The sequence below is a fragment of the Stenotrophomonas sp. genome, assembly GCF_059505245.1.
In genome coordinates this window covers 1-41022 of sequence record NZ_JCACKF010000036.1, presented here as the reverse complement: position 1 = coordinate 41022, position 41022 = coordinate 1, and the positions used below count along the sequence as shown (strand labels likewise).

The following is a 41022-nucleotide window of genomic DNA, read 5'->3' as shown; positions in this document are numbered from 1 at the left end:
GGGGGGCGGCTGTTGGGCCCCACCGCCCCCCCGGGGTCGGGTTGGGGGGGGCCCCCCCCCCCCCCCCCCCGACCCACCCTCCCTCAGTAAACCCGCTGCTGCTGTTGCTGTTGCTGTTGCTGTTGCTTTCGCTTTGGCCGTTGCCGTTGCTCCGGCCTCGGCGGGTGCCGGGCGCCGCCCGGCCGTAACCCCTTACTTCTTCGCGCGCGGCTGGTTCAGCGGCTCCATCGCGCGGAAGCGCTTGCTGTACTCGTCGGTCAGGTTGCGCGATTCCAGGCTGTTGCGCACGATGCTCGGGGTCAGCAGCACGATCACCTCGGAACGGCGGCTGGAGCGGCTCTTCTGCCCGAACAGCGCGCCAACTACCGGAATACGGCTCAGGCCGGGAATGCCGCTGCTGCCATCGGTGCCCGAATCCGTGATCAGGCCAGCCAGCATGATGGTGTCGCCGCTCTGCACCGCCGCTTCGGTCGACAGCTTCTTTGTGGAAATTCGCGGGTTGCAGTTGCGCTCGGTCGGATTGCAGTTGTCGGGCACGTTCGAGGCGCTGCTCACTTCCTGCACGATATCCAGGAACACCGTGCCATCGCGGGTCACGCGCGGGCGCACCTTCAGGATCACGCCGGTGTCGATGTACTGCACCGAGCTGTAGGTGCTGGTGCCCACGCCGGTGTTCACCGTGGTGGTGTTGATCGGCACCTTGTCGCCCACGTTGAGCGTGGCCTCGGCGTTGTTGCGCACGAACACCGAAGGCGTCTGCAGCAGGCGTACATCCGTGACCTTGTCCAGCGCACTTACCACCGCCGCGCCATTGTGGCCGGTGAATGCCCAGCCCAGGCCTTCGCCGCCCGTTGCGGCACCGGCGAAGCTGCTCCACGAGCCACCCGCTGCCGCCGGCAGGGTCACGCCGCCCAATGCGCCCGTCAGGGCACGCCCGGCCACGGCATTGTCAAAGAACCAGTTCACGCCGTACTTCAGGTCGCCATCCAGCGAGACCTCGGCCACCTGGGCTTCGATGTGTACCTGCAGCGGCATCACGTCCAGCTTCTCGATCACCTCGCGGATCGAGCGCCACGCCTGCGGCGTCGAGCGCACCAGCAGGGTGTTGGTTTCCTCCACCGCCGACACGCCGACGCGGTCGCCCTCCACTTCCAGGCTGACACTGACGTTGCCGGGCTGGCGCTGCGGCAGGTTCAGGCTGCCATTGCTGCTGCCACTGCCACTACCACTGGTTCCGCCCAGCGTCGAACCCAGGTTGCTGCTGCTGTTGTCCATGCCACGGTCGCCGTCGCCGCCTAGCTGCGACGGAATGGCGCCCGGTGCCAGCGAGGCCGGGCTGGAGCCGCCGCGGTTGCCACTGCTGGCGAAGGCCTCGCTGAGGCGCTCGGCCAGGTCGCGCGCCTTGATGTAGCGCAGCTCGTAGGAGAACAGGCGGGCGCTGCCACCAGCGGTGTCGATACGATCCAGCCACTGCTGGATCTGGTCCAGGTAGCGCACCTGCGGCGTGATCACCAACACGGCGTTGGCATTCTCCAGCGGCAGGAAACGGAACATGCCGGCGCTGGGCGTCTTGCTCTCTTCGCCGAACACCTTTTCCAGGTCGGCCGCGACCTGCTCGGCCTTGCCCGACTGGATCGGGAACACGCCCACCGACATGCCCGACAACCAGTCGACGTCGAAGATCTCGACGGTGCGCAGGTAGTTTTCCAGTTCCGCGCGGGTACCCCCCAGGGTGATCACGTTGCGGCCACTGTCCACGTTGACGATGGCGTTGGGGCGCGCGTACGGCTCCAGCACCTTCTTCATTTCGGTGGCGGAGATGAACTGCAGCGGGACCACGCGGACTTCGAAGCCGCGCGCGCTGGCCGCGGGTGCCGTGCTTGGCGCGACCGTGCCGGCCAGCGCCTGGTCGGCGGCGACGATGTTGTAGCGCCCACCGCTGTAGACCATCCGCGCGTTGTTCCAGCCCAGCACCATCTCCAGCAGGTTCAGTGCCTGCGCCGGCGATACCGGCTTGGGCGTGGCAAGGGTGACCGTGCCCTGCACGCCTGGCGCGATCACGTAGTTCTGGCCAAGCATGTCACCAAGGATGGCCTTGACCACCGCATGCAGCGATTCGCCTTCGAAGTTGAAGGTCGCCTCGCCGGTACTGGCACCGTGCAGCGCCGGTGCCGGCGCACGCGCGGCCTCGCGGTTGATCATGGTGCCGGTGCCGCGGCGGATCACCGCCTGCGGTGCCCCCTGGCTTTCACGGGCGGCATCGGCAGCGACATCGGCCGCCTGGCCGGCGTCGGCGCTGGGCGACAGATTGCCGTTGCGCTGCACGTGCGGCGCGGACACCGTACTGCAGCCGACCAGCAGCGCGAGGGCAAAGGACCAGGGAAGAAAACGCAGGTTCATGCATTCACTCTATCGGTTGGTGCCATCGCCCGGGGGCGGCGACGGTTGTTGCTGCTGTTGCTGCAGCTGGCGGCGGCGGGCCTGGATGCGTTCGCGGATGGCCTGCATCTGCGCTTCACTGGGACCGTTGTTGTTGGCCGGTGGGGTTGTTGCAGCGGCCGCCGCAGGCGCTGGTGCATTGCCAGCGGGCGACGGCGATGGGATTGCCGCGGCCGGTGGCGGCGCCGGCGGAGCGCCCGCCGAGGGCGGCACCACGATCGCACCTGCAGGCGGTGCGCCGTTGGCACCGCGCAGCACCGTCGGCGGCTCACCGCCCTGGCCGTTGAACACCGCCAGTTCCAGGACCTGGTTGCCACCGGGGCCGATCACCGTCGCCTGGCGCGGCTGCAGCGCCACCAGCTGCCAGCCATCCACGGCTTCGCCGTTGAGGCGCAGGCGCAGCGAGCGGTTCTGTTCGGTGGTGAACGTGGCCATGCCGAAATCGCCGGTCAGCAGCACACCGGTGAGGCGCAACGCGGCGCTGGCCGCCGGTTCGCTGCCACCCAGCAGATAAGGCCGCGGCCTGCGGTCTTCGGCGAACAACGGGCGCTCACCGATCGCGCTGTAGCTGTCGGCGCTGGCCATGCGCTCGGCCGCCAGCGGCGGCAGCGATGGCAGCGATGGCGCGGCGTCGGCATCACCGCCGGCACCCGGCAGCTGGCTGCCCAGCCCGAAGCCGGTCGCCAGCCAGACGGCGGCCGCCCAACCGGCCAGCGCCAGCAGGAAGCCGGTAGGCAGGCTGATCTGCTCAAGCTTCATCGGCCACCTCCTGCCCTTCGGACGGGGGCGCCGGCTGCGGCGCAGGTGCGGCCTCGGTCGGCGACGCGGACGGTGCCGGTGTCGCAGCGGGCGCCGGAACCGTGCCATCGGCGGCAGCGCCCGGCAGCAGATAGCCGGCCAGCTCGAAGGACACGTCCAGGCCCAGCCCCGATTCGTTCGGTGATTGCTGGAAGCGCTGCGCGATCAGGTTGAGGTTGTCGACGAACAGGCGTGGGCTGCCGGTTTCCAGGCTGTGCAGCACGGTGGCCAGTTCGGCCACCCCGCAGCGCAGGCGCACCTGCATGGCGACGCGCACGAACTCGGCGTCGCGCCGGTTGTCGGTCAGCGGCGTGCGGTTGCTGATGGTGCAGCTGCGGTTGCCCGGGCTGGCCATCGCCACCGCATCCTGCAGCCGGGCGCCCAATGCAGCGGCGGCAGCTTCGGCAGTGGCTTCGCGCAGGAAGCCTGGCCGCTGCTGCAATGCCTCGCGGGTGGCACGCAGGCGCTGTTCGATCTGCGGCCGCTGCTGCAGCTGCGCCTGCACGCGCGCCTCGCGCTCGCGCAGCGCGGCGACATCGGCATCGATCGCACGCAGCGGCTGTGTGAACCATGGGTGCACCAGCAACAGATACGCCACGCCGAGCACGGCCAGCAGCAGTGCCAGCGCCAGCCAGCGGTCACGGCGTGCGCTTGGCATCGGCATCGGCCGCCTCCGGGCTCGGTGCCGCGGCCGGCAAGGGCTGCAGCTCGGCGGTCATGGTGAAGCGGTCACGGCCACTGGCGGCGCCATCGGCCTGCAGCACCCCGGTCAGGTTGACCTTGCGCCACTGCGGTGCATCCTGCAGCAGCTGCACCAGCTGCGATGCCTCGCGGCTCAGGCCGATCAGCTGCAGGTTGTTGTTCTCGATCGCCAGCTTTTCCAGATAGGTGCCTTCCGGCAGGCGCCGGGTCAGTTCATTCCAGATTTCCACGGTACCGGCGCGCTGGCTGCGCTGTTTCTCCAGGAACGCGGCACCATCGATCAGCGCCTGCAGCTGCGCGCGTTCGCTGGCCACGCCACGCGCACTGCGCGCGCTGCGCTCGACCTGCTCACGCAGCGCGTCGGCGGCAGCCCGGCGGTTGTCCAGCAGCTGCACTGCTGCCAGCACCAGCATCACCGCTGCCGCCACCGCCAGCAGCAGGTTCCAGCGCCGCATCGGGTCCGGACGCACCTGGCGCTGCGCGGGCGGCAGCAGGTTCACCTGCAGCACGTTGCCCTGCACATCGATGGCATCGACACCGGCCAGTGCGTCGGCCCACGGGCCCACCCCACTGCGCCATGCGTCCAGCTGCCGCAACGGCCATGCCACCAGTTCGACCTGCAACTGGCCTTCGCCGGCCGCGCCCAGTTCACGCACGTCATAGCTGACCTGGGACGCTTCGAACGGCGTCTGCCGGTCGATCTCGAAACCGACCACCGCGCGCAGGCGATCGGCCGCGGCGGCGGGCAGGCGCAGGGTACGCCGCAGGACGTCCATCGCCGGCAGCAGCCACACCCGCGGCAGAGTACGCAGGCGGGGCTCCAGCACGCGGTCCAGGTCCGCCGGCGACAGCGGCCACGGCAGGCGCGCCACCGCTTCGCGGCGCTCACCGGCCTCGCGCCAGACTTGCAGCTCGCCCCCCTGCTGCTGCAACAGCAGGCGTGCCTGACCCCAGCCCAGCGCCCATTGCCAGCGCACCGGCACCCAGGCCAGCAGCGACTGACGCCACCAGCGCAGGAAACGGCCCGCGCCCGGGCCGATCCGGCCCTGCACCTGCCGCAGACTGTCCTGCCACGCCGTCATCTTGCTGTCATTCCCTGCTCCCAGCGAAGCACTGTGTAAGTCCGCCCGGGAACCCCGCCCGAGCCACTGCGTACCACTGCCTGCACCACCGACCTGCGTCCACTGCTGTCGATGGCACCGGACTCGATACTATAGGTGCCGCTGCTGCTGGCAAGCGTTGTCGTACCGCCAGCGGAATCTGCATCACGCTCCTGCTGTGCGCGCTGCGCCATCACACTGTCCGCATCCAGGCCCAGCGCGGTCAGCACCGGTGCGCTGGCGAACTGCGGATCCGGGCGTGCCTGGCGGCTGTACAGGGTCAGGTGCGGCAGCATCGCCCGGTACAGCGGGCCGCGCATGCCCAGCACCCGCTGCAGCTCGCCCAGGGTCTCGAAGCGCTTGTTGCGGGGACCGTAGGGCAATCCGGCTGCGGCGTAGTCCTGCGCTTCGGCGCCCCCTCCCGGCTGCAGCAGGCTGTCCTCGTCGCGCCAGTCGATGATCGCCCCGGCCAGCTGCCGGGCCTGTGCATCGTCTTCGCCCAGCGCCTTGAGGAAGGCGGTCAGCAGCGCCGCATCGGCCAGATTCAGGTTGATCTTGCCGTTCTCGTCCAGCACCTTGATCTCGATGCTGGCGTCGTCGAACTGCCAGCGGTAGGTACGGCCATCGGCACGCCAGGGCGCGCGTTGCGGATCGGCCGACAGCCGCAGCAGGGCATATTCAAGGCCGGCGCGCGCACGTTCCTGCCCGCGTGCATCGTCATCCAGCACGCGCTGCTGCAGGTGCTCGACCCGTGCGCTCAGCGCGAATGCACCGACCAGCGCCGTCATCAACGCGATCAGCCACAGCACCAGCACCAGTGCCGCCCCGCCCTGCCGGCTCATCGTGCGCCTCCACTGCCACCGGCACGCAGCGCCACCACCAGCGGCGGCCACGGCGCGCCGCGGTTCGGCACGATCTGGATTTCCACCAGCAACGGCAGGCGGCGGGTGTCGTCCCAGCGCGGCAGCCAGTCGGTGACCTGCCCGGTGCTGGCATCGATGCCGCGGTAGCGCAGCTGCACCGACTTCAGGTTCTCCACCAGCACCTCCGGCGGGCGCGGCGGATTCTCGGCGATGCGCTCGCCCTCCTGCAGCAGCACCAGGTCCAGCAGCAGGCGCTGTTGGCCACCGCGTCCGTCCACCTGCAGCGCGTGCAGGTAGGGGCCGCCACGGCCGAGGTAACCGGGCAGGTCGGCGGCGAACAGCATGCGTTGCTCCTCGCCCTGGAAGAAGTTGGGTTCGCGGGTGGGGTCCGGGGCCTCCAGCGGGGTGCGCAGTGCACCCGCCAGCTGCCTGCGCAGCAACGACTCGACCGCGCGCATGCGTTCGCTTTCAGCGGCGATCTGCTCGCCGCGCTGGCTGACCGCCATCGCCGAGCGCACGCTGGCAAAGGCCAGTGCCAGGCCGCCGGCCAGCAGCACGGTGGCCAGCATCACTTCGACCAGGGTGAAGCCCGCGGCGCGCCGCTTCATCGCGCGCTCTCCAGGTCGGGCGGCAACAGGCGCAGGCTGCGCCAGTGCAGTTGTTCGCGCTCGCTGTCGCCCCAGCGCACCCGCAGCTGCAGCTCGGCCAGCCATGGGGTGCCCGCTGACGTGGCCTGCACGACGTTGCCGGCGCGTGGTTCCACCCACGGCTGGACCTGCAGCTCCCAGTGATAGCGCCCCTGTTCCCAGTCACCCTGCTGGCTGCCCACCTGCAGCGGCGCGTCGACACCGGCTTGGGCCAGCAACGACTGTGCATGCAGCACCGCACGCGTGCGCAGCTCGGCGTCACGTACCTGCTTCGCGCCACCGGACAGGCTGCCCAGCAGCAGGGTCAACGCCAGGCCCAGCAGGGCGAAAGCGATGATCACTTCCAGCAGGGTGAAGCCACGCGCGCGCCGCTTCATTGCGCCCGCCAGGGGCCGGAGCGGACCTCGCCGGTCAGCCAGCCGACGTCGACGCGCCATTCGGCACCGTCGCGCTGCAACCGGATACGGCCGCCGCTGGAGCCACCATCGGGATGGAACTCGATCACGCCCTGCCCCGCCGCGGTGGCCAGCTGTGCGGCACCTTCGAACTGCACCTGCAGCTGTGCCGGCACCTCACCGTGGCGCTGGTTGGCCCCCTCCCAGCGGCGCCGTGCCGGTTCGATCACGAAGCGCTGCGGTTCGCCGCGGGCGATCGCCTGCGCGCGCACCATGCGCAGCTGGCTGGCGATGTCCTTGCCGGCGCTGCGCAGCTGCATGCCGGCGAACCCGCGCGACAGGCCGGCGGCGGTGATCAGGCCGATCGCCGCGATCAATGCGATCACCAGCAGCATTTCCAGCAACGACAGTCCAGCCGCGCGCCTGCCGTGCAGGCGCGGGCGTGGCAACCGGCGCGGCAGGAAGTACGTCATGCGCGGTTACGGCTGGTAGCGGATGTCAGCGTCGACGCTGCTGCCGCCAGCCTTGCCATCCTTGCCCAGGCTGACCAGCTCATACGGCTGGCCTTCGCCCGGCGCCCGGTACTCCAGTGCGTGGCCCCACGGGTCATTCAGGTCGGCGGGCTTGGCGTACGGGCCGAGCCAGCCGCCGACACCGGCCGGCGCCGTCACCAGGTCGTTGAGCGTGGCCGGCAGCTTGCCGGTGTCGATCTGGTAGTTGTCGATCTTGGAGGCGACGGTCTGCACCTGCGCCTTGGCGATGTTGGCCTTGCCACGGTCGGCGCCGCCCAGCACGCGGCTGGCGACCAGGGTCAGCACCGCGCCGATCAGCACGATGACGATGATGATTTCCAGCAGGCTCATGCCCGACTGGTTGCGCGCGGCGGTGAAGGAAAGGCGGATCGGTCGGCGACGGGCAATCATGGACGGTCCTTTCAGTTGCGGAGTGTCGGGGTTGCAGGGAGTGCCATCGTCAACCGATGGTATTGGTCAGGTCATACAGCGGCACCAGCACGGCCACGATCACCGCGCCGACCACCGAGGCCAGCACCAGGGTGATCGCCGGCACCATCGCCGCCAGCATGCGGTCGATGCGCCGGGCGCTGTCCTGTTCGAAGGTGTCGGCGGCCTTGAGCAGCATGGTATCGAGTGCGCCGGATTCCTCGCCGACCTGGATCATCTGCAGCGCCAGGCGCGGGAACCGCTTGCCGCGCGACAGGGCCAGCGACAGGCCGGCGCCGTTCTTCACTTCATCGGCGGCCGTTTCGACGTCAGCGGCCAGGGCGCGGTTGCCCAGCACGTTGCGCGCGATGCCCAGTGCCCCCAGCAAGGGGACACCGTTGCGCAGCAGTGTGCCCAGCGTGCGCGCCAGCCGGGCGGTTTCCAGCTCGCCGATGAGGCGACCGATGCCACGCCGCTGCAGCAGCCAGCCATCCAGCGCCAACCGGAACGCCGGTTGCCGCGCCTTGCGCTCGAAGAACAGCACCAGCACGCCGGGCACCACCAGCAGCAGCACCCACCAGTCACGCACGAACAGGCCCAGCTGCAGTACCGCGTTGGTGAACCACGGCAGCGCCACGTCCAGGCTTTCGTACATCTGCGCGAACTGCGGCACCACGTAGCCGAGCAGGAACAACAGCGCGCCACCGACCACCACCAGCAGGATCGCCGGGTAGACCAGCGCGTTGATGACCTTGCCCTGCAGCGCGCGGCTGCGCTCGAGGTAGTCGGCCAGGCGTTGCAGGGTTTCATGCAGGCTGCCACCGGCTTCGCCGGCGCGCACCATGTTCACGTACAGGCGCGAGAACAGCCCATGCTGGCGCTCCAGCGCGGTGGACAGCGGTGCGCCACCGCGCACCACGTCGCGGATGTCGGTGATCGCGCGGCGCGATCGTTCGTCCTCGGGCAACCCCAGCAGGATGGACAGCGCGCGGTCCAGCGGCTGGCCAGCACCGAGCAGGGTCGCCAACTGCTGGGTGAACTGCAGCAGCGCGGCCCCCTGCAGCGGGCGCTGCTGCAGCAGGTTGCGCCAGCTGCTGCCGCCGATCGCGCCGGCGTCGGCCAGCTGCGTCTCCATCGGCAGGTGGCCCTGGTCCTGCAGGCGCGCGATCAGCTCGGCCTCGCTGGCCGCTTCCATCTGCCCATCGAAGACCTCGCCATGCGGATTTAGCGCCTTGTAGCGATAGTTCGGCATGTCAGCCCCGGCGTCCTGCACGCATCAGCTTTCCTCGGTCACGCGCAGCACTTCCTCGATGGTGGTCTGCCCGCTCAACGCCTTGGACAGGCCATCCTCGTACATGGTGCGCATGCCGGCCTCGCGGGCGATGCGCTCGATCTCGCCCATGCCATCGCGGCGCATCACCGCACGGCGCAGCGCATCGTTCATCACCAGGAATTCCATGATGGTGGTACGCCCCAGGTAGCCGGTCGGCGCCAGCGCAGACGGCTTCGGGCGGTACAGGTGGATCGGCCCTTCCGGCTGCAGGCGGCGCAGTTCGAACCGCTCGATCTCTTCCGGCGAGGCTTCGTAGCGCTCGGCGTGGGTCGGCTCCAGCCGGCGTACCAGGCGCTGGGCCAGGATGCCGTTGATGGTGGACGTGAGCAGGTAGTCCTCCACGCCCATGTCGAGCAGGCGGGTGATGCCACCGGCTGCGTTGTTGGTATGCAGGGTGGACAGCACCAGGTGGCCGGTCAGCGCCGACTGGATGGCGATGCGCGCGGTTTCCAGGTCGCGCATTTCACCGATCATGATGATGTCCGGATCCTGGCGCACGATGCTGCGCAGGGCATTGGCGAAGTCGAGGCCGATCTGCGGCTTGGCCTGGATCTGGTTGATGCCTTCTATCTGGTATTCCACCGGGTCTTCGACCGTGATGATCTTGACGTCGGCGGTGTTGAGCTGGCTCAGCGCGGTGTACAGCGTGGTGGTCTTGCCCGAGCCGGTCGGGCCGGTGACCAGCAGGATGCCATGCGGCTGTTCCAGCACCTTGCGGAACTGCGGCAGGAAGGCATCGGTGAAGCCGAGCCGGTGGAAATCGAACACCACCGTTTCGCGGTCCAGCAGGCGCATCACCACGCTTTCGCCATGCGCGGTCGGTACCGTGCTCACGCGCAGGTCCAGCTCCTTGCCCTGCACGCGCAGCATGATGCGGCCGTCCTGCGGCAGGCGGCGCTCGGCGATGTTGAGCCGGGCCATGATCTTGATGCGGCTGATCACCGCAGCGGTGAGGTTGGCCGGCGGGCTTTCGCCCTCCAGCAGCACGCCATCGACGCGGTAGCGGACCTTCAACCGGCTCTCGAACGGTTCGACATGGATATCCGAAGCGCGCAGCTCCACCGCACGCTGGATCACCAGGTTGACCAGGCGGATCACCGGTGCTTCCGACGCAAGGTCGCGCAGGTGCTCGATGTCGTCGACCGCACCGCCCTCGCCATCCGCGGTTTCCACGATCGCGCCCATCGCGCTGCGGCCCTGGCCGAACCAGCGCTCGACCAGGTCATCGATCTCCGCGCGCATGCCCAGCACCGGTGTCACCGGGACCCCAAGGGCCAACTGCACGGCCTGCTGTGGATAGGCGTCGTGGGCATCGGCCAGCCACAGCCGCACCCCGTGTTCATCCAACTCCAGCGGGCACACATGGAACTGCTTCAGGAAGCGCAGCGACAGCGGAAGTCCCTCGGCCAGCGCCTGCGGCGGGGCCTCCGGCACCTGCTTGCCCTCCAGCAGCGGCAGGCCCAGCACCTCAGCGCTGGCCTGTGCCTGGTCGCGTTCAGACACCAGGCCCAGGCGCACCAGCAGGCCCAGCAGACTGCCGCCGGCCTCGGCATGCAACGGCCGCGCGCGTGCCAGGTCTCCTTCCTTGAGCCGGCCGCGCGCCAGCAACGCATCCAGGATGCGGCCTTCGGCGTCGTCGGTAACGGTTGCAGCGAGCGCGTTCACGTGACTCTCCTGTCAATCGGCCCGACTTTAGCAGTTAAGCCGTGATTTCCGCCGCCCTGCGGCCACCTTTCGTAAAAAGACGAAGCCCGTCACACAGGGTGACGGGCGTCGGCCGTTCAACTACGACACGAGGTGATTACTGCGTGGCGAGAATGCTCACGCCGTTGTATGCCGCTTCGCCCACCACCTTGATGTAGTAGGTGCCCGCCACCGGCTTGTTCACCCGCACCGTTTCGGACGTGCCGGGACGGGTCGACTTGCCGTCGTTGTCGCTGGCGCTCGGCTCACGCCCCTGGGCAATGTAGACCGAGACGTTGCCGGTGCCACCGTAGGTGATCACGCTGAGCTGCTTTCCGGCGACGGCTTCGAAGCTGTACAGCTTGCTGCTGCCGGCAGCACCGTTCAGGCCGCCGACTGCGGCCTTGTTGGTCAGCGGCGTGGCCACCGGCCCGCAGTTCTCGGTGCACGGTTCTTCCAGTGCCTTGGCCAGCGCGGCCTTGGCATCGAGGATGCCGGTACCGATCGGGGTCGCCGCCGGGATGGCGACCGGGAACGGACGCGCCGTTTCCTTCAGCAGGGTACGCATCGCGGCCGGGGTCAACGGATCCTTGCCCTTGGCGATCAGTGCGCTCTGCACCAGTGCCGCAACGGCGGCCACATGCGGCGAGGCCATCGAGGTACCGCCCATGCCCATGTAGCCCGGCGTGCCCGATTCCGGCGTGGTGGCCGCATTGGAGCCGGTCTGCCAGATGTAGCCGCCCGGGTTGCCGTCGACACTGCCGCCACCGCCCGGACCGGACAGGTCCACGCGGGCTCCATAGTTGGAGTAGTAGGTGATGCCACCGGTGATGCGGGTGGCACCCACGGTCACCACGCCTTCGCAGCTGGCCGGCTGGTACTTGGACGCGTTGTCGGCTTCATTGCCGGCAGCCACCACCACCGTGGTACCGCGCGAGATCGCGCCGTTGATCGCGTCCTGGTAGGTGCTGGCGCAGGAACCACCGCCCCCCAGGCTCATGTTGATGATCTCGGCCGGATTGGTGTTGGCCGGGATGCCGGTCACGGTACCGCCGGAGGCCCATGTCACCGCATCAGCGATGTCGGACAGGTAGCCGCCGCACTTGCCCAGCACGCGGACCGGCAGCACCTTGGCCTTGTAGGCGACACCGGCCATGCCGACGCCGTTGTTGGTCTGCTCGGCCACGGTGCCAGCGACGTGGGTGCCGTGCCAGGAACTGTCGTCGGCCAGCGAGCCGTCATAGCACTCGTTGTCGTTCTCGACCCAATCACCGTAGTCCTGCGCACCCGGCACGCGATCGTTGGTCGGGCGCCGCGAGGTCTCCGCATCGCTGATGAAGTCGTAGCCTTCCAGCAGGTTTCCGACCAGGTCCGGATGCTGCGGCAGGACGCCGGTATCGATCACTGCCACCACGATGCCCTCGCCCTGCGAGACATCCCACGCCGCCGGTGCGTTGATGCCGCCGACCGCATTGTGCAGATGCCACTGGTTCTGCTGGTAGAAGGGATCGTTCGGCACCAGCGCCGGCTGCACGTTGCCGGCACGCAGTTCGCTGCGGCGCAGCTTCACGTCGGCTTCGGCGTACTGCACCGACGGATCGGCCTTCAGTTCCTTCAGCACGCGCTGCAGTTCGGCCGGTGCCAGGCGGCCCTGCACACGGATGAGATCCGCACCGGTAGACAGCTTGCGGACCACCTGCGGGCCGAGCGTGCTGGCGCGTGACGTGCCGCCGGAGAGACTGGCACGGGTCAGTGCGGACTGCACGGTGGACAGCTTCGCCGAGCGGTCGGTGGCGGCAGCAGCGCCGGCCCGGTACTTGACGATGATGCGCTCGGTACCCGGCTGGGCGGTGCTGGCCTGGCGCACCGGTTCACGGGTCGGCAACCCGGCGGCGTGGACGGCACCGACCGCCGTCATCGACAGCACGGCGGCGGCAAGCACATTGATGCGAAGGTTCTGCTTCTTGATCACGTCGAATTCCTCTTCTGGGTCATGGATCGAACCAACACTGCGGCCATCATTCCTTGACGACTCCCGGCCGGCCCAGCCGGGATTGCCGTGACCTCCCCCCAGGCCCTCACTGCAGGTACGGCGCCGGCGTGGGTGGCCGCCGGCGCGATGGAGTGGCTTACCAGCCGAAGCCGGCACCGACGCCGACCGAACTGTCGTCACTGCTGAAGGCGCCGCCGAAGGTGACCGTGGCGCGATCGCTGATCGCACGCTGGTAACCCAGCGACAACGCCGACTCGCCACCCTGGAAACCGATGCCGACGCCGACACGGTTCTGGGTGCGGATACCGGCGGCACTGGTAGCCATGTTGAGCATCGCTGCGCTCATCGCGCCCTGGCGGTCGATGCGGCGGTCCATGTGGCGCAGGCGTCCGTCGATCTCGCCCTTGAACACATCGAAGCTGTCGGCAACGGCCTGGACGCGACTGTCGGTGTAGCTGTTCGCCGTCGCCATGCCACGATCCAGCTGGCCCTTGTTGACGGCGTCGGTGGCGGTGGTGCCCGCGGCGACGTTGGTGACCTGGCGTTCGTTGCCTTCGCTGCCCACCGAGACCGTGTTGGCACGATCGGCAACCGAGCCCTGGCCCAGCGCCACGGCATTTGCCGCCGTGGCACTGGCGCCCTGGCCGATGGCCGTGGACGAAGCGCCGCTGGCTACCGCGCCATCGCCCATGGCCACGGCGTTGAAGCCGGTGGCCGGGGTGCCGACCGGAATGCCCGCCCCCGCCGCGGCCACCGTCGGCGTGCCCTGCACGCGTGCGGTACTGGCCGGCGCGGCATCGGCCGTTGCCGGTGCGTCGGCCACGCTGGCCTGCGGGCTTTCATCCAGCGAAGCACTCATTGCGCGCAGGCTGGACGCGCCTGCACGCGTGCCACCGGCAGTACGACGGTCAATCTCACTGACCTTGCGGTCCAGCGCGCCCAGCGCATCGCCGACATTGCTGTAGGTGGCGCCCTGGATCACGTAGTTCGGCGCCACGAACACACCCTGCATGCCGACGCTGGCACCACCGCCGAGGAAGCTGGCGGCATCACTGAGCGACTGGAACAGCTGCCCGCCATTGATCGCCTGGCGGCTGCCGGCGGCGATGTTGCCCGCGCCGACGTTGTCGATGGTGGTGCCCTGGAAGCCGGACAGGGTCAGGCGGTCACGGCTGGCGTCGTCATAGCCGACGGCGCTGGCCGCCGTGGTCTCGACCGTGGCGATGCGCGAGTCGAAATCACCGACACGGGTTTCCACGGCGCCCACGCGCTGGTTGGTGACGTTGAGCTGCGAGCCGGTGACCGCGTCGCTGCTGCCGGCGGCGATGCGGCCGTCGGCCACATTGACGATGCGGCGCGCGGCCGGGCCATCGGTGCCGTTGCCACCACCGACCGACACCACGTTGGCATCGAGCGCACGCGAGCCCGCACCCAGTGCCACCGAGTTCGCACCGGACGCGCCGGCACTGTTGCCCAGTGCAAGCGCACCGTTGCCGATGGCCATCGCATTGGCACCCAGCGCATTGCTGCGTGCGCCGCTGGCACTGGCGGCCGAACCGATCGCTGCGGCATCGCTGCCGCTGGCACTGGCGGTACCCGCGCCGCTGGCCTTGACGTAGCGTGCGGTGCCATCGGCGGTCGCCGCGACCGCATCGAGCTGGCCACGATTGACTGCATCGGTGCGCTCGGTACCGGCGGCGACACGGGTGATCTGACGATCACTGCTGGCACTACCGACCGACACGGTGTTGGCACGATCAGCCACCGAGCCTGCGCCCAGTGCGATGCTGCCGGCCGCCGAAGCGTTGGCACTGACACCCACCGCGGTAGCGTTCGCACCGGTGGCCTTGCTGCCGTAGCCCACCGCAGTACCCAGTCGACCACTGGCTTCGGCGTAGCTGCCCAGCGCCGAGGCGCCATCGGCCGAGGCAGTGGCGCGGAAACCGCTGGCCTGCGACTGCGTGCCGCTGGCCGTGGCCTGCGCGCCGCTGGCGGTGCTGTAGGCGCCCTTGGCCTGGGCGCCGGCGCCGGTAGCGCTGGCGCCGAGTTCACTGGCGCTGGCAGCGCTGCCCACGGCCACGCTGTCGACACCACTGGCCTGTGCGTTGGTACCCAGTGCCGCCGCGTTGCTGCCGGTCGCCAGGGCGTCGGCGCCTACCGCCGTGGCGTTGGCGGCCATCGCGTTGGCGCCACTGCCCAGCGCGGTGGCACCGTTGCCGATGGCGTTGGACGCGTTGCCGGCGGCCAAGGCGTTGTCACCGTCCACCAGGGCACCGGCCTCGCCATCGGCGTTGCCGCTGGCCTGGAACTGGCGGCTGGTCTTGTCGGCGACGCTGGCAACGGCATCCAGCTGGCCCTTGTTCACCGCGTCGGTGGCTTCGGTACCGGCTGCCACATGGGTCACCTGGCGTTCGCCACCGGCCTTGCCGACGGCCACGGTATTGTCACGGTCGGCCTTGGAGCCGGCACCGAGGGCGACACTGTTGCTGCCGTTGGCGGTGGCGTTGGCGCCCAGGGCCGTGGCATTGCTGCCGGCGGCCCACGAGTTCCAGCCGATTGCCGTGGCGTAGTCTTCGGTCGCCCATGCGCCGGCGCCGAACGCCGCCGCACCGGTGCCACTGGCACGCGACGGGATCAGGCCGAAGAAGGTGCTGCCACCGATGGCCACGCTCTCCTCGCCGCTGGCCTCGCTGGACTGACCCACCGCCACGGCACCGGTACCGGCCGCAGCAGCACCGAAGCCGACGGCGGTCGTGTTGGCACCACTGGCCGCCGAGCCGTAGCCCAATGCGGTGCCGAGGCGTCCACTGGCCTCGGCATAGCCACCGACGGCAGTGGCGCCATCGGCAGAGGCGGCACTACGGAAACCGCTGGCCAGTGCCTGCGTGCCGCTGGCGTTGGATTCGGTGCCGGTTGCCGTGCTGTACGCACCACTGGCCTGTGCACGCGCACCGACCGCGCTGGCGCCGAGCTCGCTGGCGCTGGCACCGGTACCGAGCGCAAGGCTGTCTTCACCGCTGGCCTGCGCTGTGCTGCCCAGCGCCGCCGCATTGTTGCCGGTGGCCAATGCATCGATGCCCACGGCCGTGGCGTTGGCCGCCAGCGCGTTGGCACCGCTGCCCAGCGCGGTGGCCCCGTTGCCGATGGCGTTGGCCGCATCGCCGGCCGCCAGCGCGTTGTCGCCCTCGACCAGTGCCCCTGTTTCGCCATCGGCGTTGCCGCTGGCCTGGAACTGCCTGCTGGTCTTTTCCGCTGCGGCGGCTACGGCGTCGAGCTGGTTCTTGTTGACCGCATCATTGCCCTGCGTGCCATCAGCCACGTTGGTGATCTGGCGGGTGTTGCCACCGCCGCCGACCGACACGGTGTTGTCGCGGTCGGCGATCGAATCGGCACCCAGCGCCACGCTGTTGGCAGCGCGCGATTCGGCGGCGTTGCCCAGCGCGGTGCTGTTGATGCCACCGGACCAGGCGCCGCCACCGACGGCGGTGGAGTAGTTGCCCGATGCTTCGGTGGCCAGCACGCCGAACAGCGATCCGCCGACGGCGACGCTGTTGGTGCCGGTGGCCAGGCTGCCCTGGCCAGTGGCGGTGCTGTAGGCACCGGAGGCTTCCGAATCACCGCCCAGCGCCACGCTGTTGGAGCCGGAGGCATTGGCGAAGTTGCCGAAGGCCGTGGCATTGAAGGCCGAGGCCTGTGCATAGCCACCGATGGCGGTGCTGTAGCCGCCGGTCGCCTCGGCACCGATGCCGAACGCTGCCGACGCGGTGCCACTGGCGACACTCTCGCTGCCGACCGCGGTGGCGCCGCTGCCACTGGCATTGCTGAAGTACCCCACTGCCACCGCCTCCTCGCCGGAGGCTTCGGACAGCACGCCGGTCGCGGTGCTGCCAGCACCGCTGGCGATGCTGGCCGCACCGAACGCCGCACTCTGCTCGCCACTGGCCTCGCTTTCCGCACCCTGCGCGGTTGCGTATTCAGCGGTCGCCTGTGCATTTGCACCGACCGCGCTGGCGTTGGCGGCGCTGGCCAGGGCGTTGACGCCCAGTGCCTGCGCATTGCTGGCCAGCGCGTTGGCGCCGCTGCCGACTGCGGTGGCCCCGTTGCCGATGGCGTTGGCCGCATCACCGGCGGCCAGCGCGTTGTCACCGTCCACCAGTGCACCGGCCACATCACCGCCGTTGCCGCTGGCCTGGAAGAAGCGGCCGGTGGTGGCTGCCGCGCCCGCCACGGCATCCAGCTGCGCCTTGTTCACCGCGTCGGTGGCCTGGGTACCGGCGGCGACGTTGGTCACCTGGCGTTCGTTACCGGTGCTGCCGACCGAAACGCTGCGGGCGCGGTTGGCGACCGAGCCGGCGCCCAGTGCGACGGCGTTGCTGGCGCTGGCGTTGCTGCCGGCACCGAGCGCGATCGCGCTTTCACCACCGGCCACCGTGTTGGTGCCGATGGCGATGCTGTTGAGGCTGTTGCCCAGCGCCTGGAAGCCCAGCGCCACGCTGTTGTCGCCATAACCGAATGCGCCGCGACCGACGGCGGTGGAGCTGGTGCCGTTGGCCCAGCTGTTGTAACCGATGGAGGTCGCACCACTGCCACTGGCCCAGGCCGCGTTGCCGAATGCCGAGGCATTGGTGGCCGTTGCCCAGGCGCCGGAACCGAACGCACTCGCCCCGCTTGCGGTAGCCCAGCTGTAGCCACCGACGGCGGTGCTGTCGTCACTGCTGGCGAAGGCGCTGTCGCCAACCGCAACCGCGTAGCTGCCGGTCGCACGCGACTTGCCGCCGGCCGCGAAGCTGTTGTCTCCGCTGGCCCTGGCGGCGTTGCCGAACGCACTGCTGGCAGCGCCGGTCGCCTGCGCACCACTGCCGACCGCCGTGGCGTCGGCAACGGCAGTGGTGCCGACCTGCTGTGCCGTACCGTCGGCACCGATGATCGGCTGGTTGTACTCGTCGTAGGCCTGGCCGAGGCCACCGATGGCAACACCGCCATTGCCGGTGGCGTTGCTGTTGCGCCCCACCGCCACGGCGTCGTCACCGATGGCCGAGGCCGCTGCGCCCTGTGCAATCGCGCCAGCGCCGATCGCATTGCTCGACGAACCCGCCGCAACCGCACCTTCGCCCTCGGCCAATGCACCGGCATCGCTGCCTGCTTCCGGCTGGGCCTGGAAGAAGCGCGCGGTGCTGTCGGCGGTGCTGGCCACCGCGTCGAGCTGCGCCTTGTTCACTGCATCGGTGGCTTCACTGCCCGCGGCGACGCTGGTGATCTGCCGTTCGTTGCCGGCACTGCCCACGGCCACGCTGTTGGCACGCACCGCTTCGGAGTTGGCGCCGAGCGCAACGCTGTTGGCACCGCGTGCGGTGGCGTAGTAGCCCACGGCGGTGCTCTGCGCGCCGCTGGCCCAGGTCTGCGCGCCGAGCGCGCTGGCGTTCTCGCCCGGTGCGTAGGCGAAGTAGCCGACCGCAGTCGCTTCGGCGCCGGACGCTTCGGTCAGGCTGCCGTTGGCCACCGCGCGATCACCGCTGGCGATGGCGCCGGCGCCGACGGCGGTCGACGCTTCGCCGCTGGCCTGGGTCTGCACGAAGAAGCCCAGGCCTGGAATCAGATCGGCCGGGCCGCCGATGGCCACGCTGCTGGTGCCGGTGGCATTGCTCTGCGTACCCAGCGCGGTGGAGTAATCACCGATGGCATTGGCAACCGCACCGAACGCGGACGACTGCGCGCCGGCGGCATATGCGCCAACGCCATAGGACGACGCGGCGAAACCACCGGCCTCGGCACTCGCACCCACCGCAGTACCCCCGACACCGGCACTGGTGGCGCCGGTTTCCACCGGCACGCCGCCACTGGTGATCAGCGGATTGCCATCGGCATCCACCGCAGCACCACCGACGGCGACACTGCCTGGGCCGTTGGCCTGCGCGTTGTTGCCGAACGCGGCACTGTTCTGGCCCGAGGCCAGCGCGTTGTTGCCAACGGCGGTGGCGTTCTGCGCGACGGCGGTCGCACCGGCGCCCACGGCCGTCGCACCCTTGCCGATCGCATTGGCGGCCTCGCCAGCCGCCAGCGCCTCGTCGCCCTCGGCCAATGCACCCGCATCACTGTTGCTGCTGCCGGTGGCCTGGAAACGCTTGGCGGTGGCATCGGCCACGGCGGCGACGCCCTTCAACTGGCCGACGTTGACCGCGTCGGTATCTTCAGTACCCGCAGCGACGCTGGTGATCTGCCGGGTCAGGCCGTAGTCGGCGGCGCCGACAGAGACGGTATCGACGCGGTCGGCCAGCGAGCCGGCGCCCAGCGCCACGCTGCCGGTGGCAACCGCAGCGGCGTTCGAACCCAGCGCGGTGCTGTATTCACCGACGGCGGTGCTGAACGCACCCACCGCGATCGACGCTTCGTTGGCGGCGGTAGCGCCGCGGCCCAGTGCGGTGCTGCCCGGGCCCATCGCCACGGCACCACCGCCGACGGCCGTTGCGCCATCGGCAGTGGCTTCGGACAACGCACCGAGTGCGGTGGCCGCGCCGTTCTCGCTGGCTGCGTACGCGCTGGCGCCGACGGCCGTATCGCCAAGCCCGAACGCGGCCGCGCTCTGCCCGACCACCACGCTGGCATCGCCGATGGCCAGGGCGCCCTGGCCGAAGGCACTGGCGCCGAGACCGGCGGCAATGGCCTGGGTCCCGATGGCGGTGGTGGCGTTGGCCAGCGCCTGTGCACCGGCGCCGGCCGCGACTGCGCCCTGCCCCTCGATCTTCGCCGCGTCGCTGTCATCGCCTGCACCGTCGGCCTTGAAATAGCGGTTTCCATCGGCGGCGACATCAGCCAGCGCGGCCTGCGTGGCGCGCGCCTGCGCGTCCAGCTGCGCCTTGTTCACCGCATCGGTGCCCTGCGTACCAGCAGCCACGTTGGTGAGCTGGCGCTCCTTGCCAGCATCGCCGATGGACACGGTATTGGCCCGCGTGGCCTTGGAGCCAGCGCCCAGCGCCACGCTGTTGGCGGCGCTGGCATTGCTGTTGCTGCCGATCGCCACCGCGTTGCTGCCCTTGGCCGTGGCCGAGCCTTCGATCAGGCACTTTTCCAGCAGCTTGCCGCTGAATGCAACGCAGGTGGCGCTGCCGCCGATCTGCACCGACTGTGCCGTCGCGCTGCCGCTCATGCCCAACCCCAATACCAGGCCCAGTGCCACCGCCAGCAGTGCGGGCGTGGCCTGTGTCGCATCGCGGCGCTGGTCGACGACCCCGCCACTGCTGCTGTCGGAGGAGGCCAGTTCCGAGGCCACCACCAACTGACCCAGTGCTTTGTTCCAGACCTTGCGATAAATCCGATTCATCGGTACGGCTCCTGATTGGACTGGTTTTGGGCAAAGCAACGCCACCGCTGGGCTTTCCGGCCCAACGTCCCCTGGGGGCGTTTATTCGCGTGATTTACTGCGGGGTATTGCCGAACGGCGCGCAGCGACAGAAAACCGAGCGCGTGCGCCAACCGGTTACTGCGAAATGAATGATTCTGAAACGGGGTTCAAGTGTTAACGGCAACTTTGCAGATCGTCAAGACTTTGACACGACAAATCCTATTGCCGTGAAGCAGTTCACTATTTCACGTGTTTATAAAGGCATTTTGTTAGACATACGTGACGAACTGCTGGCGCATGAAAACGGATGTAACTAGCGGCCAGATCAGCAATTTCACGCACACAAAGAAAAACCCGCCGACAAAGCGGCGGGTTTTTCCATACGCGGTGGCATTGCGGCCTGCGCGGAACGATGCGATCAGCCGCACCACACCCGCGCGTTGCGGAACATGCGCATCCACGGCGAATCACCCTGCCATTCAGCCGGTGCCCAGCTCAGGTTGAGCGCGCGCGGGGTGCGCTCCGGGTGCGGCATCATGATGGTGACGCGGCCGTCGGTGCTGGTCAGGCCGGTGATGCCGTCCGGCGAACCGTTCGGGTTCAGCGGGTACTGGCTGGCGACGTTGCCATGGCCATCGATGTAGCGCAGCGAGACGCGGGCGGCAGCCTGGTCGACGGCGTTGTCGAACACGGCCTGGCCTTCGCCGTGCGCCACCGCTACCGGCAGGCGCGAGCCGGCCATGCCACGCAGCAGGATCGACGGCGATTCCACCACTTCCAGCAGCGCGGTGCGGGCTTCGAACTGCTCGCTGGCATTGCGGCGGAACTGCGGCCAGTGTCCGGCACCGGGGATGATGTTCTTGAGCTGGCTCATCATCTGGCAGCCGTTGCACACGCCCAGCGCGAAGCTGTCTTCGCGCGCGAAGAACGCGGCGAAGGCATCACGCAGCGCACTGCGCTCCAGGATCGAGGTGGCCCAGCCACGGCCGGCACCGAGCACATCGCCGTAGCTGAAGCCGCCGCAGGCGACCAGACCGGTGAAATCCTGCAGCGCCACGCGGCCTTCGATCAGGTCGCTCATGTGCACGTCGAAGGCGCGGAAGCCGGCACGTTCGAAGGCGTTGGCCATTTCGATCTGGCCGTTGACGCCCTGCTCGCGCAGCACCGCCACGCGCGGACGCGCACCGGTGCTGATGAACGGTGCCGCCACATCCTCGTTCAGGTCGAAGCTGAGCTTGGGCTTCAGGCCCGGTGCGTTGAAGGCACGGGCGACCTCGCGCTCGGCATCGGCGTTGGCCGGGTTGTCGCGGCGCTTCTGCATCGCGTGGGTGACCGACCACCAGGCGTCGAACAGTGCGTCCCAACGCCATTCGGCCAGGTTCTCGCCACCCAGCGACACGCGCACCACCGGCGCGGTGGTCGGCTTGGCGATGCGCTGTGCGCATTCGGTCAGTGCGTGGCGTTCGACCAGGTCGGCGAACGCAGCGCGGTCTTCGCGCGCGATCTGCACCACCGCACCCAGTTCTTCGTTGAACAGGCTGCGGAACGGATCATCGCCCCAGGCATCGAGCGTGATGTCCAGGCCAAGGCGCGAAGTGAAGGCCATTTCGCACAGCGCGGCGAAGGCACCACCGTCGCTGCGGTCGTGGTAGGCCAGCAGCAGGCCGGACTGGCGCGCATCGCGGATCAGCTCGAAGAAGCCACGCAGGCGCTGCGGATCGTCCAGGTCCGGAGCGGCACCGGCGAAGGCCGGCAGATCGCCATGGTCGGCGTGCACCTGGGCCAGGATCGAACCGCCCAGGCGCTGCTTGCCGGCACCCAGGCCGATCAGCCACAGCTCGCTGTCCACGTCGCGGTCGAGCAGCGGGGTCAGCTGCTGGCGCACGTCGGCGACCGGCGCGAACGCCGAGATCACCAGCGACACCGGCGACACGCTCTTGTGCGCTTCGCCCTGGTCGTGCCACTGCGCCTGCATCGACAGCGAGTCCTTGCCCACCGGGATGCTGATGTCCAGCTGCGGGCACAGTTCCATGCCCACCGCCTTCACCGCGTCGTACAGCAGTGCGTCTTCGCCCGGATGACCGGCCGCGGCCATCCAGTTCGCCGACAGCTTGATTTCATCCAGCGCATCGACCGGGGCCGCACACAGGTTGGTCAGCGCTTCGCCCACCGCCATGCGTGCCGACGCAGCGGCGTCGAGCAGGGCCAGCGGGGTGCGCTCGCCGATCGACATCGCTTCGCCGGCCACGCCATCGAAGTCGGCCAGGGTGATCGCCACGTCAGCCACCGGCAGCTGCCACGGTCCGACCATCTGTTCGCGCGCGGTCAGGCCGCCGACGCTGCGGTCACCGATGGTGACCAGGAAGTTCTTCGAGGCGACGGTCGGGTGCGCGAGTACGCGCAGGCCCGCTTCCTGCAGGTCCAGGCCGCCGGTCTTCAGCGCCGGCCAGCGCGGCGCCGGCGGGTGCGCGGTGTCGCGGTGCATCTTCGGCGGCTTGCCGAACAGCACGTCCATCGGCAGGTCGATCGGCGCATCGGGCGGGGTGTGACCCGGCACGGCACCGTAGGCCACCACCAGATGTTCCTCGGCGGTGGCCACGCCAACGGCGGCGAACGGGCAGCGCTCGCGGGCACACAGCGCGGCGAACTCGGCCAGGCGCTCCTGGGCCACGCCCAGCACGTAGCGCTCCTGCGACTCGTTGCACCACAGCTGCATCGGCGACAGCGACGGATCATCGGTGGGCACCTTGCCCAGGTCGATGACACCGCCGACCTTGGAGTCGTGCAGCAGTTCGGGGATGGCATTGGACAGGCCACCGGCACCGACGTCGTGGAAGAACTTGATCGGGTTGTTGGCGCCCATCGCCACGCAGCGGTCGATGACCTCCTGGCAGCGGCGCTCCATTTCCGGGTTGTCGCGCTGCACGCTGGCAAAGTCCAGGTCCTCGGCGCTCTCGCCGGAGGCCACCGAACTGGCCGCGCCGCCGCCCAGGCCGATCAGCATTGCCGGGCCACCCAGCACGATGACCGCATCACCGGCCTGCAGCTGGATCTTGTCGACCTGCACGCGGTCGATCGCGCCGAGGCCGCCGGCCAGCATGATCGGCTTGTCGTACGCACGCACCAGATCGGCGCCTTCCGGCAGCTCGAAGCTGCGGAAGTAGCCGAGCAGGTTCGGTCGGCCGAATTCGTTGTTGAACGCGGCGCCGCCGAGCGGGCCGTCGGTCATGATTTCCAGCGCCGGCGCCATGCGCGGGTTCAGCGCGCGCGGCGCTTCCCACGGCTGCGGCAGCTCGGGGATGCGCAGGTGCGAGACCGAGAAGCCGGTCAGGCCCGCCTTCGGCTTGCCGCCACGGCCGGTCGCGCCCTCGTCGCGGATCTCGCCACCGGCACCGGTCGAGGCACCCGGGAACGGCGCGATCGCGGTCGGGTGGTTGTGCGTTTCCACCTTGATCTGGAACGCGCTGGGCACCTGCGGCTCGCGGCGGTATTCGCCACTGGCCGGATCGGGGCGATAGCGCGAGGCCGGATGGCCTTCGATCACCGCGGCATTGTCGCTGTACGCGCTGAGCGTGTGCTGCGGAGTCTGCTGGTGGGTGTTCTTGATCATCCGGAACAGCGAGCGGTCCTGCTCCTGGCCGTCGATGGTCCAGCTGGCGTTGAAGATCTTGTGGCGGCAGTGCTCGGAATTGGCCTGCGCGAACATCATCAGTTCCACGTCCGACGGCGACCGGCCCAGCGCAGTGAAACGCTCGCGCAGGTAGTCGATCTCGTCCTGGGCCATGGCCAGGCCGAGGCGCTGGTTGGCGGCCTCCAGCTGGTCCACCGGCACGCGCTCCAGTTCACCCCGGGCCGGTGCCGAGAACAGCGCCTGGCCCTGTTCCACGGTCTCCAGCACCGACTGCGTCATCGGGTCGTGCAGCGCCTTGACCAGCGCCTGCTGGGCGGCGGCATCGGCCGGCCAGCCCTGCACGTCGATGCGCAGGCCACGTTCGACCCGGCTGACCGGCTGGCCGGCACCGCGGACCAGTTCGGTGGCCTTGCTCGACCATGGCGACAGCGTGCCCAGGCGCGGCACCACGATGCGGCTGACCGCGCCGTCGGCCACGGCTTCGGCCTGCGGCGCCGCTTCGAGGATGCGGCACAGGGTGGTCAGGTCGGGGGCGGCGCTGCCTTCGGGCTGCACGAAGTAGACGTGCCAGGCACCGCTGATGCGCAGGGAGGGAGCGATGGACTGCAGGCGGGATTCAAGACGTTCGCGGCGGAACGGCGACAGGGCGGGCGCGCCCTCGAGGACCATCATGTCCGGGGAACCGTAGTTGGGAAACGGGCCCGACATTGTACCGGAAGCGGGGGATGGGCTCTGGCCGGGCGGCGCCCGGCACCCGTCGAGGCCAGGGCAGCGGCAACGGCAATGGCAACGGCAATGGCCCAAGCAAAAGCTGGGTTCCCGTGGGATGGCGGGGTGGTGGGGGCCAGCAGGACACGCCGTAAACCCGTCCATGGGGGCTCGATGGCGCCATCCATGGCGCCAACGGTCCTGCTGGCCCCCACCACCCCGCCCCCGACAGTTTCCCGCGATGTGCGGTGGATCCACGCCATGCGTGGAGGCTCTGCGGTAGTGCCGGCCGCTGGCCGGCAACCAGGGAACATCAGAAATCAGGCATTGGAGAGCGCAGCGACCGGCTTCTGCTTTTGATTTTGATTTTTTGTTCTGTCTTTCGTGGCTGGCTGCGCAGGAACCTGTCAGAGGCCGGGTGGGTGGGGTCAGGCGGGGTGTCCGCGGCATGGATGCCGCGGCCAAGCCCCCAGGGACGGGTTCACGGCGTCCCCGCCTGACCCCACCCACCCGGCCAAACCCATGAATTCGCGCCCGACCAGCCACGAGGGGCTCCGCCGATGGCCGCCGACCGCGCGCAGCGCCGCTCTCCGCCCGAATCCCGGAACCATGCGCTTGCTCACGGATTGACCACGCGATTGATGACAACGTTGTCCCCACCTGGCGCCGGACTCTCTCCCCGGCCCCCCAGGTACCCCGTCCGCCCCCTCCGTCGCCTTCCCGGGCGACGCCCGGACCTGCGTCACGCGCGGCGCCATCGGGGCCCGCGCGCCCTTTGATCGGAGACTTACCCATGTACGACCCGATTGTGCGCAGTGCCGAACGTTCGACCCGAAGCTGTCGTCCCCGCCACCTGGCCTGGCTGCTTGCCCTGGCCGCCGGTACCGCCGCCCTGCCCGGCCTGGCGCAGGCTGCCAGCTGTGCCGGCGTGGCCCAGTGGGACCAGGCCAGGATCTACCGGGCCGGCGATACCCTGCAGAAAGGAGGCGTCCTCTATCGGGCGAACCAGGACATCTGGAACGCGCCGCCGGACCATCCGGCCGGTGCGCCCTACTACACCAACCTTGGTGCCTGCGATGGCAGCGGCAGCAACCAGCCGCCGGTGGTCAGCCTGACCTCGCCGGCCAACGGCGCCACCTTCAGCGCCGGCAGCACGGTCAACGTGACCGCTACCGCCAGTGACCCGGACGGCAGCGTCGCCAAGGTCGAGTTCTTCCGCGACGGCAGCTCGTTGGGCGTGGCCACCGGTGCGCCGTATGCGGCCAGCTGGGCCAATGCCAGCGCCGGCAGCCACACCCTGCGCGCGGTCGCGACCGACAACAACAACGCCACCGCCAGCACCGCGACGATCACCATCACCGTCAACGCCGCCGGTGGCGACACCACCGCACCGAGCGTGCCGGGCGGGCTGGCGGTCGGCACCCGTACCGCCAACAGCATCGCGCTCAGCTGGAGCCCGTCCACCGACAACACCGGCGGCAGTGGCCTGGCTGGCTATGACGTGTACCGCAACGGCAGCCTGGTCGGTTCGCCGTCCAGTGCCAGCTATGTGGATGGCGGGCTGACCGCATCGACCACCTACCGTTACCGCGTGCGGGCGCGCGACAACGCCGGCAACGCGTCGGCGCAGGGCACCGAAATCAGCGCCACCACGCTGGCCGGTGACGGCGGCACCACCGGCAAGCGGGTCATCGGTTACTTCACCCAGTGGGGCATCTACGGCCGCAACTACCGGGTCAAGAACATCGACAGCAGCGGCTCGGCCGCACGCCTGACCCACATCAACTACGCGTTCGGCAACGTGCGCAACAACCGATGCGAAGTCGGCATCACCCAGCCGTCGGATCCGAACAGCGGTGCCGGTGGCGATGCTTTCGCCGACTACACCAAGGCCTTCAGTGCCGCCGAGAGTGTCAGCGGCAGCGCTGATACCTGGGACCAGCCGCTGCGCGGCAACTGGAACCAGCTCAAGCAGCTCAAGGCCAAATACCCGGGCATGAAGGTGCTGATCTCGCTGGGTGGCTGGACCTGGTCGCGCGGCTTCTCCAGCGCAGCGCGCCCGGAAAACCGCCAGGCCTTCGTCGCCTCGTGCATCGACGCCTACATCAAGGGCAACCTGCCGGTGACCGACGGTGCCGGCGGTGCCGGTGCCGCGCTGGGCGTGTTCGACGGCATCGACATCGACTGGGAATACCCGGTGGCCTGTGGCATCGAATGCGGCAAGCCGGAAGACAACGCCAACTTCACCGCGCTGATGGCCGAGTTCCGCCGCCAACTCGATGCGGTGCGGCCGGGCCTGTTGCTGACGGTGGCGGTGGGTGCCGGCATCGACAAGATCCGTGTCACCGATCCGGCCGCATACCACCCGTACCTGGACTACATCAACGTGATGACCTACGACTTCCACGGCGCGTGGGATGCGAAGACCAATCACCAGTCGGCGCTGTTCGATTCGCCGAATGATCCGTCCACCGGCGACCAGAAGCTGTACAACAGCAACGACGCCATCGAGGCCTTCATCAGCCGTGGCGTGCCCGCCGCCAAGCTCAACCTGGGCATTGGCTACTACGGGCGTGGCTGGACGGGTGTGGCCAACGCCAACAACGGCCTGTACCAGACCGCGACCGGCGCCGCCCCGGGTACGTATGAAGCCGGCATCGAGGACTGGAAGGTGCTGAAGAACCTGGCGTGGCCGGGCTACACCGACAACACCGCCGGTGCCACCTGGATCTACAACGGCAGCACACTGTGGAGCTTCGACACCCCGGCCAACATCACCCGCAAGATGGGTTACGTGAAGACCCAGGGCCTGGGCGGCGCGTTCGTCTGGGAGTTCAGCGGTGACGATGCGCAGGGCACGCTGACCAAGGCGGTCAGTGATGGCCTGAAGTAAGCAAAAAGCCGGGGATGCGACACGCATCCCCGGCTTCCTGCCTGTAGAGCCGAGCCCATGCTCGGCTGCTGTTTCCGCAGCCGAGCATGGGCTCGGCTCTACAGAAAAAAACCAGCGGCGATCAGCGCTTGGCCGACAGCTTCTCCAGCGCGGCACGCAGCTGCGCCGGCGGCAGGTAGCCGCCCAGCTGGGTGCCATCCGGCGCGAAGATCGCCGGCGTTCCATTCACGCCCAGCTGCTGGCCCAGCGCGTACTGCATCGCCACCGGGTTGGTGCAGTTCCTGGCCGGCACGCTGCCACCGCGCTTGGCGTTGGTCAGGGCCTGGCGACGATCCGCTGCACACCAGACCGAGATCATGTCGGTGTAGTCCTTGCTGCCCAGGCCCATGCGCGGAAACGCCAGGTACTCGACGGTGATGCCGTTGCGGTTGAGTTCGGCGATGTCCTGGTGCAGCTTGCGGCAGTAACCACACTCGATGTCGGTGAACACGCTGATGGTGTACTTGGCGTTCGGCGCGGCAAACACGATGCGATCGCCGTGGTTGGCCTTGGCCAGCAGGCCGCGGCGGTAACCAAGCAGGCCCTCGCTGTTGGCCGGGCCCTTGGCGCGGGTGTCGTAAGGCTGCGACTGGAACAGGTAGCGGCCGTCATCGGACACGTACAGCAGCTGGCCGGAAACGACGACCTCGCGGAAGCCGGGGAACGGCGCGGCACCGATGTAATCGACCTGGAAACCCGGATTGAGCGCGGTCAACGCGGCACGTACCGCCTGGTCGGCCGGCGCGTTGGCGGCCGGGCTGGCCTTGGCCGCAGCGGCAGCAGGCGCCTTGGCGGCCGGCGGAGCCGGCTGGGCGCAGGCGGTCAGGCTGAGCGCACCGAACACGGCGGCGATGGCAAATCGGAGCATGGAGCGATCCGCAACAGAAGAAGACTCCGGATTCTGACACAGCCGCCGGTACCGGGCCGCGACGCCCGGCACGGCCCCGGGCAGCGATTCAGCCCGGCCCTCAGCCGCGCGGATGGTGGCGGGCATGCAGCTTCTGCAGATGCTCGCGCGCTACCAGGGTGTAGATCTGGGTGGTCGACAAGGAACTGTGGCCGAGCAGCATCTGCAGCGCGCGCAGGTCGGCACCGCGGTTGAGCAGATGGGTGGCGAAGCTGTGGCGCAGGCCATGCGGGCTGATCCGCGCCGGGTCGATGCCGGCCACCTGCGCGTGGCGCTTGACCAGGTGCCAGAACGCCTGCCGGGTCAGCGCATGCAACGTCGGCTCGATGAACAACGGGGTCTGACCATCCGCCAGTGCATGCACCTTGCCCTTGCCGACCAGCAGCGGGCGCGACTGCTGCAGGTAACGCTCCAGCCAGTGCTGCGATTCCTCGCCCAGCGGCACCAGCCGTTCCTTGCTGCCCTTGCCGGTGACCCGCAACACGCCCTGGCGCAGGTTGACCGCCGTGGCCGGCAGCAGCACCAGCTCGCTCACGCGGAGGCCGGCGGCATACATCAGTTCCAGCATGGCGCGGTCGCGCAGGCCCAGCGGGCTGTCGATGTCCGGTGCCGCCAGCAGCGCATCGATCTGGCTCTCGGCCAGCGCCTTGGGCAACAGCCGCGGCAGCTTCGGGGGGTCGAGCAGCGCACTGGGGTCTTCGCTGCGTTCGCCACGGCGCACGCCATCGGCGAAGAACGCCCGCAGCGCCGACAGCAGGCGCGCGTTGCTGCGCGGCGACCAGCCGTGGCGGGTGCGCCAGGCCAGGTAGTCGAACAGCCCGGGACGTTCGATGCCGGCCAGGCCACCGTCGCGTCCATCCATCCAGCGCGCCAGCCCTTCCAGGTCGCGCCGGTAGCTGTCCAGGGTGGCGCGGGCCAGGCCGTTCTCGGCCCAGATCGCATCGAGGAAGCGCTGGATGCGCACACTGTCGTCGGCGCGCAGCTCGGGCAGTTGCTGGACCAGCTGGCGGCGTTCGGCGGGGGTGGAAACAAGGGCCATGCATGCAGGATACGAGGGCCACTGCGGGCACGGCCAGCTTTGCGTATGCTCGGCGCATGTCCCGCCCTGCCACCGACACGGCCCCTGCGGCCGCTACTGAAACGCCCCGTCCGCGCGCGCTGCTGCCCTGGCGCATGCTGGCGATGGCCTACGACGCGCTGCCGGTGCTGGCGCTGTGGATGCTGGCCGGCACGCTGTTCACCCTCGCCTACACCTTCAGCGGCCACGCGCAGCGCGAGAACATCGCACCGTTCAGCGCTTGGCAGTGGCTGCTGTGGGCGGTGTGCTGGGCGATCACGGGGTGGTATGCCACGGCCAGCTGGCGCCGTGGCGGACAGACGCTGGGCATGCGGCCGTGGCGGCTGAAACTGCAGTCGCGCGATGGCACGCCGTTGCGGCGCGGCCAGCTGTGGCTGCGCTTCGCGGTGGGGACGCTGTCGCTGCTGCTGGGCGGCCTGGGATTCTGGTGGGCCTGGGTCGACCGCCAACGCCTGACCTGGCACGACCGCGCCAGCGGCACCCGCCTGGTGCGCATGCCCAAGCGGTGATGCACGATCTGTAGAGCCGAGCCCATGCTCGGCTGGCAGGCGGTGCGCAAAAAGCAGCCGAGCATGGGCTCGGCTCTACAGAATCCAGCACGCTGGGCCGGGATGCTGGTGGTCGTGGCACGGATGCCGAAGCGGTGGATTGCCCCGGTAGCGCCGGGCATGGCCCCGCGCTACAAGAATCAGCCCGACTTGCGCCGGAACAACAGTCCGGACACGGCCAGCATCACGATCGGCGGCAGCGCATAGGCAATGCGGTAATCGAACTTCAGCGCACCGGCCATGCGGCCGAAGAACAGCTGCAGCAGCCAGAAGCCCAGTGCAAACAGGATGCCCAGGAACAGGCGCTTGCCCATGCCGCCGCTACGCAGCGACCCGAACGCGAACGGCACCGCGGCCAGGCACAGCGCCAGCACGTTCACCGGGTAGAACCAGCGGCTCCAGTACACATCCTCGAAATCGCGCGCATCCAGCCCGTTGCGCTGGCGGTAGGCAATGCTGGTGCTCAGCTCGGCCACGCTGAGGTTTCGCGGCTTGGCGATGCCGGTGGCCAGCGCCGCCGGATCCAGCTTCGAGTTCCACGGCTCACGCGCCACTTCCTGACGGCTGGCCGAGCGCTCGCCGAAGGTGTCGCGACGCACCCCGGTCAGCACCCAACCGTCCTTGTCGTGCTCGGCGGTGGCGGCATGGGTCAACGAGGCGATATTGCCGTCTTCGGCGATCCGGTACAGCCGCACGTCACGCAGGATCAGCCGCGTGCCCTTGTCGCCCACCAGCTGTTCCTCGCCGCTCTGGGCGTTGAGGAAGGTGTCGCCTTCGCGTGCCCATAGGCCGGAGTAGCGGGTGGTGGAGATGTCCCGCCCCCACTTGGCACTGGCCTTCAATGCATCGGCACGGTCCTGCCCCCACGGGCCCAGCGTCTCGGCGCTGAGCACCATCACTGCGGTCAGCAGCGACAGCGCGATCGCCACCGACACGCTCAGGCGCTTGCGCGACAGGCCCAGCGCACGCAGGGCGGTCAGCTCCGAGGTCGCGGCCAGCTGGCCCAGGCCCATCAGCGCGCCGATCACCGCGGCGGTCGGGAACATCGTGTAGGCGCGGCGCGGCACCGTGTACAGCACCCACGCGGCGGCATGGCCCAGGGTGTAGCCGTTCTTGCCGATGTCCTTGAACTCGCCGGAGAACGCCATCACCACGTCCAGGCCGACCAGCACCGCCCAGGTCAGCAGCACCGTGGTGAACACCGACTGGCCCAGGTACAGATCGAAACGCATCGGGCGCAGCCTCATGCGCGGGCTCCCTTCGAGCGGCCCAGGCGGCCATCACGTGCATACATCCAGATCGCCAGCGCCAGCAGCGGCACGGTCAACCACCACAGGCCGAGCGCGGCCGGAATCTTGCCGTTGGCGATCCAGCCACTGCCGATGAACATCAGGTTGGTGCCCACCATGTAGGCCATCAGGGCCAGCATCATGCGGCCGTAGCGCTGCTGGCGCGGCGAGCTGCGACCCAGCGGCACGGTCAGCAGGGCGAAGGCCAGCGCGATCAGCGGCGGTGCCAGGCGGCGGTGCAGCTGCGCCTGCGCCTGGGGGCGCTCATCGCCGATCAGCTGCAGGGTCGGCATCAGTTCCGGGTCGTCCTCGGTGCGGGTCTGTGCACCGTCGGGCAGGGCCACGTCGTTGCGGGCAAAGGTCGCCAGCCGGTAATCCAGCGCGCCGGCCACCGGGCCTTCCACCTGGTGGCCATCATCCAGCTCCAGGAAGCGCTGGCGGGTGCCCTCGAAGAACATGCGGCCACCATTGGCGGACACCACTTCCAGGCGGTCATCCTTCTGGCGCTGCAGGAACACCTTGCCCAGCTGGGTGCCATCGGGGGAGATCGAGGACAGGTACACCACGCCGCCATTGGGCAGCGGGGTGAAGCGGCCCGGCTCCAGGCCGGCCATCAGCACGCTGCGGTTGGCATCGATGATCATCTGCTCGGCCATCCGGCCGGCCCACGGGCCCAGCCACAGCGAGCAGGCGCCGACCAGCAGCACCACCGGCACCACCAGCATCAGCAGTGGCCGCAGCAGCCGCTTGGGCCCCACGCCAATGGCGGTGATGACCGCCATCTCCGAGTCGCGGTAGAGCCGGGCCACGGCCAGCAGCAGGCCCAGCATCAGCGCCAGCGGCAGGATCAGCGGCAGGTAGGCGATGAACTGCAGGCCCAGCTGGGAGAACAGCAGCTTGGCCGGCAGGCGTCCGTCGGCGATGTTGCCGAGGATGTCCACCAGCACGCCGCCCACGCTGACCACCAGCAGGACGATCAGGGTAGCCAGGAAACTCTGGACGAAATCGCCCAGCAGGTATCGGTCGAGCTTCAACATGGGGCGGTGGTTTAAACTCTGGGGTTCGTTCGCGGTGCCGCCCAGTCTACTGTCTGGGCGTAAACGGCCTGCGATTGTACGGACTCGCCAATGGAATCTGCTCAATGGCCCTCGAATTCACCCTGAACCACGTTGCTCCGGCCGCCGCCACCGTTGATTGCCTGGTGGTCGGCGCGTATGCCGACCATACCCTGACCCCGGCCGCGCAGGCCCTGGACGCCGCCAGCGGTGGCCGCCTGGCCGCCCTGGCCCAGCGTGGCGACCTGTCCGGCAAGACCGGCGCGACCACCCTGCTGCACGACCTGCCGGGCGCGACCGCGCCGCGCGTGCTGGTGGTCGGCCTCGGCGACGCCGCCCGCTTCGGTGTGCCGCAGTACCTGAAGGCCGTGGGCGACGCGGTGCGCGCGCTGAAGGCCGGCGCCGCCCGCAGCGCGCTGTTCACCCTGTCCGAAGTGGCCATCAAGGACCGCGACGCGGCCTGGGCGATCCGCCAGGCAGTGATCGCCGCCGATCACGCCGCCTACCGCTACACCGCCACCCTGGGCAAGAAGAAGGCCGACGATGCCGGCCTGGCCCAGCTGGCCGTGGCCGGTGACGACGCCCAGGCCCTGGCCCAGGGCCAGGCCATCGCCGCCGGTGTCGAGTTCGCCCGCGAACTGGGCAACCTGCCGCCGAACTACTGCACCCCGGCCCATCTGGCCGAGGTCGGCGTGAAGTTCGCCGGCGAGCACGACGGTGCCGAAGCCGAGATCCTCGACGAGCACCAGATGGAAGCGCTGGGCATGGGCTCGCTGCTGGCCGTGGCCCGCGGTTCGGCCAACCGCCCGCGCCTGGTCGTGCTGAAGTGGAACAATGGCGGCGACGCCAAGCCCTACGTGCTGGTCGGCAAGGGCATCACCTTCGATACCGGTGGCGTCAACCTGAAGACCCAGGGCGGCATCGAAGAGATGAAGTACGACATGTGCGGTGGCGCCAACGTCATCGGCACCTTCGTCGCGGCAGTCAAGGCCAAGCTGCCGCTGAACCTGGTGGTGGTGGTGCCGGCGGTGGAGAACGCCATCGACGGCAACGCCTACCGTCCTTCCGACGTGATCACCTCGATGTCGGGCAAGACCATCGAAGTCGGCAACACCGACGCCGAAGGCCGCCTGATCCTGTGCGACGCGCTGACCTACGCACAGCGCTTCGAGCCGGCCGCGCTGGTCGACGTCGCCACCCTGACCGGTGCCTGCATGGTCGCCCTGGGCCACCAGACCGCCGGCCTGATGAGCAAGCACGACGACCTGGCCAACGAGCTGCTGGCCGCCGGCGAGCACGTGTTCGACCGCGCCTGGCGCCTGCCGCTGTGGGACGAGTACCAGCCGATGCTGGATTCGACCTTCGCCGACGTCTACAACATCGGCGGCCGCTGGGCCGGCGCGATCACCGCCGGCTGCTTCCTGTCGCGCTTCACCGAAGGCCAGCGCTGGGCCCACCTGGACATCGCCGGCGTCGCCAGCGATGAAGGCAAGCGTGGCATGGCCACCGGCCGCCCGGTCGGCCTGCTGAGCCAGTGGCTGCTGGACCAGGTCGCCCGCGCCTGATGCCGTACCCGACCCTGGCCGGCAGACGCCGGCCGGGGCCTCGCCCGGCACTGCCGGGCCCCTGCCTGACCCGGACCCTGCCATGCCCCGCGCCGACTTCTACCTGATCGCCAAGCCCCGCTTCCTGACCGAGCCGTTGCGCCTGGTCTGCGAACTGGCGCGCAAGGCCAACGACGCAGGGCTGTTCACCCTGGTGCTGGCCCGTGACCAGGCCCAGGCCGAGGAACTGGACGAGCTGCTGTGGGCGTTCGACAACGATGCCTACATCCCGCACCAGATTGCCGGCGAAGACATGGACGAGGAAGAGGCCCTGGTGCTGATCGCCGTACCCGGCACCGACGCGCCGGCACGCCCGCTGGTGATCAACCTGCGCGATGAGCCCTGGCTGGGCCAGTGCGAGCGTGTGCTGGAAGTGGTCCCGGCCGATCCGGAAGCGCGCGAACCGCTGCGCGAGCGCTGGCGCCAGTACAAGGCCGCCGGTTACGACCTCAACAAGCACGACATGTGAGCCCGGCGAGGACCCCTTGATGCGCCTGCTGATCGCCCTGATTCTTCCCTGGCTGTCCTTCTTCACCATCGGCCGGCCGCTGGCCGGGATCGTCTGCCTGATCCTGCAGATCACCCTGATCGGCTGGCTGCCCGCCGCCATCTGGGCCGCCTACGCGGTCAGCCAGTACCACACCGACCAGAAGATCCGCCGCGCCCTCGGGTCGCGCTGATCTCCCTTCCGCCTTGATTACCGGTTCCCCCGCATGACCCAACTCGCCTCCAGCTACGACCCGACGTCCTTCGAGACCGACCTCTACGAGGCCTGGGAGAAGGCCGGCCACTTCAAGCCGTCCGGCACGGGCGAGCCGTACACCATCCTGCTGCCACCGCCGAACGTGACCGGCACCCTGCACATGGGCCATGCCTTCCAGCAGACCCTGATGGATGCGCTGGTGCGCTACCACCGCATGCGCGGCTACGACACGCTGTGGCAGGTCGGTACCGACCACGCCGGCATCGCCACCGAAATGGTGGTCAGCCGCAACCTGGCGCTGGAAGGCAAGGGCGAGACCCGCGATTCGCTGGGCCGCGAAGGCTTCATCGGCAAGGTCTGGGAGTGGAAGCAGCAGTCCGGCGACACCATCGAACGCCAGATGCGCCGCCTCGGCACCTCCGCCGACTGGTCGCGCAGCACTTTCACCATGGACCCGCAGCCATCGGCGGCGGTCAACGAGGCCTTCGTGCGCTGGTACGAGCAGGGCCTGATCTACCGCGGCCAGCGCCTGGTGAACTGGGACCCGGTGCTGAAGACCGCCATTTCCGACCTGGAAGTGGAGAGCGCCGAGGAGGACGGCTTCCTGTGGTCGATCGCCTACACGCTGGATGACGGCCTGAGCTACGAACACGTCGAGCGCGATGCCGACGGCGTGGAAACCCTGCGCGAAACCCGCGACTACCTGGTCGTTGCCACCACCCGCCCGGAAACCCTGCTGGGCGATACCGCGGTGATGGTGCACCCGGAAGACGAGCGTTACGCGCACCTGATCGGCAGGAACGTGGTGCTGCCGTTGACCGGCCGGCGCGTGCCGGTGATCGCCGACGACTACGTGGACCGCGCGTTCGGCACCGGCGTGGTCAAGGTCACCCCGGCGCACGACTTCAACGACTATGAAGTGGGCGTGCGCCACAGCCTGCCGATGATCAACCTGTTCACCCCGGTGGCGGCGCTGAACGAGAACGCGCCGGAACGCTTCCGGGGCCTGGACCGCTATGAAGCACGCAAGGCCGTGCTGGCCGAGCTGGAAGACCTGGGCATCCTGGTCGAGACCAAGGCGCACAAGCTGCAGGTGCCGCGTGGCGACCGAACCGGCCAGGTGATCGAGCCGTACCTGACCGACCAGTGGTTCGTGAAGATGGACGACCTGGCCAAGCGTGGCCTGGACCTGGTCGAGGACGGAAGCATTGCCTTCGTGCCGCCGAACTGGATCAACACCTACCGCCACTGGATGAACAACATCCAGGACTGGTGCATCAGCCGCCAGCTGTGGTGGGGCCACCGCATCCCGGCGTGGTTCGATGCCGCCACCGGCAGCTGCTACGTCGGTCGCAGCGAAGAGGAAGTGCGGGCCAAGCACAACCTGGGCAGCGAGGTGGTGCTGAACCAGGAAAGCGACGTGCTGGAGACCTGGTTCTCCTCGCAGCTGTGGCCGTTCTCCACCCTGGGCTGGCCGAACGAACAGGCCATGGCCGAGCGCGGCTTCGACCGTTACCTGCCGTCGTCGGTGCTGATCACCGGCTTCGACATCATCTTCTTCTGGGTGGCGCGCATGATCATGGCCACCGACAACCTGGTCGGGAAGATCCCGTTCAAGGACGTGTACTTCACCGGCCTGATCCGCGACGGCCAGGGCCAGAAGATGTCCAAGAGCAAGGGCAACGTGCTCGACCCGCTGGACATCATCGACGGCATCACCATCGACGACCTGGTCGCCAAGCGCACCGGCGGCCTGATGCAGCCGAAGATGGTGGAGAAGATCGAGAAGGCCACCCGCAAGGAATTCCCGGACGGCATTGCTGCCCACGGTGCCGATGCGCTGCGCTTCACCATCGCCGCGCTGGCCACCCACGGCCGCGACATCAAGTTCGACATGAACCGCGCCGAGGGCTACAAGAACTTCTGCAACAAGCTGTGGAACGCCAGCCGCTTCGCGCTGATGAACACCGAAGGTGCGGCGTTCACCGGCGTGCCGACCCCGCGCACCGATGCCGAGCGCTGGATCCTTTCGCGCCTGGCCGCCACCACCGCCGAAGCGCAGGGCCATTTCGCCGCGTACCGCTTCGACCTGCTGGCGCAGTGCCTGTACGAGTTCGCCTGGAACGCGTTCTGCGACTGGTTCCTGGAGCTGAGCAAGCCGGCACTGAACGGTGCCGACGCGGCTGATGCCGAAAGCACCCGCCACACCCTGCTGTACGTGCTGGAAGCGCTGCTGCGCCTGCTGCACCCACTCACCCCGTTCATCACCGAACAGCTGTGGCAGCAGCTGGCCCCGCGCCTGGGCCTGGCCGAAACCACGCTGTCGCTGCGCCCGTATCCGACCGCCGCCGAATTCGCCGGTGATTTCGCCCAGGCCGAGGCCGACGTGGAATGGCTGAAGGCGGTGATCAGTGCGGTGCGTCGCGTGCGCAGCGAATTGAACGTCGCGCCGTCCAGGCAGGTGCCGCTGCGCCTGCAGGCCGGCCTGGAGCAGGACCGCGTGCGCATCGAACGCTTCAGCGCCTCGCTGTCGTTCCTGCTGAAGCTGGACAGCATCCAGTGGCTGGCCGAGGGCGAAAGCGCACCACCGGCGGCCGCCGCGATCGTGGGCGAGCTGAAGCTGCTGGTGCCGCTGGAAGGCCTGGTCGATCTCGATGCCGAGCGCGCGCGCCTGGACAAGGAGATCAAGCGCGTGGAAGGTGAGCAGGAAAAGAGCGAAACCAAGCTGGCCAGGTTCACCGACAAGGTGCCACCGGCGGTGGTCGATCAGGAGCGCGTGCGCCTGGTCGACTGGAACACCCAGCTGGCCGGCCTGCGCGAGCAGCGCGCGAAGCTGTAACGCCGCGCTTTGGTGCGTGCCAACCAAGGTTGGCACCTACCACGACAGGGGAGGTTGGCACCTGCCACGGCAGGGGGGGGTTGGCCCCTGCCACGGCGAGAGAGGTTGGCACCCACCGAAGCGGAATCGGAAACGCCGGGCGATGCCCGGCGTTTCCATTTGCCCCGCATGGCATCATCGGCGGATGCCGCTTTCCATCTTCCTGCTCGTCCTCGCTGCCGCGGCGCTGCATGCCAGCTGGAATGCGATCGTCAAGCGCGGCCCGGACAAGTTCCTCGGTACCGTGCTGGTGACCGGCAGTGCCGCGTTGCTGTCGGCCGCCGCCCTGCCCTTCCTGCCCTTCCCGGCCGCGCACAGCTGGCCCTGGCTGGCTGCGTCGGTGCTGCTGCAGGTGACCTACTACGGGCTGGTCGCGCGTTGTTACCAACAGGTCGACATGAGCCTGGCCTACCCGCTGATGCGTGGCAGCGCGCCGATCCTGGTCGCACTGGCCGGTACCCTGCTCGGTGAGCCATTGCCCGCCGCAGCGTGGCTGGGCGTGGTGCTGGTGAGCACCGGCATCCTGTGCATGGCACTGGGGGCGCGCGGCGGCCAGCTGCGCCTGCCGCTGCTGACCGCGGCGATGATCGCCACCTACACGCTGGTCGATGCGCAGGGTGCGCGCCAGTCCGGCAGCGCGCTCAGCTACACGTTGTGGTTGTTCCTGCTGTCGGGCATCCCGCTGCCGCTGTGGGCGTTGTATACGCGCGGCGGCGCGGTACTGGACTATGCGCGGCAGCATTGGCCGCTGGGACTGGCCGGTGGCGTCGGCACCACCGCCTCGTATGCGATGGCGTTGTGGGCCATGACCCAGGCGCCGGTAGCAATGATCTCGGCGCTGCGCGAATCCTCGATCCTGTTCGCGCTGCTGATCTCGGTGTTCCTGCTGCGCGAGCGGGTGCCGCGCACGCGCTGGCTGGCAGCGTCGCTCATCGTGGGCGGCGTGCTGGCGTTGCGGCTGGCGTGAGCGACGCATCGGTAGTGCCGGCCGCTGGCCGGCAACCCGTCTGCGTTACAGCGGCGGCATTTCCTGCAGATCGCCGTCGACCAGCTCGATCGCCATCACGACCGCATCCTCGCGGCCCTGTGCAGCCGGGTAGTAGCGCGGGCGGCGGCCGATCTCGTTGAATCCTTCGCTGTGATACAGCGCCAGCGCCGGCGTATTGGACGGACGCACTTCCAGGAAGACGCGCTGTGCGCCACGGTCGGCGGCCAGCTGCACCAGCGCGCGCAGCAGCTGGCGGCCCAGCCCGCGCGACTGTGCCAGCGGATCGATGCAGATGTTCAGCACGTGCGCTTCATCGGCGGCGATGCTGAGCACGCCATAGCCGACCAGCAGGCCATCGCGCTCCATCGCCAGGCCGGGATAGCCGGCACGCAGGCAGTCGATGAAGATGCCGCGGGTCCAGGGAAAAGGGTAGCCGCGCAGTTCGATCGCCATTACCGCATTGAGGTCGCTCTCGCGCAACGCACGCAGGCTGACCGGGCCGGGTCGGGTGACCGCGCTCATGGCGTGCCCCGCTTGCGCAGGGCACGCAGCTGCGGCCACAGCGCACGCTTGGCGGCCGGGTCGTGGCGCAGCTGGTCCAGTGGCCAGCTGTCCATCAACCGCTGCGTAGCCGGGTCGTTCGGGTTGCAGCCGGACGCACGCAGCAGCGCGATCTGCAGGCGATCCGGCAGGCGGACCACCGGCTGGCGCGCGTTGCCGCTGGGCATCGGGCGCTCAGCCGCCGGCACGGTATCCGGGGCACTGACCGGCGTTTCGCGGCGCGGCGGTGCCGGCCGTTCCGGGCGGGCTGCGGGCGCCACCCCGGCATGCTGTTCGCGCGACGGCACGGGGGCCCGCACCGGTTCCGGCGGGGCGACGCTGGCCTCGGCTTCGGCCACGCTCAACTGCAGCGCGGCATCCAGCTCGGCAGCCAGCTGGCCATCGTGATAGACGGTGTAGCCCATGGCCTGCAGCCAGGCCTGCTGGGCCGGTGACCACAGCACGGGCAGGTCCTGGCTCACGCGGCCTCGGGCTTCTTGCGCAGGCGCTGCACGGCCCACATCACCGGGCCGGACAAGGCGTACAGGATGCCGACCGCGAACAGCACGCGCGGCAGGTCGATGACCGCAATCGCGATCGCCACCGGCACCAGTGCCAGCACCAGGAACGGCACGCGGTCCGAACGGGTGCCCTTGGCAGCGCCCCCCTTGAAGCTCCAGAAGCGGATGCGGCTGACCATCAGCAGCGCAGCGATGATCGTCACCGCCAGCGCCACGTACCGCAGCTGGTTGCCGTCCCAGCCCAGGTTGCCATCGGCGAACGCCCAGACGAAGGACATCATCAGGCCCGCTGCTGCCGGGCTGGCCAGGCCGACGAACCAGCGCTTGTCGACCACCGCCACCTGGGTATTGAAGCGGGCCAGGCGCAGCGCCGCGCAGGCCGCATACAGGAAGGCCACGGCCCAGCCGACGCGGCCGAGCAGCGGATCGTCGAACTTCAGCCACGACAGCGACCAGTGGTACATCACCAGCGCCGGGGCCATGCCGAAGCTGACCAGGTCGGCCAGCGAGTCGTACTGCACGCCGAATTCGCTGCTGGTACCGGTCAGGCGCGCCACGCGCCCGTCCAGGCCATCCATCACCGCCGCCACGAACACGGCGATGCTGGCATTGACGAAATCCCCGTTGGCCGCGGCGATGATCGCGTAGAAACCGGCGAACAGGCCGGCGGTGGTGAACAGGTTGGGCAGCAGGTAAATCGTGCGCGAGCGCGGCGGCGGTGTGATCGGGTCCATGGAATCCAGTTTAATCGACTTGCCAGCGGTCGGCGCCAATGCTGCAATCGGCGTTCTGCGCCCATTCCGTGGAGTCTGCCATGCGTGCCCTGTCCTGCCTTGGATGCCTGCTGCTGTTGGCCAGTGCCAACGCCTTGGCCGGCCCCGTCTACAAATGGAAGGACGCCCATGGCGTAACCCAGTATTCGGAGACCCCGCCGGCGGGCAAGAAGTTCGAGACCCGCGAGCAGGCCCGCACCCCGCAGGCCGCAGCCAGCACCGAGACCCCGGCCGCGCCGGTCCCCGGGCAGTGCAGCACGGCCCGGGCCAACCTGGCCCTGCTGGACGGTGGTGGCCAGGTGATGCAGGACACCGATGGTGATGGCAAGGCCGATACCCCGTTGACTCCGGAGCAGCACACCGCGCAGAGGGGATTGGCGGAGGCCGCCATCAAGGCGTACTGCCCACCGGCCGGTTAAGGGTATCGGCAGGGCTGCGCCCTGCACCTGCAGAGGCAACAGCAAGGGCAACAGCAAGGGCAACAGCAAGGGCAACAGCAAGGGCAACAGCCGGCTCTGGGCTATCTGTGGGTTTGGCGGGGCGGTGTCGGAGTGCGGGGTGTGCCGGAAACCCACCAAGGGGGGGGGGGCGCGGGCGCCCGGGCGGGGGCCCCCCCCCAAGAGAACCCCCCCCC

29 protein-coding genes are annotated in these 41022 nt (G+C 69.1%); 8 read left to right on the top strand and 21 right to left on the bottom strand.

Annotated features, from left to right (window positions below; translation table 11 throughout):
* Positions 1–192: 192 nt before the first annotated feature.
* The 14 genes from gspD to purL form a co-directional block, all read right to left on the bottom strand.
* Positions 193–2400 carry a type II secretion system secretin GspD gene (gene gspD / locus AC5JLE_RS13335; protein ID WP_049404733.1) on the bottom strand — a complete coding sequence of 736 codons (2208 nt, stop codon included), beginning with the start codon at positions 2398–2400 and terminating at the stop codon, positions 193–195.
* 9 nt (positions 2401–2409) lie between these two features.
* On the bottom strand, positions 2410–3198 hold the full coding sequence (locus tag AC5JLE_RS13330; protein WP_197561706.1) for a type II secretion system protein, XpsN-like: 789 nt from the start codon (positions 3196–3198) through the stop codon (positions 2410–2412).
* Positions 3188–3901: a type II secretion system protein GspM gene (gene gspM, locus AC5JLE_RS13325; RefSeq protein WP_496065363.1), complete on the bottom strand. Its 714-nt coding sequence runs from the start codon at positions 3899–3901 to the stop codon at positions 3188–3190. Before gspM ends, AC5JLE_RS13330 begins: the two co-directional genes overlap by 11 nt.
* Positions 3876–5021, bottom strand: coding sequence for a PilN domain-containing protein (locus AC5JLE_RS13320; protein WP_164688268.1), 1146 nt, complete (start codon positions 5019–5021; stop codon positions 3876–3878). The genes gspM and AC5JLE_RS13320 overlap by 26 nt, the downstream gene beginning before the upstream one ends.
* Entirely contained in the window at positions 5018–5881 is an 864-nt protein-coding gene (locus AC5JLE_RS13315; protein ID WP_064237626.1) for a type II secretion system minor pseudopilin, read from the bottom strand. The genes AC5JLE_RS13320 and AC5JLE_RS13315 overlap by 4 nt, the downstream gene beginning before the upstream one ends.
* Positions 5878–6510, bottom strand: coding sequence for a type II secretion system protein J (locus AC5JLE_RS13310; RefSeq protein ID WP_496065362.1), 633 nt, complete (start codon positions 6508–6510; stop codon positions 5878–5880). Before AC5JLE_RS13310 ends, AC5JLE_RS13315 begins: the two co-directional genes overlap by 4 nt.
* A complete protein-coding gene (xpsI, locus tag AC5JLE_RS13305) occupies positions 6507–6926 on the bottom strand; it encodes a type II secretion system protein XpsI (RefSeq protein ID WP_111205445.1) in 420 nt (139 codons plus the stop codon). The genes AC5JLE_RS13310 and xpsI overlap by 4 nt, the downstream gene beginning before the upstream one ends.
* Positions 6923–7417, bottom strand: a complete 495-nt coding sequence (gene xpsH, locus AC5JLE_RS13300) for a type II secretion system protein XpsH (protein ID WP_197561704.1) — start codon at positions 7415–7417, stop codon at positions 6923–6925. Before xpsH ends, xpsI begins: the two co-directional genes overlap by 4 nt.
* A gap of 6 nt (positions 7418–7423) precedes the next feature.
* On the bottom strand, positions 7424–7867 hold the full coding sequence (gene gspG, locus AC5JLE_RS13295; RefSeq protein ID WP_014645890.1) for a type II secretion system major pseudopilin GspG: 444 nt from the start codon (positions 7865–7867) through the stop codon (positions 7424–7426).
* A 49-nt stretch (positions 7868–7916) separates the two neighbouring features.
* A complete protein-coding gene (xpsF, locus tag AC5JLE_RS13290) occupies positions 7917–9137 on the bottom strand; it encodes a type II secretion system protein XpsF (RefSeq protein WP_496065361.1) in 1221 nt (406 codons plus the stop codon).
* 24 nt (positions 9138–9161) lie between these two features.
* Positions 9162–10883: a type II secretion system ATPase GspE gene (gene gspE, locus AC5JLE_RS13285; protein ID WP_496065360.1), complete on the bottom strand. Its 1722-nt coding sequence runs from the start codon at positions 10881–10883 to the stop codon at positions 9162–9164.
* A gap of 136 nt (positions 10884–11019) precedes the next feature.
* Positions 11020–12873, bottom strand: coding sequence for a S8 family peptidase (locus AC5JLE_RS13280; protein WP_014645887.1), 1854 nt, complete (start codon positions 12871–12873; stop codon positions 11020–11022).
* A gap of 157 nt (positions 12874–13030) precedes the next feature.
* Positions 13031–20212, bottom strand: a complete 7182-nt coding sequence (locus AC5JLE_RS13275) for an ESPR-type extended signal peptide-containing protein (protein ID WP_496065359.1) — start codon at positions 20210–20212, stop codon at positions 13031–13033.
* 439 nt (positions 20213–20651) lie between these two features.
* Complete coding sequence (gene purL, locus AC5JLE_RS13270) at positions 20652–24536, bottom strand: phosphoribosylformylglycinamidine synthase (RefSeq protein WP_496065358.1); 3885 nt, start codon at positions 24534–24536, stop codon at positions 20652–20654.
* Between the two features lie 829 nt (positions 24537–25365).
* On the opposite strand from purL, the gene AC5JLE_RS13265 reads away from it, so the two are divergent.
* Positions 25366–27465: a glycosyl hydrolase family 18 protein gene (locus tag AC5JLE_RS13265; protein ID WP_069118013.1), complete on the top strand. Its 2100-nt coding sequence runs from the start codon at positions 25366–25368 to the stop codon at positions 27463–27465.
* A gap of 121 nt (positions 27466–27586) precedes the next feature.
* On the opposite strand, the gene AC5JLE_RS13260 is transcribed toward AC5JLE_RS13265, so the two are convergent.
* The gene (locus AC5JLE_RS13260) at positions 27587–28372 is read right to left on the bottom strand and encodes a thioredoxin fold domain-containing protein (RefSeq protein ID WP_014645882.1); all 786 of its coding nucleotides are present in this window, start codon (positions 28370–28372) and stop codon (positions 27587–27589) included.
* 100 nt (positions 28373–28472) lie between these two features.
* On the bottom strand, positions 28473–29450 hold the full coding sequence (gene xerD / locus AC5JLE_RS13255; protein WP_046428433.1) for a site-specific tyrosine recombinase XerD: 978 nt from the start codon (positions 29448–29450) through the stop codon (positions 28473–28475).
* A gap of 56 nt (positions 29451–29506) precedes the next feature.
* Here xerD and AC5JLE_RS13250 point away from each other — a divergent pair, with 56 nt between their 5' ends.
* Entirely contained in the window at positions 29507–29998 is a 492-nt protein-coding gene (locus AC5JLE_RS13250; RefSeq protein WP_197561995.1) for an RDD family protein, read from the top strand.
* 179 nt (positions 29999–30177) lie between these two features.
* Here AC5JLE_RS13250 and lptG read toward each other — a convergent pair whose 3' ends face one another.
* Both lptG and lptF read right to left on the bottom strand, forming a co-directional pair.
* The gene (gene lptG, locus AC5JLE_RS13245) at positions 30178–31284 is read right to left on the bottom strand and encodes an LPS export ABC transporter permease LptG (protein WP_197561994.1); all 1107 of its coding nucleotides are present in this window, start codon (positions 31282–31284) and stop codon (positions 30178–30180) included.
* Complete coding sequence (gene lptF / locus AC5JLE_RS13240; RefSeq protein WP_496065357.1) at positions 31281–32363, bottom strand: LPS export ABC transporter permease LptF; 1083 nt, start codon at positions 32361–32363, stop codon at positions 31281–31283. The genes lptG and lptF overlap by 4 nt, the downstream gene beginning before the upstream one ends.
* A 104-nt stretch (positions 32364–32467) precedes the next feature.
* Here lptF and AC5JLE_RS13235 point away from each other — a divergent pair, with 104 nt between their 5' ends.
* From AC5JLE_RS13235 to AC5JLE_RS13215, 5 genes are all read left to right on the top strand, one after another.
* Positions 32468–33946: a leucyl aminopeptidase gene (locus AC5JLE_RS13235; protein ID WP_032962262.1), complete on the top strand. Its 1479-nt coding sequence runs from the start codon at positions 32468–32470 to the stop codon at positions 33944–33946.
* Positions 33947–34028: 82 nt separating this feature from the next.
* Positions 34029–34454, top strand: a complete 426-nt coding sequence (locus AC5JLE_RS13230) for a DNA polymerase III subunit chi (RefSeq protein ID WP_014645876.1) — start codon at positions 34029–34031, stop codon at positions 34452–34454.
* 19 nt (positions 34455–34473) lie between these two features.
* Positions 34474–34665, top strand: coding sequence for a YqaE/Pmp3 family membrane protein (locus tag AC5JLE_RS13225; RefSeq protein ID WP_014035920.1), 192 nt, complete (start codon positions 34474–34476; stop codon positions 34663–34665).
* A gap of 33 nt (positions 34666–34698) precedes the next feature.
* On the top strand, positions 34699–37527 hold the full coding sequence (locus AC5JLE_RS13220) for a valine--tRNA ligase (RefSeq protein WP_032962264.1): 2829 nt from the start codon (positions 34699–34701) through the stop codon (positions 37525–37527).
* A gap of 184 nt (positions 37528–37711) precedes the next feature.
* On the top strand, positions 37712–38533 hold the full coding sequence (locus AC5JLE_RS13215; protein WP_032962266.1) for an EamA family transporter: 822 nt from the start codon (positions 37712–37714) through the stop codon (positions 38531–38533).
* 45 nt (positions 38534–38578) lie between these two features.
* On the opposite strand, the gene rimI is transcribed toward AC5JLE_RS13215, so the two are convergent.
* From rimI to pssA, 3 genes are read right to left on the bottom strand one after another with little or no spacing between them, the layout of a single operon-like run.
* Positions 38579–39076, bottom strand: a complete 498-nt coding sequence (rimI, locus tag AC5JLE_RS13210; RefSeq protein ID WP_014645873.1) for a ribosomal protein S18-alanine N-acetyltransferase — start codon at positions 39074–39076, stop codon at positions 38579–38581.
* Positions 39073–39576: a hypothetical protein gene (locus AC5JLE_RS13205; RefSeq protein ID WP_014645872.1), complete on the bottom strand. Its 504-nt coding sequence runs from the start codon at positions 39574–39576 to the stop codon at positions 39073–39075. Before AC5JLE_RS13205 ends, rimI begins: the two co-directional genes overlap by 4 nt.
* Positions 39573–40349, bottom strand: a complete 777-nt coding sequence (gene pssA, locus AC5JLE_RS13200; RefSeq protein ID WP_005415206.1) for a CDP-diacylglycerol--serine O-phosphatidyltransferase — start codon at positions 40347–40349, stop codon at positions 39573–39575. The genes AC5JLE_RS13205 and pssA overlap by 4 nt, the downstream gene beginning before the upstream one ends.
* Positions 40350–40429: 80 nt before the next feature.
* On the opposite strand from pssA, the gene AC5JLE_RS13195 reads away from it, so the two are divergent.
* The gene (locus AC5JLE_RS13195; protein ID WP_069118100.1) at positions 40430–40807 is read left to right on the top strand and encodes a DUF4124 domain-containing protein; all 378 of its coding nucleotides are present in this window, start codon (positions 40430–40432) and stop codon (positions 40805–40807) included.
* Positions 40808–41022: the final 215 nt, after the last annotated feature.

What these genes read in the sequence shown, in the direction of transcription:
- AC5JLE_RS13220 (WP_032962264.1), top strand. Translation starts at nt 34,699, where the DNA reads ATGACCCAACTCGCCTCCAGCTACGACCCGACGTCCTTCGAGACCGAC.
- gspM (WP_496065363.1), bottom strand. Translation starts at nt 3,901, where the DNA reads ATGCCGATGCCAAGCGCACGCCGTGACCGCTGGCTGGCGCTGGCACTG.
- xpsI (WP_111205445.1), bottom strand. Translation starts at nt 6,926, where the DNA reads ATGAAGCGGCGCGCGCGTGGCTTCACCCTGCTGGAAGTGATCATCGCT.
- AC5JLE_RS13225 (WP_014035920.1), top strand. Translation starts at nt 34,474, where the DNA reads ATGCGCCTGCTGATCGCCCTGATTCTTCCCTGGCTGTCCTTCTTCACC.
- AC5JLE_RS13250 (WP_197561995.1), top strand. Translation starts at nt 29,507, where the DNA reads ATGTCCCGCCCTGCCACCGACACGGCCCCTGCGGCCGCTACTGAAACG.
- AC5JLE_RS13315 (WP_064237626.1), bottom strand. Translation starts at nt 5,881, where the DNA reads ATGAGCCGGCAGGGCGGGGCGGCACTGGTGCTGGTGCTGTGGCTGATC.
- lptF (WP_496065357.1), bottom strand. Translation starts at nt 32,363, where the DNA reads ATGTTGAAGCTCGACCGATACCTGCTGGGCGATTTCGTCCAGAGTTTC.
- gspD (WP_049404733.1), bottom strand. Translation starts at nt 2,400, where the DNA reads ATGAACCTGCGTTTTCTTCCCTGGTCCTTTGCCCTCGCGCTGCTGGTC.
- gspG (WP_014645890.1), bottom strand. Translation starts at nt 7,867, where the DNA reads ATGATTGCCCGTCGCCGACCGATCCGCCTTTCCTTCACCGCCGCGCGC.
- xpsH (WP_197561704.1), bottom strand. Translation starts at nt 7,417, where the DNA reads ATGACGTACTTCCTGCCGCGCCGGTTGCCACGCCCGCGCCTGCACGGC.
- AC5JLE_RS13310 (WP_496065362.1), bottom strand. Translation starts at nt 6,510, where the DNA reads ATGAAGCGGCGCGCCGCGGGCTTCACCCTGGTCGAAGTGATGCTGGCC.
- AC5JLE_RS13275 (WP_496065359.1), bottom strand. Translation starts at nt 20,212, where the DNA reads ATGAATCGGATTTATCGCAAGGTCTGGAACAAAGCACTGGGTCAGTTG.
- xerD (WP_046428433.1), bottom strand. Translation starts at nt 29,450, where the DNA reads ATGGCCCTTGTTTCCACCCCCGCCGAACGCCGCCAGCTGGTCCAGCAA.
- AC5JLE_RS13235 (WP_032962262.1), top strand. Translation starts at nt 32,468, where the DNA reads ATGGCCCTCGAATTCACCCTGAACCACGTTGCTCCGGCCGCCGCCACC.
- lptG (WP_197561994.1), bottom strand. Translation starts at nt 31,284, where the DNA reads ATGAGGCTGCGCCCGATGCGTTTCGATCTGTACCTGGGCCAGTCGGTG.
- rimI (WP_014645873.1), bottom strand. Translation starts at nt 39,076, where the DNA reads ATGAGCGCGGTCACCCGACCCGGCCCGGTCAGCCTGCGTGCGTTGCGC.
- pssA (WP_005415206.1), bottom strand. Translation starts at nt 40,349, where the DNA reads ATGGACCCGATCACACCGCCGCCGCGCTCGCGCACGATTTACCTGCTG.
- AC5JLE_RS13230 (WP_014645876.1), top strand. Translation starts at nt 34,029, where the DNA reads ATGCCCCGCGCCGACTTCTACCTGATCGCCAAGCCCCGCTTCCTGACC.
- AC5JLE_RS13260 (WP_014645882.1), bottom strand. Translation starts at nt 28,372, where the DNA reads ATGCTCCGATTTGCCATCGCCGCCGTGTTCGGTGCGCTCAGCCTGACC.
- AC5JLE_RS13330 (WP_197561706.1), bottom strand. Translation starts at nt 3,198, where the DNA reads ATGAAGCTTGAGCAGATCAGCCTGCCTACCGGCTTCCTGCTGGCGCTG.
- purL (WP_496065358.1), bottom strand. Translation starts at nt 24,536, where the DNA reads ATGATGGTCCTCGAGGGCGCGCCCGCCCTGTCGCCGTTCCGCCGCGAA.
- AC5JLE_RS13195 (WP_069118100.1), top strand. Translation starts at nt 40,430, where the DNA reads ATGCGTGCCCTGTCCTGCCTTGGATGCCTGCTGCTGTTGGCCAGTGCC.
- AC5JLE_RS13320 (WP_164688268.1), bottom strand. Translation starts at nt 5,021, where the DNA reads ATGACGGCGTGGCAGGACAGTCTGCGGCAGGTGCAGGGCCGGATCGGC.
- AC5JLE_RS13265 (WP_069118013.1), top strand. Translation starts at nt 25,366, where the DNA reads ATGTACGACCCGATTGTGCGCAGTGCCGAACGTTCGACCCGAAGCTGT.
- xpsF (WP_496065361.1), bottom strand. Translation starts at nt 9,137, where the DNA reads ATGCCGAACTATCGCTACAAGGCGCTAAATCCGCATGGCGAGGTCTTC.
- AC5JLE_RS13215 (WP_032962266.1), top strand. Translation starts at nt 37,712, where the DNA reads ATGCCGCTTTCCATCTTCCTGCTCGTCCTCGCTGCCGCGGCGCTGCAT.